59 protein-coding genes and 1 riboswitch (1 of these 60 running past the window's edge) are annotated in these 57,671 nt (G+C 45.6%); of the genes, 3 read left to right on the top strand and 56 right to left on the bottom strand.

From position 1 onward, the window contains the following. The 32 genes from folK to pth all read right to left on the bottom strand — a co-directional run. Window positions 1–305 carry the 5' portion of a 2-amino-4-hydroxy-6-hydroxymethyldihydropteridine diphosphokinase gene (gene folK, locus ACWNM1_RS17660; RefSeq protein WP_076286864.1) on the bottom strand. 247 nt of this gene lie to the left of the window's left edge, so only the first 305 of its 552 coding nucleotides appear in the window; its start codon is at window positions 303–305; its stop codon lies beyond the left edge, outside the window. An 11-nt stretch (window positions 306–316) separates the two neighbouring features. Next, window positions 317–679: a dihydroneopterin aldolase gene (gene folB, locus ACWNM1_RS17655; protein WP_042183904.1), complete on the bottom strand. Its 363-nt coding sequence runs from the start codon at window positions 677–679 to the stop codon at window positions 317–319. 30 nt (window positions 680–709) lie between these two features. Continuing rightward, entirely contained in the window at window positions 710–1,567 is an 858-nt protein-coding gene (folP, locus tag ACWNM1_RS17650; RefSeq protein ID WP_449601937.1) for a dihydropteroate synthase, read from the bottom strand. After that, on the bottom strand, window positions 1,564–2,445 hold the full coding sequence (locus ACWNM1_RS17645) for an aminotransferase class IV (protein WP_449601936.1): 882 nt from the start codon (window positions 2,443–2,445) through the stop codon (window positions 1,564–1,566). Before ACWNM1_RS17645 ends, folP begins: the two co-directional genes overlap by 4 nt. Next, window positions 2,442–3,023, bottom strand: coding sequence for an aminodeoxychorismate/anthranilate synthase component II (gene pabA, locus ACWNM1_RS17640; protein ID WP_449601934.1), 582 nt, complete (start codon window positions 3,021–3,023; stop codon window positions 2,442–2,444). Before pabA ends, ACWNM1_RS17645 begins: the two co-directional genes overlap by 4 nt. Then, complete coding sequence (locus ACWNM1_RS17635; protein ID WP_449601932.1) at window positions 3,020–4,627, bottom strand: anthranilate synthase component I family protein; 1,608 nt, start codon at window positions 4,625–4,627, stop codon at window positions 3,020–3,022. Before ACWNM1_RS17635 ends, pabA begins: the two co-directional genes overlap by 4 nt. A gap of 333 nt (window positions 4,628–4,960) precedes the next feature. Then, window positions 4,961–5,899: a cysteine synthase A gene (gene cysK, locus ACWNM1_RS17630; RefSeq protein WP_042123166.1), complete on the bottom strand. Its 939-nt coding sequence runs from the start codon at window positions 5,897–5,899 to the stop codon at window positions 4,961–4,963. Window positions 5,900–6,073: 174 nt separating this feature from the next. Further along, entirely contained in the window at window positions 6,074–7,018 is a 945-nt protein-coding gene (locus ACWNM1_RS17625; RefSeq protein ID WP_449601929.1) for a peptidylprolyl isomerase, read from the bottom strand. Between the two features lie 8 nt (window positions 7,019–7,026). Further along, a complete protein-coding gene (gene hslO / locus ACWNM1_RS17620) occupies window positions 7,027–7,911 on the bottom strand; it encodes an Hsp33 family molecular chaperone HslO (protein WP_449601928.1) in 885 nt (294 codons plus the stop codon). A 47-nt stretch (window positions 7,912–7,958) separates the two neighbouring features. After that, window positions 7,959–8,726, bottom strand: a complete 768-nt coding sequence (locus ACWNM1_RS17615; RefSeq protein ID WP_042183892.1) for a type III pantothenate kinase — start codon at window positions 8,724–8,726, stop codon at window positions 7,959–7,961. Next, on the bottom strand, window positions 8,723–9,598 hold the full coding sequence (nadC, locus tag ACWNM1_RS17610) for a carboxylating nicotinate-nucleotide diphosphorylase (RefSeq protein WP_449601926.1): 876 nt from the start codon (window positions 9,596–9,598) through the stop codon (window positions 8,723–8,725). Before nadC ends, ACWNM1_RS17615 begins: the two co-directional genes overlap by 4 nt. Then, window positions 9,588–11,204: an L-aspartate oxidase gene (nadB, locus tag ACWNM1_RS17605; protein WP_449601924.1), complete on the bottom strand. Its 1,617-nt coding sequence runs from the start codon at window positions 11,202–11,204 to the stop codon at window positions 9,588–9,590. The genes nadC and nadB overlap by 11 nt, the downstream gene beginning before the upstream one ends. Window positions 11,205–11,243: 39 nt before the next feature. Continuing rightward, complete coding sequence (gene nadA / locus ACWNM1_RS17600) at window positions 11,244–12,182, bottom strand: quinolinate synthase NadA (protein ID WP_449601923.1); 939 nt, start codon at window positions 12,180–12,182, stop codon at window positions 11,244–11,246. Window positions 12,183–12,440: 258 nt separating this feature from the next. Next, window positions 12,441–14,495 carry an ATP-dependent zinc metalloprotease FtsH gene (ftsH, locus tag ACWNM1_RS17595; RefSeq protein WP_149643860.1) on the bottom strand — a complete coding sequence of 685 codons (2,055 nt, stop codon included), beginning with the start codon at window positions 14,493–14,495 and terminating at the stop codon, window positions 12,441–12,443. Window positions 14,496–14,604: 109 nt separating this feature from the next. Next, on the bottom strand, window positions 14,605–15,144 hold the full coding sequence (hpt, locus tag ACWNM1_RS17590; protein ID WP_042183870.1) for a hypoxanthine phosphoribosyltransferase: 540 nt from the start codon (window positions 15,142–15,144) through the stop codon (window positions 14,605–14,607). Between the two features lie 46 nt (window positions 15,145–15,190). Beyond that, a complete protein-coding gene (tilS, locus tag ACWNM1_RS17585; RefSeq protein ID WP_449601921.1) occupies window positions 15,191–16,633 on the bottom strand; it encodes a tRNA lysidine(34) synthetase TilS in 1,443 nt (480 codons plus the stop codon). Window positions 16,634–16,669: 36 nt separating this feature from the next. Beyond that, window positions 16,670–17,608, bottom strand: coding sequence for a serine/threonine protein kinase (locus ACWNM1_RS17580; RefSeq protein ID WP_449601919.1), 939 nt, complete (start codon window positions 17,606–17,608; stop codon window positions 16,670–16,672). Then, window positions 17,598–18,344: a vWA domain-containing protein gene (locus tag ACWNM1_RS17575; RefSeq protein ID WP_042183866.1), complete on the bottom strand. Its 747-nt coding sequence runs from the start codon at window positions 18,342–18,344 to the stop codon at window positions 17,598–17,600. Before ACWNM1_RS17575 ends, ACWNM1_RS17580 begins: the two co-directional genes overlap by 11 nt. 523 nt (window positions 18,345–18,867) lie before the next feature. Beyond that, the gene (gene spoIIE, locus ACWNM1_RS17570) at window positions 18,868–21,375 is read right to left on the bottom strand and encodes a stage II sporulation protein E (protein WP_149643863.1); all 2,508 of its coding nucleotides are present in this window, start codon (window positions 21,373–21,375) and stop codon (window positions 18,868–18,870) included. 343 nt (window positions 21,376–21,718) lie between these two features. Continuing rightward, window positions 21,719–22,219, bottom strand: coding sequence for a S1 domain-containing RNA-binding protein (locus ACWNM1_RS17565; protein WP_036678766.1), 501 nt, complete (start codon window positions 22,217–22,219; stop codon window positions 21,719–21,721). 124 nt (window positions 22,220–22,343) lie between these two features. After that, window positions 22,344–22,679 (bottom strand): FtsB family cell division protein, encoded by a 336-nt coding sequence (locus ACWNM1_RS17560; protein WP_042183861.1) that lies wholly within the window; start codon window positions 22,677–22,679, stop codon window positions 22,344–22,346. 23 nt (window positions 22,680–22,702) lie between these two features. Continuing rightward, entirely contained in the window at window positions 22,703–23,266 is a 564-nt protein-coding gene (gene yabQ / locus ACWNM1_RS17555) for a spore cortex biosynthesis protein YabQ (RefSeq protein WP_076286874.1), read from the bottom strand. Continuing rightward, a complete protein-coding gene (gene yabP, locus ACWNM1_RS17550) occupies window positions 23,263–23,547 on the bottom strand; it encodes a sporulation protein YabP (RefSeq protein ID WP_042123140.1) in 285 nt (94 codons plus the stop codon). Before yabP ends, yabQ begins: the two co-directional genes overlap by 4 nt. A gap of 137 nt (window positions 23,548–23,684) precedes the next feature. Beyond that, window positions 23,685–23,963, bottom strand: a complete 279-nt coding sequence (locus ACWNM1_RS17545; protein ID WP_042183857.1) for an RNA-binding S4 domain-containing protein — start codon at window positions 23,961–23,963, stop codon at window positions 23,685–23,687. Next, the gene (locus tag ACWNM1_RS17540) at window positions 23,963–24,235 is read right to left on the bottom strand and encodes an HU family DNA-binding protein (RefSeq protein ID WP_036678778.1); all 273 of its coding nucleotides are present in this window, start codon (window positions 24,233–24,235) and stop codon (window positions 23,963–23,965) included. The genes ACWNM1_RS17545 and ACWNM1_RS17540 overlap by 1 nt, the downstream gene beginning before the upstream one ends. Window positions 24,236–24,522: 287 nt before the next feature. After that, window positions 24,523–26,022 carry a bifunctional methyltransferase/pyrophosphohydrolase YabN gene (yabN, locus tag ACWNM1_RS17535; protein WP_449601917.1) on the bottom strand — a complete coding sequence of 500 codons (1,500 nt, stop codon included), beginning with the start codon at window positions 26,020–26,022 and terminating at the stop codon, window positions 24,523–24,525. Between the two features lie 66 nt (window positions 26,023–26,088). Then, window positions 26,089–27,771 (bottom strand): putative polysaccharide biosynthesis protein, encoded by a 1,683-nt coding sequence (locus tag ACWNM1_RS17530; RefSeq protein WP_449601915.1) that lies wholly within the window; start codon window positions 27,769–27,771, stop codon window positions 26,089–26,091. Window positions 27,772–27,919: 148 nt separating this feature from the next. Continuing rightward, window positions 27,920–28,462, bottom strand: coding sequence for a stage V sporulation protein T (gene spoVT, locus ACWNM1_RS17525; protein ID WP_234540341.1), 543 nt, complete (start codon window positions 28,460–28,462; stop codon window positions 27,920–27,922). Between the two features lie 355 nt (window positions 28,463–28,817). Continuing rightward, entirely contained in the window at window positions 28,818–29,861 is a 1,044-nt protein-coding gene (locus ACWNM1_RS17520; protein WP_076286878.1) for a peptidylprolyl isomerase, read from the bottom strand. Continuing rightward, complete coding sequence (mfd, locus tag ACWNM1_RS17515) at window positions 29,848–33,372, bottom strand: transcription-repair coupling factor (RefSeq protein WP_449601913.1); 3,525 nt, start codon at window positions 33,370–33,372, stop codon at window positions 29,848–29,850. Before mfd ends, ACWNM1_RS17520 begins: the two co-directional genes overlap by 14 nt. A 131-nt stretch (window positions 33,373–33,503) precedes the next feature. Beyond that, window positions 33,504–33,734 carry an anti-sigma-F factor Fin family protein gene (locus ACWNM1_RS17510; RefSeq protein ID WP_042123127.1) on the bottom strand — a complete coding sequence of 77 codons (231 nt, stop codon included), beginning with the start codon at window positions 33,732–33,734 and terminating at the stop codon, window positions 33,504–33,506. An 84-nt stretch (window positions 33,735–33,818) separates the two neighbouring features. Continuing rightward, window positions 33,819–34,379: an aminoacyl-tRNA hydrolase gene (gene pth, locus ACWNM1_RS17505; protein ID WP_042183849.1), complete on the bottom strand. Its 561-nt coding sequence runs from the start codon at window positions 34,377–34,379 to the stop codon at window positions 33,819–33,821. A gap of 125 nt (window positions 34,380–34,504) precedes the next feature. On the opposite strand from pth, the gene ACWNM1_RS17500 reads away from it, so the two are divergent. Then, window positions 34,505–34,705, top strand: a complete 201-nt coding sequence (locus ACWNM1_RS17500) for a hypothetical protein (protein WP_042183847.1) — start codon at window positions 34,505–34,507, stop codon at window positions 34,703–34,705. 116 nt (window positions 34,706–34,821) lie between these two features. Here the strand turns inward: ACWNM1_RS17500 and ACWNM1_RS17495 are convergent, their stop codons facing one another. From ACWNM1_RS17495 to ACWNM1_RS17435, 13 genes are all read right to left on the bottom strand, one after another. Continuing rightward, a complete protein-coding gene (locus tag ACWNM1_RS17495) occupies window positions 34,822–35,775 on the bottom strand; it encodes a ribose-phosphate diphosphokinase (RefSeq protein WP_036678796.1) in 954 nt (317 codons plus the stop codon). 87 nt (window positions 35,776–35,862) lie between these two features. Then, window positions 35,863–37,263 carry a bifunctional UDP-N-acetylglucosamine diphosphorylase/glucosamine-1-phosphate N-acetyltransferase GlmU gene (gene glmU / locus ACWNM1_RS17490; RefSeq protein WP_449601912.1) on the bottom strand — a complete coding sequence of 467 codons (1,401 nt, stop codon included), beginning with the start codon at window positions 37,261–37,263 and terminating at the stop codon, window positions 35,863–35,865. A gap of 272 nt (window positions 37,264–37,535) precedes the next feature. Further along, window positions 37,536–37,823: a septation regulator SpoVG gene (spoVG, locus tag ACWNM1_RS17485; RefSeq protein ID WP_020425826.1), complete on the bottom strand. Its 288-nt coding sequence runs from the start codon at window positions 37,821–37,823 to the stop codon at window positions 37,536–37,538. A 210-nt stretch (window positions 37,824–38,033) separates the two neighbouring features. After that, a complete protein-coding gene (purR, locus tag ACWNM1_RS17480) occupies window positions 38,034–38,861 on the bottom strand; it encodes a pur operon repressor (protein ID WP_042183840.1) in 828 nt (275 codons plus the stop codon). Between the two features lie 76 nt (window positions 38,862–38,937). Next, window positions 38,938–39,792, bottom strand: a complete 855-nt coding sequence (ispE, locus tag ACWNM1_RS17475; protein ID WP_042183839.1) for a 4-(cytidine 5'-diphospho)-2-C-methyl-D-erythritol kinase — start codon at window positions 39,790–39,792, stop codon at window positions 38,938–38,940. A 140-nt stretch (window positions 39,793–39,932) separates the two neighbouring features. Continuing rightward, the gene (locus ACWNM1_RS17470; RefSeq protein WP_042183837.1) at window positions 39,933–40,109 is read right to left on the bottom strand and encodes a small, acid-soluble spore protein, alpha/beta type; all 177 of its coding nucleotides are present in this window, start codon (window positions 40,107–40,109) and stop codon (window positions 39,933–39,935) included. 184 nt (window positions 40,110–40,293) lie between these two features. After that, on the bottom strand, window positions 40,294–40,569 hold the full coding sequence (gene veg / locus ACWNM1_RS17465; protein WP_019914493.1) for a biofilm formation stimulator Veg: 276 nt from the start codon (window positions 40,567–40,569) through the stop codon (window positions 40,294–40,296). Between the two features lie 410 nt (window positions 40,570–40,979). Further along, window positions 40,980–41,882, bottom strand: coding sequence for a sporulation peptidase YabG (gene yabG, locus ACWNM1_RS17460; RefSeq protein WP_449601908.1), 903 nt, complete (start codon window positions 41,880–41,882; stop codon window positions 40,980–40,982). Between the two features lie 71 nt (window positions 41,883–41,953). Continuing rightward, the gene (rsmA, locus tag ACWNM1_RS17455) at window positions 41,954–42,838 is read right to left on the bottom strand and encodes a 16S rRNA (adenine(1518)-N(6)/adenine(1519)-N(6))-dimethyltransferase RsmA (RefSeq protein ID WP_449601906.1); all 885 of its coding nucleotides are present in this window, start codon (window positions 42,836–42,838) and stop codon (window positions 41,954–41,956) included. Further along, window positions 42,835–43,386, bottom strand: coding sequence for a ribonuclease M5 (gene rnmV, locus ACWNM1_RS17450; protein ID WP_042183831.1), 552 nt, complete (start codon window positions 43,384–43,386; stop codon window positions 42,835–42,837). Before rnmV ends, rsmA begins: the two co-directional genes overlap by 4 nt. Before the next feature lie 176 nt (window positions 43,387–43,562). After that, window positions 43,563–44,726 (bottom strand): ubiquitin-like domain-containing protein, encoded by a 1,164-nt coding sequence (locus ACWNM1_RS17445; RefSeq protein ID WP_449601905.1) that lies wholly within the window; start codon window positions 44,724–44,726, stop codon window positions 43,563–43,565. A 281-nt stretch (window positions 44,727–45,007) separates the two neighbouring features. Beyond that, window positions 45,008–45,237: riboswitch (cyclic di-AMP (ydaO/yuaA leader) on the bottom strand. Between the two features lie 197 nt (window positions 45,238–45,434). Continuing rightward, entirely contained in the window at window positions 45,435–46,205 is a 771-nt protein-coding gene (locus ACWNM1_RS17440; protein ID WP_449601904.1) for a TatD family hydrolase, read from the bottom strand. A gap of 111 nt (window positions 46,206–46,316) precedes the next feature. Continuing rightward, window positions 46,317–47,600, bottom strand: coding sequence for an HD domain-containing protein (locus tag ACWNM1_RS17435; RefSeq protein WP_449601903.1), 1,284 nt, complete (start codon window positions 47,598–47,600; stop codon window positions 46,317–46,319). 304 nt (window positions 47,601–47,904) lie between these two features. Here ACWNM1_RS17435 and ACWNM1_RS17430 point away from each other — a divergent pair, with 304 nt between their 5' ends. Continuing rightward, a complete protein-coding gene (locus ACWNM1_RS17430) occupies window positions 47,905–48,159 on the top strand; it encodes an AbrB/MazE/SpoVT family DNA-binding domain-containing protein (RefSeq protein WP_042123095.1) in 255 nt (84 codons plus the stop codon). Window positions 48,160–48,482: 323 nt separating this feature from the next. Here the strand turns inward: ACWNM1_RS17430 and rsmI are convergent, their stop codons facing one another. The 10 genes from rsmI to ACWNM1_RS17380 all read right to left on the bottom strand — a co-directional run bounded on the left by rsmI (window position 48,483) and on the right by ACWNM1_RS17380 (window position 56,198). Further along, window positions 48,483–49,397 (bottom strand): 16S rRNA (cytidine(1402)-2'-O)-methyltransferase, encoded by a 915-nt coding sequence (gene rsmI / locus ACWNM1_RS17425; protein WP_341050977.1) that lies wholly within the window; start codon window positions 49,395–49,397, stop codon window positions 48,483–48,485. Continuing rightward, window positions 49,394–50,167 carry a tRNA1(Val) (adenine(37)-N6)-methyltransferase gene (locus ACWNM1_RS17420; protein ID WP_042183822.1) on the bottom strand — a complete coding sequence of 258 codons (774 nt, stop codon included), beginning with the start codon at window positions 50,165–50,167 and terminating at the stop codon, window positions 49,394–49,396. The genes rsmI and ACWNM1_RS17420 overlap by 4 nt, the downstream gene beginning before the upstream one ends. A gap of 77 nt (window positions 50,168–50,244) precedes the next feature. After that, complete coding sequence (gene yabA, locus ACWNM1_RS17415) at window positions 50,245–50,610, bottom strand: DNA replication initiation control protein YabA (protein WP_042123089.1); 366 nt, start codon at window positions 50,608–50,610, stop codon at window positions 50,245–50,247. 31 nt (window positions 50,611–50,641) lie between these two features. Next, a complete protein-coding gene (locus tag ACWNM1_RS17410; protein WP_042123087.1) occupies window positions 50,642–51,442 on the bottom strand; it encodes a PSP1 domain-containing protein in 801 nt (266 codons plus the stop codon). Window positions 51,443–51,581: 139 nt separating this feature from the next. Then, window positions 51,582–52,556, bottom strand: a complete 975-nt coding sequence (gene holB, locus ACWNM1_RS17405; protein ID WP_449601902.1) for a DNA polymerase III subunit delta' — start codon at window positions 52,554–52,556, stop codon at window positions 51,582–51,584. 117 nt (window positions 52,557–52,673) lie between these two features. Next, on the bottom strand, window positions 52,674–53,117 hold the full coding sequence (locus ACWNM1_RS17400) for a YaaR family protein (protein WP_234540368.1): 444 nt from the start codon (window positions 53,115–53,117) through the stop codon (window positions 52,674–52,676). Window positions 53,118–53,166: 49 nt separating this feature from the next. Beyond that, window positions 53,167–53,496, bottom strand: coding sequence for a cyclic-di-AMP receptor (locus ACWNM1_RS17395; protein ID WP_042183817.1), 330 nt, complete (start codon window positions 53,494–53,496; stop codon window positions 53,167–53,169). A 123-nt stretch (window positions 53,497–53,619) separates the two neighbouring features. After that, window positions 53,620–54,261 carry a dTMP kinase gene (gene tmk / locus ACWNM1_RS17390; protein ID WP_449601900.1) on the bottom strand — a complete coding sequence of 214 codons (642 nt, stop codon included), beginning with the start codon at window positions 54,259–54,261 and terminating at the stop codon, window positions 53,620–53,622. Further along, entirely contained in the window at window positions 54,262–55,803 is a 1,542-nt protein-coding gene (locus ACWNM1_RS17385; protein ID WP_449601898.1) for an aminotransferase class I/II-fold pyridoxal phosphate-dependent enzyme, read from the bottom strand. A 209-nt stretch (window positions 55,804–56,012) separates the two neighbouring features. Beyond that, window positions 56,013–56,198, bottom strand: coding sequence for a sigma factor G inhibitor Gin (locus ACWNM1_RS17380; RefSeq protein ID WP_042123074.1), 186 nt, complete (start codon window positions 56,196–56,198; stop codon window positions 56,013–56,015). Window positions 56,199–56,406: 208 nt separating this feature from the next. Between ACWNM1_RS17380 and ACWNM1_RS17375 the strand changes: the two genes are divergently transcribed. Beyond that, window positions 56,407–56,931 carry a hypothetical protein gene (locus ACWNM1_RS17375; RefSeq protein WP_449601897.1) on the top strand — a complete coding sequence of 175 codons (525 nt, stop codon included), beginning with the start codon at window positions 56,407–56,409 and terminating at the stop codon, window positions 56,929–56,931. A 72-nt stretch (window positions 56,932–57,003) separates the two neighbouring features. Here the strand turns inward: ACWNM1_RS17375 and ACWNM1_RS17370 are convergent, their stop codons facing one another. Beyond that, on the bottom strand, window positions 57,004–57,417 hold the full coding sequence (locus ACWNM1_RS17370; RefSeq protein WP_042183800.1) for a hypothetical protein: 414 nt from the start codon (window positions 57,415–57,417) through the stop codon (window positions 57,004–57,006). Window positions 57,418–57,671 lie beyond the last annotated feature (254 nt).

Genomic DNA, 57,671 nt, shown 5'->3' with positions numbered 1-57,671 from the left:
ACCGTTCTCGGTCCATAGCGAATATCCCGGATACGACCCAGCTGCGTTTCGATCCCCAGCATTACTTCCAGCAAGGTCTCTGGCGCAAGCGTCGTGCGCAAAGCTGCTGCCATATTAAGAAACTGCGGCTGATCTAAATAACCTACTGGCTCTGTCTCGTAGACTTTGGAGCAGCGAACTACCGATATTTCATCATGATTATTCAGTCTGTTCAAAGCCTCCGACAGCGTGCCCTCACGGTCGCCCAAATTAGCCCCTAAAGCAATATAAGCCTCTGATTCTTCAGAGGTGGAATGTATATTCATGGACTTTGTTCTCACTTTCTAGTTCTGCGCAGCTCCACAGTCACTCCCTGAAAATGAATGTCGAATGGCGGATGCGGTTTAGTTACCTTTACCGTTACTGCATTGATAACAGTATAAGTGTCCAGTACGGAGGATGCAATATATTCTGCCAGAGCCTCAATTAACTTAAAGGACTTTATTTCGACAATGTTTTTGACCAGTTCATGCACTTCAGCGTAGTTTACGGTTTGGTTCAAATCATCGTTCTGACCCGCCCCCTGTAGATCGAGTTCCAGCTCCAAATCAATGTAAAAACGTTGGCCCAGCTTACGCTCTTCTTCAAACACACCATGATATCCGTAATATTCCATTCGATGCAGTGTCATTTTATCCATCTTTAAACCCGCCCTTTTTATAAAATATCTTTATTCACGCACCAATGGAGGTGCAGCATACAACATCGCATCACACATCTTGACCGTTCGTTTTATTAGGGACACATCATGCACTCGTACGATCTGGCAGCCCTGAGCAATGCCAAAGGCTACTGTAGCTGCGGTACCTTCCACAACATCATCAGCGGGCAAATCAAGTACGGTCCGGATGAATTTTTTGCGTGAAGTCGCCAGTAACAGTGGATAACCAAACTCAGTCAACCCGTCCAAAAGCATCATCGCCTGCAAATTTTCATTAAAATCCTTCGCAAAGCCGATTCCTGGATCCAAGATGATATTGGCTGGGTTCACTCCTGCGGCTAAAGCAAGATCAATACTTTCCTTAAGATCGGCCGACATATCCGCACTTAGATTCGTATAATCACGGTCCTGCCGGTTATGCATCAAAATAATGGGACAGTCTGCAGCAGCTGCCACTGCCGCCATTTCCGGATCAGCCTTACAGCCCCATATATCATTAATGATATGGGCACCAGCAGCAATAGCTTGGCGTGCCACTTCAGCTTTGTAGGTATCTATAGATAACGGAATATGCGGTGCCGCTCGATGAATACTTTCGATGACAGGCAATACACGAGCTAATTCCTCTTCAAGCCCGACTGGTTTATGACCAGGACGGGTAGATTCTCCACCAATATCTATAATATCAGCACCATCTGCGGCCATTTGTAGCGCATGTTCTACTGCTATGTCCGGATCATCCCAAAGTCCTCCATCTGAAAAAGAATCCGGGGTTACATTCAGGATGCCCATAATCAGCGTTCGATTTCCCAATTCCAAATCAGTATTTCCACAGCGGTATGTCCGCTTGAATATGGCTGGTCTCATTTCGATATTCCCGTCCTTTCTCTATAGAATGAAATCAAATCCGAAGTCATTCTGCCGCAAAGGCCATCGCCTACGGTAAATTTCTTATCTTTTTCCCAAAGCGTTGTGACCGGGACAATTTCTTGTACGGAATTAGTAAGAAATACTTCGTCGGCTATTTTTAACTGCTCCCAATGATAAGCGCCCTCTTCTACCCTAATTCCAGCACTACGAGCCAGTTCCATTACCATTTCCCGGGTAATTCCCGGTAGAATCCCAGTTGAGATATCTGGAGTTTGGAGAATATTGTTTTTTATAAAAAAGATGTTGCTGACAATACCCTCTGCTATGATCTCTTGTGCAGTCAACATCAGTCCTTCAGCACCATTCACCGCCGAAGCATAGCCCCTAAGCTCACGCTTGGCCAAAATATTATTCATATAATGCAGAGACTTGAATCGCACTGCTCCCTCCGGAGTGTTACGCCGTAAGGACAACAGTTGCAGATCTTTGCCTTCTCTATATATCTTTTCGGATACTTTCGGCAGCGCTTTGATGTACAGCAAATGATTGGGTTCGCAATAGTCGCCCGCAGGTAATCCAAGAATATCCTCACCAGCGGTCACGGTATAGCGTATATAAGCTTCTTTTAATTCATTTTTGTCCATAACACGCTGGATCCACTCCTGCAGCTGTTCAACATCCTGCGCAAATGGAATACCAAGCTCCTTGCACCCCTCTGCCATACGCTTCAAATGACGCTCCAGCAGAAAAGATACTCCCCCATACGTCCGAAAGGTCTCGAATAATCCTATGCCGTATAAAAAACCGTGATCCAGGGCGGAAACCACGGCTTGTCTTGCATCTATGACACCATTGTTAAATCCTATATATTTCATGCCGTTTCTCCGGCTCTCCGTTTCAAGAAATTACGTAGCATCGTATGACCATGATCCGTAATAATCGATTCCGGATGGAATTGCACACCTTCGATAGGGTATTCTTTATGGCGCAGCGCCATAATCTCCCCTTCTTCGGTCTCCGCTGTAATCTCCAGACAATCCGGCAGACTCTCGCGCTCTACAATCAAAGAATGATATCTTGTTGCCGTAAAAGGAGACTCCAGACCTTCAAAAACCGACGTGCTATTATGATGAATCGGGGATGTCTTTCCATGCATCAAACGCTCTGCACGAATAACATTTCCACCAAACGCTTGGCCTATCGCCTGATGCCCAAGGCATACGCCGAAGATCGGAATAATACCTTTGAAATGATGTAACAATTCCAAACTGATCCCCGCTTCATTAGGTGTACATGGTCCTGGAGAAATTAAAATATGATCGGGAGCCATTTTTTCAATCTCTTCAATGGTAATTTCATCGTTGCGGTGTACTTTAACCTCTTCCCCAAGTTCACCCAAATACTGTACGAGGTTATACGTAAAGGAATCATAATTATCGATGACCAAGATCACAGTGTTTCTCCCCCTTCGGCGCCGCTGGTAGTTTGGGATTCCTGCTGTAACTCACTACAGAGTACTGCCTTCACTACCGCTTTGGCTTTATTATGGCATTCACGGTATTCACGATATGGATCAGAGTCGATCACGATGCCCGCACCTGTCTGAATATATCCGACCCCATCCTTTACAGCCAGTGTTCTAATAATAATATTTAATTCCATATTTCCGTTATAGTCAATAAAGCCCATGGATCCTGTATACGGCCCACGCCGAACCGGCTCCAGCTCTTCAATGATTTCCATTGTTCTTACTTTGGGCGCGCCTGTAATCGTTCCCCCTGGGAACAATGCTGCGATTACAGCATAAGCATCCTTATCCGGTGCGACCTGGCCCTCTACCTGCGAAACGAGATGCATCACATGAGAGTAGCGCTCCACCGTCATCAGCTCAGGCACGCTGACGGATCCATACGCAGCGACACGCCCGATGTCGTTGCGCTCCAGATCGACAAGCATAATATGCTCGGCGATCTCTTTTTCGCTCCCGCGAAGCTCCGCCTCCATGGCGGCATCCTCCGCGGGAGTCAGGCCTCGGCGCCGGGTGCCGGCGATTGGCCTTGCGCTCACTTTGTCCCCATGCAGCTTGACGAGCAGCTCCGGTGAAGCGCTGGATAGCGCGAAGCCGGGCGACCGCAAGAGCCCCATGTACGGGGACGGATTGAGCTCCCGCAGCCATTCGTAAACATCCTCCGGCGAGGATTTCAGCTGCGCCTCCTGGCGCAGCGAGAGGTTCACTTGAAATACATCGCCTTGGCGGATGTATTCCTGAACGTCCAGCACGGCCTGCTGGAACTTCTCAGGCGAGAAGGCCGAGGTCATACCCGGCCACTCCCCTGAGGAATCTGTGAGAGCCTCAATGCTACCTTTGACCTCTTCGTTCAATCCCGAGGCAGTGGATACCAACTGCCACTGCTCTACCATTCGCCCAGCCTGTTCTATAGCACCGAGATAAAGGTTCTGCAAATCCTCCATCCCACATTCTGCTGGAACCGGGACGTGAACAGCACAATAAAGCACATGCTCTTCGTGATCATAAATCCATACCTCATCCATCCTCATAAAGAGATAATCAGGAATACCGGGATCATCTTGTGCGAGAGACGGTAAACGCTCCAATGAGCGAACCACATCGTACCCTAGAAATCCAATACATCCACCGGTAAATGGAGGAATGCCCTGAACGTTTAGACTTGGCGAGGTGAAGCCTGACATCCATTGCTGTAGCAGCTCTAGCGGCTGACCTAGCAGCGTTGTTGTCTCATGTGAACCCTCATCGGCTGTATGACCCAATGATTCGGGAGAAAGGCTAAACACCTCAGCGCCTTCTCCCTTGCCCTTTAATATGGATACAGGATTTAAACCTAAGTACGTATAGCGGCCACCCTTGCCACTCTCCAACACTACGGAGTATTCGGAAGCTAGTTCCCAGGCCTTCTTCCAGGATGCGGGCAATTCCCCCGAGCACTTGGGTGATTTTATAATCAAGGGGAACATGCTCCAGTCTTCAGCTGCCCATTGTTCCCACTCATGCCATGTCGTTATGATTTCCAAAGCCATCCTCCTAAAAGTTTTATGAAGCCATTACTTCGTAGACATCACTTCGCAATAAAACTTACTTCGTAAGCATTTGCTTAGTTTTAATCATCAGTAGTATATTGCCTGTCAGTATACTGTACTTAAGGCATTATTGAAAAGCCCCCAGCTATAGGAAATTATTATGGCTTTTAAGTCTTCAGTAAAAACCATAGCATTTTTCAAAAATAATAAATTACCACGTCTAGGCCGTCATATATCCATGTAGCCTTTTGCCCATATAATCAACGAAAAGAGTCTCCATCACCACCAGAAAAGTGGTATGAAGACTCTTTTAAATTACGTTATTGCAAACAATTACGCTTCGAAATTGTAAAGTGGTGTACTCAGGTAACGTTCACCATTACTTGGGATGATGACAACTACCTTCTTGCCAGGACCGAGGTCTTTAGCAACCTTAAGTGCTGCAAATACTGCTGCACCGGAAGAAATGCCAGACAAGACGCCTTCTTCTTTAGCTACACGGCGTGCAGTTTCGAATGCTTCATCGTTCTCAACATGGATGATCTCATCATAAATGTCCTGGTTCAGGATTTCAGGAATGAAGTTTGCTCCGATACCCTGAATTTTGTGAGGGCCTGGTTTGCCTCCTGCCAAGATTGGAGAAGCAGCAGGTTCCACAGCATAGATCTTCACGTCAGGATATTTGCTCTTCAGCACTTCACCTGCACCCGTGATCGTTCCACCTGTTCCGATACCTGCAATAAAAGCATCCAGTGGGCCTCCGATGGACTCAATAGCTTCAACAATTTCAGGTCCAGTGGTCTCACGGTGGATCTTCACGTTCGCTTTATTCTTGAATTGCTCCGATGGGAAATAGCTTGGGTTCTCTTTCAGAATTTCTTCCGCTTTCTTAACCGCACCATTCATGCCTTCCGATCCTGGAGTCAGAACCAATTCTGCTCCGTATGCACGAAGTAGATTACGACGTTCCAAGCTCATGGTTTCCGGCATTACGATAACTGCCTTATAACCTTTAGCCGCAGCCACAAGTGCCAAGCCAATACCAGTGTTACCACTAGTTGCTTCTACAATTGTACCTCCAGGCTTCAGTAGACCTTCACGTTCAGCTTCTTCAACGATGCTGATTGCGATACGGTCTTTTACGCTTGATCCCGGATTCTGATATTCCAATTTCAAATAAATATCTGCGGAGCCTTCCTGTGCCAGACGATTCAAACGAACGAGCGGAGTACCTCCGATCAATTCTGTTACGTTGTTAACGACTTTAGCCATGAGCAAAAACCTCCTTAGAATGATAAATGCGATATAAGAACGTAAATTGTGACTTTACTCTTCTGTATGTGTGTGCCTATTATGCAATAATAACTGCTATAAAGGGGTGTAGATATTGGACCACCGTTAGTTATTTCCGACTAAAACGGTAGGTTTTACGTTAATATCATATTATCAATCTTGCAGGCTGTTGTCAATATTTATTGCCACATCATATTTCGTGCGCAAATCACTCTCCACTTGCTGTAGAGGGGGTGCTTGCTCCAACGCCAGCTCTTGACGTATCAGCGTCCGAATTTCCTTTTGATCCGGAATATTTTGTGTGTGAATACTCTCTAGTCGAATGATAGCGAAGTCGTCCTCCGCCTGAATCGGCCCCGCTATATCACCCTCATCCAAACTAGCAGCGGTCTTAAGCAGTCCCTCAGGCCAAAAAGGATCGTCTTCCTCTACTTTGCCCAAACGGCCTCCTTGCTGCCGACTCTCTGCATCAATGGAAACTTCCCTAGCTAAATCAGCAAAATTCTCGCCCTGCTCCAAGCGATCCATTACTTGCTCGCCTTCGTCATAAGATGAAACCTTAATCATGGAGAGTTCCAATTCCCTTTTGGGAGTGAAACGCTCCTTGTTTTGGTCTAAATAAGTATCGATATCAGCTTCCTTAATCGTAATACCATCAGTGGCTATTGCTTGTAAGGTCAGACGATAAGCCGTTTCTGCGAACACTTCCTGACGAGATAACCCCAGCTGAGACTGCATTTGTGCATAATACTGTTCTTCCGATCCGTATCCAACCATAGTTCGTGCAAGTTCTTGCTCAACCTCATCGTCGGTCACGGTAATCCCCAGAGCCTTTGCTTCCATCTCCACAACAATATGATTGATCATTCCAACCAGCACTTCGTGGCCATGCTTTTTTTTGAGCTCATCCATCCACTGCTTATCTGTTATCCGTTGTCCGCCTGCAGTCGCTGCATCCGGTGTTTCGTTTTCTGTTGTATCCCCTTTTAGAAGAGCCATGGCACGTAAGCTCCAGAACAATAGGCCCCCGAGCATTAAAGTTGCAACAGCCAGAATAACAACCGTATTGCGAAGTGCACGTTCCTGTCTCGTCATCATCCCATACCCTACGATTTCGCTTGTTCTAAAATGACCTGTAATTCGTCCTTATTAAAAACATAAGCCTCGTTGCAAAAATGACATACAACTTCAGCCTGCTCATCTTCTGCAATTAATCTCTCCAATTCATCTTGCCCTAAGCTAACCAATGTCTGCTCTACCCGCTCACGCGAACATTGACAAGCAAAGTTAATATCCAGTTCATCCATAACTACGGCATCCGGCAAAAGAAAACGCAGCATTTCTTCTGGCTCTAGACCCTGATCAAGAAGTGTTGTCACGGAAGGCATAGCCCCTAGAGCTTTTTCGATCTCCGTAATCTCCACATCCGTCAGTCCTGGAAGAAGCTGCACGATAAACCCTCCGGCTACAATCACTGACTCATCGGTATCCACTAATACACCTAAGCCAACTGCAGCTGGGGTTTGTTCAGAAACAGCGAAATAATAAGTGAAATCTTCCGCAAGTTCTCCAGAGATGATAGGAATACTACCTCGATAAGGTTCCTTCAAACCTAAATCCTTTATAATATCAATGAACCCTTCAGTTCCTACGGCTCCAGCAACATCCAATTTGCCCATACTATTACTAGGTAAGTGAATGTGAGGATGGTGTACATAACCGCACACTTCTCCCAACGCATTGGACTCCGCAACGATTTGCCCGATCGGTCCATCCCCTTTGACCATGATACATAGCTTCTCTCTTCCTTTGAGCATAGCGCCCATCATGGCTGCAGCGGTAACTGTACGTCCAAGTGCGGCTGTAGCCGTTGGATACGTATCATGTCTGCGCCGCAATTCCTCGACCAATTCTGTTGTGCGGACAGCAAACGCTCTCACTTTACCATTCATAGCCGTTCCACGGATAAGTCGATCCTTCTTTTTTTCCATTGGGTGCATAGCCCTCCTATCTCTTCGCCCTTTAGGCTTCTTTATCTTTATTGGTTACGGTCATAAATAATTCGTAATCCTTCTAGTGTTAACATAGGATTTACTTCGTCGATACAATCCGTCTCCCCCGCAATTAGCGAAGCGAGGCCTCCAGTAGAAATAACCTTCAGTTCCGGAGCGTTCATCTCGATTTTGATACGCTTTACAATCCCCTCCACTTGGCCTGCATACCCAAAAATAATACCAGCCTGCATAGCGTGAACTGTATTACGTCCGATAACCTTTTTAGGCTTCTCCAACTCAATTCGTGGCAGTTTCGACGCCCGCTGGTATAAGGCCTCTGTAGAAATAACAAGACCCGGAACAATCGCTCCTCCAAGATAATTAGCCCCTGCATCGATACAGTCGAAGGTCGTAGCCGTACCAAAATCAACAACAACAAGCGGACATTTATATTGTTCAATCGCAGCCACAGCATTCACAATCCGGTCTGCGCCAATCTCACGCGGATTCTCATAGCGAAGATTAAGTCCCGTTTTTATCCCTGGTCCTACGAGTAACGGATCTTTGCCTATATACTTTATACACATATCAACGATAGTCTTAACCAGAGGTGGAACTACCGAGGATATAATTACACCTTCCACATCTTTAACAGAGATCCCTGACATCTGAAAAAGATTGTGTATCAGCACTCCATATTCGTCCACGGTGGATTGGCGCGCAGTACTTAGCCGAAAATGATGCAACAATTCGCGCTTTCTGTATACACCGAGAACAATATTGGTATTACCGACATCGACAGCAAGCATCATGATGAGGACCCTTCCTTCTTGGCGTTAAGGTCTAGACTAATATCCAGACTGGAGAAGGAGTACGTAAGGCGTCCTACAGAAATCACATCCACACCTGTTTCTGCGATCCCACGAACCGTTTCTAACGATACATTGCCGGAGGCCTCTGTCTTGACATGTGGAGCTTTAGCTTTAATCCTAGCCACCGCTTGCTTCATCATCTCGTTAGGCATATTATCAAGCATAATAATATCAGCACCTGCTGCCAGCGCCTCTTCGACTTGCTCTAAGTTCTCAGTCTCTACTTCAATGCTCATCGTATGTGGAATGTTCTTCCGCGCACGACCTACTGCCTGCCTAATACCGCCTGCACCTTTGATATGATTGTCCTTGATCATAACCGCATCATATAAACCAAAGCGATGATTAAAGCCTCCACCAACACGAACTGCATATTTTTCCAGCATACGATGTCCTGGTGTAGTCTTACGTGTATCTACTAGACGAGTCGGTAATCCATCGAGCACCTGTACGAAAGATGACGTACGTGATGCTACACCGGAAAGACGCTGCATCAAGTTGAGTGCAAGCCGTTCACCCGTAAGAATTGCATGTGTGCTTCCCTCTACCTCAATAATTACAGTCCCTTTTGTCACTGCTTGACCTTCTTCTACAAGGGCTGTAAAGCTAAGCGTAGGATCAACAATTTCAAAAACCAACTCTGCAATCGGGATACCACAAATTACGCCATCTTCTTTAGCATGAATAATCCCTTTAGATTCATGGCCAACAGGTATTGTCATTTGTGTTGTTATATCACCGGAACCAACATCTTCCCGCAGCCAAGCCTTAATGGATTGTACTAGTTCTTCATTGTAACCATTAAACATCATCGCTTAATTCCTCCACTATTCCCAGATCGCGAATTTGAAGCAGGTGCTTGCGCCACTGATCATCACTTCGCTGCGGGTAATCCTCACGGTAATGTGCCCCGCGACTCTCTCCCCGTGCTAGAGCAGACTCTGTCACGAGCAAACAGCAGGTCAGCATATTAGCGAACTCGTATTCCTCGCGTTTAGTCAATACGGATCCAAAGATGGGTAGCTGCCGTTTCAATTCTTCTATTCCCTTAGACAAGGTCTCTTCATTACGTCGTAATCCCGCATATCGAACCATTACCTTTTGTAGCTTCAAACGGCGTTCCACAATAGCTTGAGTTGGCGAATCAACACGCCCTTCGTTGCTATTAACTGATGTAACATCACGTCCCAGCGGAGATAATTGGCGAATCCGCTCAATAATACGATGTCCAAAAACAACTGCTTCCGATAATGAATTACTTGCTAATCGATTAGCCCCATGTACGCCTGTGGAAGAAACCTCCCCGCAAGCAAACAAGCGAGGAATCGTACTCTCCCCATTCAGATCGGTCTTAATGCCCCCCATCATATAATGCGCAGCTGGAGCCACTGGAATCCAATCACTTGTAATATCCAGTCCATAGCCCATACAGGTCTCATGTATTGTAGGGAAACGATGCTTCACCATTTCTGGGGATTCATGCGTAATATCCAAATAGACAAACGTTGACTTTGTAAGCTCCATTTCACTTACAATAGCCCGAGCTACAATATCACGTGGGGCTAGCTCAAGCAACTCATGATATCGTTCCATGAATCGCTCTCCATTAATATTGCGCAATACTGCTCCTTCCCCACGAACTGCTTCGGAGATTAGGAATCTAGGAGCTCCAGGGTAACTCAATGCTGTAGGATGAAACTGAATAAATTCCATATCTCGTATATGAGCCCCGGCACGATAAGCAATGGCTACCCCGTCGCCTGTAGCTACTTCAGGGTTGGTAGTGTATCTAAATAATTGTCCTGCTCCACCAGAGCACAAAATAGTCGCATCCCCTTGCAGGAATAACCGTCCGCCGCCGGGACGCTGCAACAATGCGCCTACACATTCTCCACCTTCAGTGATCAGATCAATGACATAATGATCATCCCACACCTCAATATTCTCATGTTCAGCTACCTGTTCAGCCAAGGCACGAACAATCTCATAACCTGTAGCATCTCCATTAGCATGCAAAATACGACGGTGACTATGCGCTCCTTCCTGCGTCAAAGCCAGTACCCCATCTTCCTTATCAAAAAGAGTACCTAAACGAATTAGCTCATGAACTCTATCTGGTCCTTCATTAACAAGTGCATCGACAGCTGTGGATGAGCAAAGACCTGCTCCCGCCATTAATGTATCCTGCCGGTGGTAAGCAGGGGAATCGTCCTCAGCTATTACAGCTGCGATCCCCCCCTGTGCATAGCGAGTATTACTCTCCATTACTGATTTCTTTGTGATCATAATGACACGCCGATCTTCACTAGCTTTAATAGCCGTGAACAATCCGGCAATCCCTGAACCGATAACAATACAATCTGTCTTTACTTTAGGAATATCCCGAAGATCAAAATCAACCAAATATTGTGGAATCATGACCGCGTTTCACCTGTTTCAACGAAAGAGTAGCGCATACTACCGGACTTGTAGCATGCGCTCTAGGGAAGTTCTGGCTTTGTCGGCGACAGCAGGCGGTACATAGATTTGTGGCTTCATTGTCTCCAGGCATTTCACCAGTTTTTTTAGATTGTTAACTTTCATATTAGGACAAACAAGAAATTTTGTAGCAAAATGGAATTCTTTATCCGGACTATCTTTACGAAGCTGATATCCTGTACCATCCTCAGTTCCAACAATAAATTGCTTACGGTCAGATTTCCGGCAATACTCGAGAATGGATGTAGTACTACCTACATAATCACCCATGGCCACTACTTCCGGACGACATTCTGGATGAACTACAAATTCTGCTTCTGGGTATTTCGCTCTCATTTCTACTACATCTTTAACAGTCAACATATCATGAGTGTTGCAATAGCCTTCCCAGATAATCAGTTTTTTGCCGGTCTGATCTTGTACGTATTGACCAAGATTCTTATCGGGTACCCAGATAATTTCTTCAGCATCGAGGGATTCGATTACTTTCACGGCATTGGCAGAGGTACAACAGATATCAGTTTCCGCTTTAATCTCTGCAGACGAGTTGATATAAGTCACCACTTTAGCATTTGGATGTTGCGCTTTAAGCTTACGCAAACCGTCTACATTGACCATATCAGCCATTGGGCAGCCTGCACGTTCATCAGGAATAAGGACGGTTTTGTTTGGAGCCAGAATTTTAGCACTTTCCCCCATGAAATGAACACCGCAGAATACAATAACCTCTGCATCAGTGTCTGCAGCCTTCTGAGCGAGTAAAAAAGAGTCTCCCCGGAAATCGGCAACCTCCTGAATTTCATCACGTTGATAATAATGAGCTAAAATGATTGCGTTTCTTTCCTTCTTAAGCTGTTCAAGACGTATACGAAGTTCTCGATTCTGTTCCTGCTTACGCTCAAGTGCCAGAGCTTCCACCGATTGTTCTCCCCCTTAAATCTTCGCGGCTTTACGCCGGTGCGATGTTATCAAATGGCATGAGCCATCATCCGAAAAAATGAATAAGCTGATGTTAATAGTAAGTAATATTAATCACTAATGTACACAACGTTCCAGCCCCTGTCAATGTGACTAGACAGGCTTCCAAGCATGAATTTACCTAAAAATTAAAATAAAAAATCCGGAGAGCAATTACGCTCTCCGGATTAATTTACATCTTATGAATAGTGATCCTGCTTAGGTAAGGCTAGTTCCGCCGCCTTTATTGTCATCATCAGATCCGTCATTACCCTCAGATTCAGGTTTGTTCGGGATTTCCTTTGATAGGTTCGGAGGCGTGGAATCAGTATCTTCAGACTTGCCTTGAATGCGGACACGCACATCACCGATATTATCAATGACAGGTTCGCCAACTTCAAGCGCAACGCCTTCGCCACCCTCAGCCTTACCATCTTCAGAAAGGAATCCTTGTTCAATCAGCTCTTTAATCTGATCAAGCTCAAGTGTTTCCTTCTCAAGTAATGTATTGGCAATCAGGTGCATTTCTTTAGAGTGTTTGAGCAACAGTTCTTTACAACGTTCGTAGCTCGAAGTAATAAAGTTCTGCATTTCTTGATCAATCTCATATGCAATGGAATCACTATAATTCTGTTCATGCCCAATATCACGACCCAAGAATACTTGGCCTTGAGAAGAACCGAACTGCATAGGTCCAAGCTTATCGCTCATACCGTACTCCATGATCATGGCACGCACGATGCGCGTAGCCTGTTGGAAGTCACTGTATGCGCCCGTACCGATCTCACCAATAAACAATTCTTCAGCAACACGTCCACCAAGTAATCCAGTAACCTTATCCAAAAGCTCCTGCTTGGTAACGATCATCCGATCTTCCTTCGGAAGCATAATCACATATCCGCCGGCACGTCCACGTGGGATAATTGTAACTTTATGCACCATATCAGCATGCTCAAGGAAATAACCAGCTATAGTATGGCCTGCTTCATGGTAAGCAACAATGCGTTTCTCACGGTCACTGATAACCCGACTACGTTTCTCAGTACCCACGATAACACGGTCAATGGCTTCATCCACTTCAATCATGGAAATATCTTTGCGGTTACGACGTGCAGCTAGCAATGCTGCTTCATTTAGCAGATTCTCTAGATCAGCACCCGTGAATCCAGTTGTACGTTTAGCGACAACATCCAGTCTTACATCTTTCGTAAGCGGCTTGTTACGGGCATGAACCTTAAGTACAGCTTCACGGCCTTTTACGTCAGGGCGGTCAACCGTAATTTGACGGTCAAAACGTCCTGGACGAAGTAATGCAGGATCAAGTATATCAGCGCGGTTAGTTGCCGCAACAATAATAATGCCTTCGTTACCACCGAATCCATCCATCTCAACCAGCAATTGGTTAAGTGTCTGCTCGCGCTCGTCATGTCCGCCGCCGAGTCCGGCGCCGCGTTGACGACCCACAGCATCAATTTCATCAATGAAGATAATACATGGCGCGTTCTTCTTAGCGTTCTCGAACAAATCACGTACCCGAGAAGCACCAACACCCACGAACATTTCTACAAAATCGGAACCGGAAATACTGAAGAAAGGAACACCGGCTTCACCTGCTACTGCACGTGCAAGCAATGTTTTACCTGTTCCCGGAGGGCCTACAAGCAGTACGCCTTTAGGGATACGTGCACCGACAGCTGCAAATTTGCGCGGATCTTTCAGGAACTCTACGACTTCGACAAGCTCTTGCTTCTCTTCGTCTGCCCCTGCAACATCCTCGAAGCTGATTTTCTTCTTCTCTTCATTATATAACCGAGCCTTGCTCTTGCCGAAATTCATGACTTTACCGCCGCCACCTTGCGCCTGGTTAAACAGGAAGAAGAACAAGATGAACATAATGACTAGCGGGATAATAGAAGAAAGGAATGTCAGCCAAATGCTGGTACCTTCCATTTTCTTCTGAGTTAATTCAATCCCATTAACATCACTGGCTTGAATCAGTTCATTAATAGCAGCATCTGTTGGAGGAATATATGTGGAGAAGCTTTTCGATTTAGTATCGGCAGGCAACTCTCTATATTCGCCTGTAACCAAAAAGGCATTACCCTCAAACTGAACCGTCAAATCCTTCACATTGTTGCTCTTAATCTCCTGCCGTAACTCGTCGTATCTAGGGAAATCGGCGGCTTCATTTCCATTGCTCACAAACTGGACAATACCCACCACGACTAAAAATAAAATCAAATAAAAACCAGAATTCCGGATGAACCGATTCATCCCCTACCTCCTCTCGCAACACTCAAGTTATTGTACCATAGCCTCTTGGGACACCTCAAATAAAGGAAGCCAAGGGTGCCCGATCCGTATGATCAAGGCAATCAATAGTTCAATTGGAATAAATCTCAGGCTTCAGTACTCCAACATATGGGAGGTTCCGATACCGCTCGGCATAATCCAATCCGTAGCCTACTACAAATTCGTCTGGCAACACGAAGCCTGTATAGCTGGCTTCCAGATTAACCGTACGACCTGAGGGCTTATCAAACAAGGTAACCACATTGATAGAAGCAGCATTGCGGTTGCGGAGTAGCTCAATCAAATAGCTGAGCGTAAGGCCACTGTCAATAATATCTTCAACGATCAAGATATCGCGGCCTTCTACCGATACATCTAAATCCTTAATAATTTTGACAACACCAGAGGACTTGGTGGATGCTCCATAGCTAGATACTGCCATGAAATCCATCTCAACAGGTACTGTAATGGCTTTAACCAGATCTGCCATAAATATAAACGCGCCTTTTAGTACACAAATGACTAAAGGGGTACGTCCTGCGTATTCTTCGCTCAGTGTTCGACCGAGCTCCTTAATTTTTTGCTGAAGTTCCTCTTCGGTGATCAAGACTTCTTGAATATCATTTTGCAACTTGCGAAACCTCCTAAGTTATACTATGAAAGACTTACATCGACCATTACGTTTCTTCACGGTCATCCAGCTCTGCTAGAGACAATAGAAGTACCGAGGTCGTTTGCCGCCCTACTGCGGCATGCATCGAGCGTCTTACGCCCGGAATCCAGACGATATTGCCCAAACCATCACAAACGAGGGGGATCATTGAGCGTTCAGCAGCAGGTATTTTATCATCAATATAAATATCTTTTACCTTTTTGCTTCCGTTTAATCCCATGACTCTTATGGTATCTCCAGGCAATCGGGAACGAATCGTTAGTGGAAAGACCAGTTCATCACGGTCAAACCAAGCCGACATCTTCCCATAATCCTCCCCCTGTACAAAAAAATTTTCTCTCTCCAGCACCGCCATCGACATCACCTTACCTATTTCCTCCAGCTTAAGCTCGGAATCCGGTAAAAACAGACGATATGTATAGCTTGCCTGTTGCTGCGCGGGCTTGGACGAGAACAAGATGATATCATATTGCCGCACACAAGTCAGGCCTCCACCTAAATCCAAACTCCAGGTGGTGGGATAGCTCTGCAGCGTTCCCCGACGTACAGATTCAATCTTGGAGAAATCAAGGGCAGATAGATCCGCCGACAGATAATTTAATATTAGTTTAATCAAACGCCGTTGTAAAGCGGAGGGTATGGCCGCAAATGAAGCTCTGTTAAAGGTATATTTCCCTTCCCCTTCTGAAACCAGCTCCTCAAAGCATTTTACCGCAGATGCCTCCATATATTCATCCTCAGCTCCTGCAATTTCCGCAAGCTGCACAAGTGACTGTCTCACTCTGCCGTTATACCTTTCCAGAAAAGGAAGAACTTCCAATCGAACAGCATTACGCTTGTATTTCGTCAACAGATTAGTTGCATCCTCGGCATAGGTGAAACCTTCATTCTGACATAACCCAAGAAGAGCCGTTTTGTTAATACGTAGGAATGGACGAATGAGTTCCACCTTTTTTTCTGTTCTTTTCCACTTGATACCGGACAGCCCCGATAAACCGCTTCCGCGCAATAGACGCATAATCACCGTTTCTGCCTGATCATCCGCATGATGAGCCAGAGCAACGGAGCGCGCCCCATAACGGTGTGCGGTATCAATCAGAAATTCATATCGCTTCTCGCGTGCTGTCCCCTCAGGGCCGAGTCCACTCTCTTTAGCCAAAGAGGGAATATCGAATTCTGCCAACTCAAAGGGCAGTCCCAATTGTTCAGCCATACCACGTACTAGCTCTACCTCTTCCTTAGACTCCGCTCTAAATCCGTGATTCACATGAGCGCATATTAAGGTAAGTGGCATAACGTTTAAAGCTATTTCATGCAAAACATGCAAAAGAGCCACAGAATCCGGGCCGCCGGAAACTGCGACTACAATGGTGTCATGGGGCGCCCACAGCTCGTGCTCGGCTGCTGACTCCAATACTGACTCCACCAGTCCATTCATTTGCTCCATATGCGGCCCCCCTTCTCTCAAACTATATGTATAAGTTCAAAACCGAAATACCCAATAAATTGTAAAGGCAAGCACAAACAAGGATAACCCAAAAGCATTTTTGAGCCAGCGAGGTGTGTCCATACTATCAGGACGCTTTCTACGCGAATTGTAAATATGGTTTCGCCAGAGCTCTGTAGCATCTGCGGAACCGGAGAAACCTCCTTTTAACGCCAAACAAATCCAAGAGGATAGTTTCTTGTCGGGTAGATTTCTAGCCAGCTTAAACAGCTCATCTACACTTCTTGTCTGCGGCAGCTGTAGCGCAGCTTTCTTGAGCCCCTCTTCATTCAAAAGACGGAGGCACAGTACAGCAAAAGCGAATAGATCATAACCCTCATCACTCGTGCGGCTGCCTGCATTCCAAAAGCCACGGTCATGCCATTCGGTAAACTGCTTCACACTGCGACCAATAGGACTTGTGCCCCCAAAGTCGATCAGCTCCACTTCGCCGTACTTTGATACCATGACGTTCTCCGGCTTCAAATCCCCAAACACAAAACCGCATTCATGCAGTGTGCGCAGCTTATCAAGCAGACCAAGTCCTACCAGGCCTAACCAGTCGGGACCGTTTTTCGATAAAAAATGATGCAGAGGTTTGCCTTCAACATACCTCATTACATAGAAGGGGACATTATCCCCATTCGCAAAATCATCCGCTTCCAAAAAATAAGAAGACAATGGATTCTCACGACGAGCACGATGCTCATTCCGCTTTCGCCGTGATTGCAGCGAGGTTAGTACATTGATCTCCGATTGAAGTTCAAGTGTATCGTATCCGATTTTTAGCGCGTACCTTTCCCGTCTGCCTTCTCTTTGCACAAGATATACGGTTCCGTTCGCGCCCCTTCCCAGCATCCGCTCAACGACATAACGGTTACCCCGCCATTTGCCGTTAATTAAGGTACCAGTAGGATAGGACGGATTAGACGACATACCCACCAATCATCCCTTCTCTTTCGTCGTGGTCATCACTTAGTCGGCGTCCACGATGTTCATCCAGTGTATCATAACGATAATGTTCAAGCACCTTGAAAATAGCTGGACCCGTCGGTGTCGCGCCTCTCATGTGTAATTTAGAGAATAACGTACGAATACCTGACATGTCATGGGTCCAATCTAGATCAAGCTTGGCATCTTCGCTGCTGTTATTTCCAGGATAATGGAACACAGCAATCTCACTCTTACCTTCCCGTGCTTCCAAACTGAGCGCCAAATCGCGGATAGCATCTTCCACAGCACCCAATTTAGGTTTCATACTAGCACTGGCATCGATAAGAAGTGCAATGCGCAGCGGTGTTGTTTCTGTCAGTTCATCTACAACTGTAACAACCTGTGAACGTTGAACAGGAGGCAACTGATCCAGTGAGCCATCGCCTAGTATCTTTTTTACCTCTTTATTAACCGCCTGCTGGATCGTCTGAACCACGGTCTTGCGTGTCATCATCTGAATCGTCTGCGCCAGTTGTGGCGTTCCGACTATTCGGCTAAGGCCTCCCCCGGCCTTGGCAATGTCGGCAATCTCCCGGCTTCCGAGTTCGCCGATCGTACCATAATCAACTACACCAACCACATTTACGGTGATTCCCTCCTGCAGGGCATGCGCCGCTGCCAACACCGGACTTTCTCCTACATTCGAACAACCGTCAGTAATGAGCATAATTTGCTTCATAACCCTCAACTCCCCCTTTGTTTGAACCTCTGTTTCTAGCATATCCAGAAATGAGAGATTTCAAACGGTCGCTTTTGTTGGGGAAATTTGCGATCTGAACTACGGGGATAGTGAATAGGGGAACTGCGAGAAATGTTTGGGCTTTCGATCGCTGTTATTATTTGATTTCTCTATTAAAACCGCCCTCTGCGGTTGAAATCAAATAATAAAGGCGAACGCTCCGCTTCTACAGCTCCAAACTTTCTCTCCGTTCCGTACCTTCACTAGTAAACAGTTTAGATCTAAAAAATTCCGCTCCAAAGTCAGCGAACCTTTGAAACGTAAATAGTAGAGGCCGGCGAGTTACACATCACAGACTCGCCCCGACTTCCAAGCACGCACGACGCTTCGCGCGTACTTAAACCTCCTATAGCAGCACGGCGCATTGTGCGCACTGCAAATATATAGGCAACACGACACTTCGTGCATGCTTAAACACACAGGCAATACGGCGCTTCGCGCGTACCAAACATAAAACCTAAGCCTAACTCACCGTACGCGGACGCTCCATTCGGCCGACACCAGGCATATGCAGGCTGGACCACTCTGGGTGGAAATGATCTACACGACTGACGACAATTGTCATGTCATCATGGATCTCATTGCCCTGATAACGGATTACCTTATCTAGCAGGCTATCCGCCAAATCTTGAGGATCATCCCCCTCGAGCTCTTGGATCAACCGTTTCATCCATATCTCCTTATTAACGGCATATCCTGGCGCATCATAAATACCATCCGTCATCATAATCAAAATATCACCGGCCCGAAGCTGCATGCTAATCAGATCCACATCGATATCTTTAATGATTCCTATAGGCAGATTACTAGAGGTTATTGGAATGACCTCACTGCCCCTCCGGATAAAGCTTGGTGCGGAAGCAATCTTCATAAAAGTTGTCTGTGCGGAATACTGATCGATCAAAGCCATGTCAACGGTAGCATAGAACTCGTCAGGAGAACGTAATAAGAGAATCGAGTTTACCGACTTTACAGCCAGCTTCTCGTCCATACCGGATTGCAGTAGCTTTTCTAACATACCGAGGGCGGCACTACTCTCCATTCTTGCCCGCTCACCATTTCCCATTCCATCGCTAATGGATACTGCAAAGGTGCCGTTTCCAAGCTCTACGGTACTGAAGCTATCGCCAGATAACATATCTCCTCCTTTAGAAACAACGGCCACTCCTGTGTTTATCTCAAAGGCTTTGGCTGAACCGAAGGTAACCATCGACAATCCTTCCCGAGGATGGACTGCCGTCTCGCTCATGACAGCAATATTCTCATCTAGTATGTCGGAAAGGAGCGGAGCGATCATTTTACGGCATTCATCAAAACCACGAGTATAGGCATGCACCACCTCTATTTCTACACGCCCAGGATCTAAACTTAGGATTTCGATACTATGAATAGACAGCCCTAATTTCTCCAATGTCTCACGGATTTGTGCTTCTTGACGATACATAGCTTGTCCCTCACGTTTTATTTCACGCGCTAGGTCCTCCATAACCTGTGACACGCCCGATAACTGCTCGGCAACAAATTGACGACTATCGTATATTTGTCTTTTCCATCGCATATCATGTTGGTAAAGATCATATTGTCCTTTCATGACTTCAAGTACTTCACCAGTTTTACCGCAAATCCGGCTCCATTCCGGAGGCAGCTGAGCTGCCGTAATATCAGGGCATTCCTCAACAGTAGTCATCATATCTGTCATATATCTATACGTCTGATAGAATTTTGCATCCCAGCAGTGGGAACGTCGAATGCATCCTGCACAGGCCCCCTCTGTCACCGTACTCATGAAATCCTCCATCTCACGGTCTGACTTCCCTACTTCTCCGGCACGTGGAATCTGCCCAAAGCTGCTCGACAGCTGCTGGAATACCTGTGAGAATTGCGTCACCCGTTCTGCCGTTAAATCCCTGACCCTTCGCGCATATTCGTGTTGAGATCGGCTATGATCTGACGTGCCAGGAACATATTTAGCAATGGCAGATATCATCGCCTTAGGCGTTATAAGAAATAGCACTACCGCTACGCAGGTTTCCCATGTTGAGGCCATCATATCACCCGGACCCGTAAAATAGACGGAAAGGATTGTGGATCCTAGCAACATCCCGATAGATACTGCTCCTTTTCGACCACCCTGCATCATTCCCGCTAGCATTCCAGAAAAAGCAAGCAGGCTCATCTGATAGATAGCACTAATATCCGCCAAACTGAGAATCAATCCGGTCACCACCCCAACAGCAGCCCCAAGAGGAGCCCCCCCTGCCATGGCGAAGAGTAGAATCAAATATCGTGACAATATATGCTCCAAAGACAAACCATTAAGGGTCCAGCCCACAAGGCCCGTCATTACTGAGGCAAGTAAGATAATAAGGCACAGAATCTCCTCGTTCCTGAGCGCTCTACTTTTTTGCTTATAGGTTAGTAGAGGCAGCGCTTGAATGAACACCAGTGTAAGCACAAAACCTAGTAAAGCATCTAGTGTTGTCATCATAAGCGGATACCAAGAAAGAGAAGGTCCAATAACAATCTGGAACAAGCCAACCATAAACGAAGACACGAACACCATAAGTGGTGCATAGGATAAATCTATTCGTTCATAACTTTCCAAGCCTTTATAAACTAAAAAGAAAATAATCAGCTCAGCAGTAGTAACCAAAGCTCCAGGGAATGGAGTAAAGAGGCTTCCAGCTATAATGGCTGCAGCTACAGGTAAAATAGAGTCGCGACGCATAAACACAATGACGGCAAAGTATGCGACAGCAAAAGGGGATAGTTCGTCCAGAATCATGGCTCTACCCAGCAGAAACCCCATGAAACTGAGCAATAGCATCCATTTCTTCGCTGCTATTAGCTGAACATACCGCTGCTTCTGACCCCAAGCTGTAATACGCGTGCGCAATGCTTGTCTCTGCTTCTTATCTTCACTTCCTACTCTTGTCCACTCTGGCAAATTTACCACGTTGCTTTTACTCATTCCCCTACACCACCCGTTTAAGAATTTATGGTACTCATTATATAACCGGGGAATTGAGAAAGTTTGTCAGAAATGGAGGGACACACACAAGAAATTTCCGACAAAAAAGCCTTCATTCATGATCTGTAAAAAAGCGGTTCTATCCCTTGCGGGACGGTAGGTTGATTGGTTTCAAGATTGTTTACAACGTAATTTCACGCGCTGACGCGGCGGTCTTTCGTCAGCGATTGCCCTAGAGTTATGTGAGAATGACATGGATGCTGTCGGCAATTTTATATGACATGACAAAAAAACCGCAAGGGCGAAATGCCCCTGCGGTTATTTATGATGTACAGGTATTGGATTACACGCGTTTAGCTCCACGGCCTCCGCGCTTTCCTTCTGTGTTCTTCTTAATCGAAGATATCCGTTCTTCGCTGTCTTTCAGGAATCGCGACATTTTATCCTCGAATGAAGGTTTACCGGCTGCAGGCTTAAATGGACGCCCACCCCGTTCACGATTGAATCCACCGCCGCCTCCACCACTGCCGCCACCGCCGCCGAAACGGTCTCCGCCGCTAGGACGTTCTGGTCTTGGAGCTCTAGGCGGACGTACTTCCGATGCTGGCTTGTCAACAGCCTGCTTAATGGAAAGTCCGATCTTGCCGTCCTTATCGACGTTGATCACCTTGACTGTTACTACATCACTAATCTTCAGATGATCGTTAACATCCTTGACATAATTATCGGCGATTTCCGAGATGTGAACGAGACCTGTGACACCTCCTGACAGATCCACAAATGCTCCGAAATGCGTGATGCCTGTCACTTTGCCTTCTAACTTGGTGCCCACTTCAATTGCCATAGAATAAAATGATCCTCCCTTAAAAATATACAGACGAATATTAAGGTCATCCTGTCTGCGGTGATTTGATTATACAGTAAAGAGCAAAGCAAGGCAACAGAGTAAAAGCCTCTTTTCGCCGCTATTATTGCTCGGATTGCTCTGTTCGAATAGGAGTTTCCCCTTGAGGATAGATATTGTACCATTTACGTGCTAATTGGCCAATATACTCGTCATCATTAAGTCTGGATAATTCATATTTTAATTGAGTTAAAGATGCCATGACATCCTCACTAGTCTCCTGTTTCTTTGCAAGTTCCTCACCCTTGTCCGCAATGACCGCACTTTGAGCGAAGTAAGTATAACCCGCCCAACCAAAAAATACTGCCACAAAGACAATCCACATAAATCTTCTTCTCTTCGCGCCTGCGGCCGAATTTTTGCTATGATTACTTTTCTCTTCCGCAGTAAATCTGTTCATGCAACGTACCCCCTAATTCAAGGTCAGCGTTTCCGCCATTTGGTAATCCATTCAGTGATCTTCACAATCCAGGCGCTATGTGTCAGCCGTGATAACTGTGGAGAGATCCACCTAACAGGTAATACCCAAATTGGTTTGGTCAGACGCAGCAGAAGCTTAAAGATGAACCGCAGAATACGACCTAGTAGCTTTAGCAGCCCTAAAATAAATCGCCAAAGCCAGAGAAGAGGTGTACCTATCAGGATCTCCACAAGTCTCCACAGCAACCTGCACATATACTGAACCGATTGAATTAACCTTAACACAAAACGCCGCACCGTAACACTGAAGATTAAAAAATAGATCCATACTCCTAGAAACAAACCTAGAAAGACATAAAACCGCAATTGTCCTTGATTTCCGGCATACAGCATACGAAAAACGAGCAAGGCGGCCCAAAGCCAATACAGTAGATCTAGCATGGCATTCAGCCATTTGGGAAAATTGAACTTCAGCGACAGCACCCGGTAGCTGTCATAGGCCAGTCCCATTGCCAGCCCGGCCATGATCATGTAGAACAGCGTCACCCACTGGACTGCAGGATTCATTTAAATAGCTTACCGAGCAGACCTTTATTTTTGCCCTGCGATCCGGGATCGAGATAAATCAGGGAATGTACATTGCCCTCTAGGGACAACATTCCGTTCTCCAGACTTAAATTTTTGATATGTAAATGATTCCCGCGAATGGTGAGATGGCCGAGTTCTGTACGAAGCAAAAATTCCTCGCTGTCGAAGCTCTCCACATTTTGCACGCCCGTCAACTCCAGCTGCTTCCGACTGCGCATGTGCAGATCATGCTGTTTGTTTACCTTTCCTGGCTCGATCATAGCATGTACCCCTCCTTCTTACCTCTAATCTATGGCAAAGGCAGAAGTTATAGAACATCCCGTCCCACTAAAAATAATAGAAACAAAAAGAAGGCACAACTCTACAAAATGTAAAGTTATGCCTTCTTCTATTACTCTTACCAGTCCAGTCCGCTGCTTTTGGCAACAGGCTCTTCCCGAACTAGAGTATACATACCAGCGGCCTCGTCCTTGCGAGTCGTTTCGACCAGCTTTTCTACTTTGACCGTTACAAGCTTTTGTCCAAATTGTACAGTAATCTCGTCACCGATCTTAACTGCACTACTAGGTTTAGATTCCCGCCCGTTAATCAGTACCCGGCCTTGTTCGGACACATCCTTGGCGACTGTACGGCGCTTAATTAAACGGGACACTTTCAGGAATTTGTCAAGACGCATTAGTTAACGGCTTCTTTAAGCTTGTTACCAGCTTTGAAAGCCGGTACAGTCGATTCTGGAATTTCAATCGTTGTGCCCGTTTGCGGGTTGCGACCAGTGCGTCCTGCACGTTTGCGAGTTTCAAAAGTTCCGAAACCGATCAGTTGGACTTTATCACCTTTTGCCAAAGCTTCTGTAATCTCACCCAAGAATCCGTTCAATACTGCTTCTACATCTTTTTTTGCCAATCCGTTTTTCTCGGAAATGTTGTTTACCAAATCTGTCTTGTTCATAATTTAAAGTTCCTCCTAGGATACGAAAAAATAAATGAAACGAGAATCACCACCATAATATGGGGCGAATCGCATTTCGTCTTTATGTTATTCTTGATGTCACCTTAAAATCCTGCCACGATTCGTCGTTTTTTTAAAAAAGAAGCAGTTATTTCTCAGAAATCGTCGCAGAATCTATTCTATAGCACTATTAAACTACTGACCACATTCTAAATCAGAAAATAAAAGCTACATCCACAGCATTGCCCCATTTTTGAGTCCATATACTGTAAAGGGGCTGTGAATTACTAGACTTTTCGCTCCTCAGCCTTAGCCTCTTTCCATAGTTCTTCCATCTCTTCCAAACTACTATCCTTTACGCTCGTTCCTTTGCGCTGCAAGCTTTGCTCAATATATTGAAACCGGCGCACAAATTTGCGGTTAGTCCGGGTTAATGCCTCTTCCGGATCTGCACCGATAAACCGAGCGACATTCGTAACTGCAAACAATAAATCCCCAAGTTCCAGAATTTGATCATCTGTCGTCGCATCGGTGTCAATCGCCTCCTGCAGCTCATCGATCTCCTCACGAATCTTGGCTATGCAATCCGTAGCGTTGTCCCAGTCAAAGCCCACCTTGGATGCTTTTTTCTGAAGCTTGTATGCCTTCATAAGAGCAGGCAGGTCACGCGGAACACCACTAAGAACAGATAATTCCTCTGGCTTCACACCTTTACGCCGCTTCTCTTCTGCCTTCATGCCCTCCCAGTTCTTCAGCGCTTCTTCGGCATCATTCGCATTGGTATCCCCAAATACGTGAGGGTGACGGAAGATAAGCTTATCATTCAGCCCTTCAATGACGTCATACACGTTGAACGTGCCAAGCTCCTCCTCCATTTGAGAGTGAAGCATAATTTGCAGCAAAAGGTCACCCAGCTCCTCTTTCATATGATCGGGGTCATCCTCATCAATCGTTTCAAGGACTTCATAGGTTTCTTCGATTAAATTTTTGCGTAGGGATTCATGTGTCTGCTCCCGATCCCATGGACAACCTTCCGGGCTTCGAAGAATATCGACAATCTCATGCAGACGGGCAAAGGTACGATTTCTTAGATTCTCGTCACGATTCGCAGGTACATAAACTAACGACAGGTTGCCATAACCGTCGAGTCGATCCAGTTCGTACAGTGGGACTCTTACAATACTTTCTTCGTTCTCGACACCGAGTGCATGCCCCACAACAACTTCATATTCAGGCGGGTACAGCTCCATCAGACATAATTTTGTCTCCGAGGCTGTAAAGCTATCGTACACCTGACCAATCAGAGTATGTAGTTCAGGCTGAAGCTGAGCACTGCGAATGCCTGAAGCATCTAGTAACTGAAACCCTTCAATGGGGTCAAACCCCAGTCGAACAAACGCCTCGTCGAGAAAGCTCTCCCCACCCAATATTTGCAGTTCAATGCCTTCCTCAGGACACCGCTCGCGCAGCTGGGAAACTGCTGATTCCGCAACCATAGGATGACCCGGAACCGCGTAAACAATATCTGTACCGTCTGCTGCTGCTTGAGCCTCTTCAATCAGTTTTGAAGTAATCGCTGCATACACCTCTGGAAACGAAGATAAAGATTCATACAATCCATCAAAGGACTGGGAAGTTATTTCAAGCTCGGAGAGGGCAGCCATGACTGGATGCTCTTTTGTGCGGACATAGACAACGGATGCTGCCTTCAGCTTCTTTATAATTCCTAGTGTCAACCGATCAGGGTTGCCTGAACCCAGACCGACGACCGTTAATGTTGCACTCATGTCTGTTCCTCCTCTTAAGCGGCTGTCTCAGCAGACCGCATTTTTATATTGTGATGTGAACGTTGATTAAGGGAATAAGCGCAGCTTCTTCAGCTTGTCCGCCAGGGACGGGCCGAAGCCGGGAAGCTGGCGAAGCTCGCTCTCGCTAAGGAGCCGAAGGACTATAGCCCCTACGGCAAAGACAGCGCAGCCTGCGAGCACCCCGAGCAGGCTCTGCGCCAAGCTGGCAGTGCGCCCGCCGCCGATGCCAGCGGCCGTAGCCGCAGCGTCCACGCCCCAGCTGGTGGCTGCAGCGGCAAGAGCCAGGCCCGCGGTGAGCAGCGCGGGCCGTGCCAGGGCATCTGCGAGGCGAAGCCGCAGATGGCCCTGGCGGTACAGCAGCAGCACGTTGAGCGCTGCTGCGAACGAATGCGCGGCCACGCCAGCGATGGCTGCGCCGGTAATGCCCTGCTGCGGAACCAGCAGCAGGTTCAGGGCCGCCTTGAGCAGCGCGGCGGCCAAAAGGTGCAGGGCCGGGGCGCGCACGTAGCCGAGGCCCTGCAAGAGTGCAGCCGAGATGATGCTGACCGTACCGCCAACAGCGGTTAAGGCCAGCCAAGTCATAGTGCTGCTACCGGCGGTGTCGCCGTAAAGAGCCATATTAATCGGCTCAGCAAGCACTGCAAGGCCCGCTGACGCTGCCAGCCCTAGCAGCCAGAACCAACGCAGCGACAAGCTGCAACGGTTCTCGATCAGCTTCATGTCTCCCTTGTACTTCGCCTCTGCTAAGGCTGGTATGAACACGACAGACAAAGAAGTGGCAATCATCGTTACAATCTGCACTAGTGGCAAACCACGATTGTATATACCAAACTGTGTCATTGCCTCCACTTCGCTTCCTAGAGAGGATAGCAAGCGAGGTACAGTGAATACATCTACAAGACCGATAAGAGGCATTGCGAGCGCGCCAAGCATCACGGGAATTCCATAAGCCAGCAAGGCCCCTGCTTTAACACCCATAATCCGTTGATTTGAACGCCCCTCATTATCTGCATTGGGCAGCTTTAAACCCTGACTTTCGACAGAAGCGGCAGCATCTAAAGGGGCCCCTTGTCTTAATCCCCGCCGATGACGTCGCAAAAATAGCAGCATAATCACAAGCCCTGCTGCCCCTCCCCCGGCTGAGCCGAGCAATGCGCCAGCAGCAATGCTCTCAGCGCCTGCACCCAGTGAGGTCAGGTATAAGAGCAGTACAATCATTACCGTAACACGTACAGACTGCTCTACAATTTGTGACACAGCCGTCGGAACCATATTATGAAGACCCTGAAAGTAACCCCGAAGAGCTGACATGATTGGAACAACCGCAAGCCCCCACGCACTTGCCTGCAAAGCGGGCATCACATGCGAGTTGCCGACCCACCCAGCTATAATCGGCGCACCTGCATAGGTGATTGCTCCGATAACCAAACCGCTTATGGCTGTTATAACCGCAGATAAACGCAGAATCCTCCGACCCTCGTCATCCCGCCTTCCTGCAGAGGCTTCAGCGACAAATTTGGATATGGCCGCTGGCAGACCCAGCATCGCTACCGTCAACAACATCGTGTATAAAGGATAAACCGTGTTGTATATACCAAATACCGCATCTCCGCCTAGATTTTGCAGCGGAATCTTTTGGAGTGTACCTATAAGCTTTGAAATAATCGCTGCTGCACTCAGAATAAATGCCCCCTGCAGCAGCCGTGATGTTTGTGTATTAGATTTCATAAAGTACCTGCTTCTACAACTTTGATGGGATGAATTTCTATATTATAACGTATGTATGCCCACAAGTAGAAACGGTTTTGTATGAACGACAAAACCCCGTTTGCCCTTTGTATATGTTACCAAAAGGAAAGCGGGGTCTACATTACGATTACTGCTCCATTTGTTTACCGAGGAATGCGGCGGCGGTTTCGGCCATTTTAATTTCCATTGATGACATTTTCGCCGAATCATCCTTGCTTACCATCACTACACAACCAATAGGATCTCCACCGGAAATGATCGGTGAGGCTACATATGAGGACACCAAATCCGGATGATCTTTAGCGATTTCATAACTGCCTTCGTTGGTTTCCAGTACAGTCTTACGACTATCCATAACCTTCTCCAAAAGAATCCCTACTTGTTTTTCCAAATAGTCTTTCTTGGAGCCTCCAGCCAGTGCAATAAAGGTATCACGATCAGCAATCATCGTAATATGCCCAGTACCTTCAAACAAGGACTCCGCGTACTCTTTTGCAAAGTCACCAAGCTCGCCAATCGGCGAATATTTCTTGAGTATGACTTCACCGTCCCGATCGACGAAAATTTCCAGTGGGTCGCCTTCTCTAATCCGTAGAGTACGTCTAATTTCTTTGGGAATAACCACACGTCCGAGATCATCAATACGCCGAACAATTCCAGTAGCTTTCATTTCACATGTGCCCCGCTTTCTTAAGAAGTATGGTCTTACTACTGTCCATTATGGGAAAGGATAATCCCAGTGATTTATCGTAATATCTGACCATAGTATTCATCTCTTCCCAGATCCTTATACATAAGCTGACATGTATTAATATCTGCATCAAGATAAAGGCCGTTCTGAAGATGTTTCTTCGAACAAGCATAAACGCCTTCGGCGTCCTTAATAAGGACGGTAAGCGCTTAAGCGAGAAATATAAGGAAAAAGTATAGTGTGAAACTTATACTACCTTATATTTATAAAAAGCCATCTTCACATTAAGTGAGGATGGCTTTTCTAAGGTAAGCTTGTCCATTTTTACCGATGTTTATTCAGCAGCTTTTGTAGCACTTGGAGATGCGCTTGGCGCTGTAGTGGCTTCTGTTCCGCTATTTTTTGTTCCGGATTCATCTGCGGCAGCAGAGCTCTTCGGCAGATTGATACTCTCAATAATGCCTTCCAGATCTTTCTCCATGAACGCTTCTAGGTTCTTGGACACAATGGAGCTCTTAATGCCTTCTTTTTGTTCATCCGTTAACTGATCAAAGGTTTTGTCGGTACGGGACTCCACCTTGATGATATGGTAACCATAAGAAGTCTCTACAGGATCACTAATGGTATTCAAAGGCAAGGTTTGAGCAGCCTTCTTAAACTCATCTACATACGTTCCCACAGCTTTATCTTTATATTCTCCGCCTGTTTCCTTAGAGGCTGTATCGTCAGTATATTCCTTAGCGATTGCTGCAAAATCAGCTCCGCCGTCCAGCTTTGCCTTAACTTCCTTCGCGATTTTCAGTGCTTCTTCACTAGTGCGTTCTTTGTTGTTAGCATCTGTCAGACCGATTAGCACATGACGCAAAGTCGCTACCGTAAAGTCACCTTTTGTAGCTTCAAATTCTTTGACAACCTGATCGTCTGTCACTTTAAGCAGCATATCCTGATAAACCGTCAGCACACGCTCCATATAACTATGGATATCGCCCTCTGTAACGTCAGCGTCTTTAAGTGTTTTCTTATAATTGTCGCCCAGAGCTTTCTTCAAGTCAGCGATTTGGCTATCAGCCTCTTTCTTCGCCTGCTTCTTCGCTTCATCCGTTGCTTTGGAAGCCAAATATTCAAAGCCCACTTCCTGCTTCAAAATAGACTCCTTAAACGCCTCAATCTCTAAATATTGCGCTTGCTGCGGGGAGAGGAATTTCATGATTTTTTGATCCATAGCAAATTCCTTCTCTGTGATTGTTCCGCCTTTATAAGTCGCAACTGCCTTGCTATCATCAGCACTACTACCGCATGCTGCTAGCATAGAAAAGGAAACCGCTGCTACCAATGAAACGAGCAGTACTTTCCATGATTTTTTTTTATTTAACGACATTGTGTAGTTCTCCCTTCGATTTAAAAGACTGTTTAGCTTCCTTAAGAAACTGTTCAAGCAAGTCAAGCAGCTGTTTATCACTTAAGTCTTTCGACTTCACTCGGATACTGGCTTTAGCATCTCTATCGAATTGTACACGTCTTTCGAAGCTATTTCCAACTTTCGCGAGTTTCGCCGTATCCAGGGCGCCAAGACTTCCCTCATAGAAATTCAGGGAAACATCATCACCACGTCTGATCATGGAATCAATGCCATACATTTTTCCATACACTTTTAGACGAGCCACTGTTAATAGATTAACAACCGCTTCAGGCAGTTCTCCGAACCGATCCAAGAGCTCATCCTCAAGCTCAGAAGCATCATCGAAGGATGTTACTGCCGCAACTTTTTTGTAGATTTCAATTTTCTGGATACTGTCGTAAATATACTCGGATGGCAGATAAGCGTCAATTGACAAATCAATGACGGTATTGCCCTCTTTGAGCGAGGTATCTTCCTCTCCAAGCACAGTAACCTTACGCTTGCGGATCTCCTCCGCCAGCATTTGTGAGTATAGATCAAATCCTACGGATGCAATAAAACCATGCTGCTCTGCACCAAGTAAGTTACCGGCACCACGAATAGATAAATCACGCATCGCTATTTTGAAGCCAGAACCCAGTTCCGTAAATTCCTTAATAGATTGCAGCCGCTTCTCTGCCACTTCAGTCAGAACCTTGTCCCGCTGATAGGTAAAATAGGCGTACGCAATCCGGTTGGACCGGCCTACACGTCCACGTAATTGATAGAGCTGAGACAAGCCCATCTTATCCGCATCATGCACAATAAGTGTGTTTACGTTAGGAATATCTACACCCGTCTCAATAATACTTGTGCTGACCAGCACATCGTATTCTCCATCAAGAAAATCAAGGATTGTCTTCTCCAGCTCCGCTTCCGACATTTGGCCATGTCCAATGCCTACTCTAGCCTCAGGAACAAGCATAGAAATTTGAGCGGCCATTTCTTGAATGCCCTGCACACGATTATAGAGATAGTACACTTGACCGCCACGAGCCAATTCCCGCTCTACAGCTTCCCGCGTAAGCGTCTGACTATGCTCAACAACATAAGTCTGCACGGGGAAACGGTTCTCCGGCGGCGTCTCAATGACAGACAAATCACGCACGCCCAGCATCGACATATGCAATGTACGAGGAATTGGAGTTGCTGTCAGGGTAAGAACATCTACATTCGTTTTTAACTTCTTCAGCTTCTCTTTATGAGTCACGCCAAATCGCTGTTCCTCATCCACGATCAATAAACCTAAGTCCTTAAATACAAGGTCCTGAGACAACAAACGGTGGGTACCAATAACCACATCAACCGTTCCTGCCCGAACGCCTTTAATCGTCTCATTCTGCTCCTTACGGCTGCGGAAACGACTTAGGACTTGAATATTTAACGGATAATTTGCGAAGCGTTCCCGGAAGGTCTCATAATGCTGCTGAGCTAGAATCGTTGTCGGTACCAGTACAGCCACCTGTTTACCTTCAATCGCTGATTTAAAGGCTGCTCGTATAGCTACCTCCGTCTTACCATATCCAACGTCTCCACAAAGGAGCCGATCCATTGGACGATTCTGTTCCATATCCTTCTTAATCTCTTCAATCGCTCGAAGCTGATCCCGAGTCTCCTCGTAAGGGAACATTTCTTCAAATTCACGCTGTTCCTGTGTGTCCTTCTCAAAACCATACCCTGCTGCACTTTGGCGTTCAGCGTACAGTTTGATTAGATCATCAGCAATATCCTGAACGGAAGAGCGGACCTTATTGGTCACCCGTGTCCATTCATTACCGCCTAATTTATATACTTTCGGCTCTTTATCTTCTGAACCGACATATTTCTGAATTAAGTCAATTTGCTCAATCGGAACCGAAAGCTTATCGCCACCCGCATATAAAATATGCATATAGTCGCGATGAATACCGCTGACCTCCAACGTGCCGATCCCCATATACTTACCGATACCATGGTTCTGGTGAACGACATAATCACCAATTTTCAGCTCAGTATAACTCTTGATCCGTTCAGCATTATCTATCCCTTTGGAGATCTTCCGTGCCTTCCGCTGCTTCTGAGAGAACATCTCACCTTCAGTGATAACGGCTAAATGAATAGAAGGCAGCTCAAAGCCTGAACCCAGGTTCCCTTGTACGATCGTTGGCTCATCAATGCCGTAGTCGTAAAGGACTCTGCGCACACGCTCAATCCGTTCTTCACTGCTCGCAAGCATCATTACCTTTACACCAGACTTCTGCCAACGCTCCATTTCCGATTTAAGCACATTCATCTGACCATGGAAATCCTGCATCCCACGACTAATAAACCCAAGAATATTCTGTGGTTGAATGTGTGGGACCTGGCGCAAAAAGATCGACATAAACAGGCTTTGGAACGGACGTTTGTACATCACAACATCTGTCTCAACAGAGAGATCCAGATCCGGCAATGTTTTGCCGTTTTGCATCAGATGGAGGTTCCATTCCGATTCATCTCTTTCGAGCTGTTTCGCCGTTTCAAGCAGTCTTGTCGGCTCATCGAGAATAAGAATCGTATCCTGGGCCATGTAATCAAATAAATGAGAGCGTTCAGGGTATAAAAGACTGATATATTTATAGATTTCAGGAAAATAGGTTCCTTCGCGCAGCATTTCTAGCTCGCGTCCAATTTCTTCTTTTAGACGCAACTTAGCCTGCCGATCCGCCATTTTCTCAAGCTGTCGTTCCAGCATAACAGATGCTTCAGCAGAAGCAGATTCCTGGCGAAACCTGCTCGCTATGATCTCTTTAGCCGGTGTAATCTTCACACTTCGTACTTTATCAATAGAACGCTGATCGACTGGATCAAACGTTCTGATGGAATCAACCTCATCATCAAATAACTCAACACGATATGCTAAAGGAGAAGTCATTGGATAAAAATCAATAATTCCACCTCTTACGCTCAGTTCACCGCGATTCTCAACCCGCTCTACTCTTTCATACCCCATTTCGATCATGGACATCAAGAATTCATCCAGAGCAAGCGTTCCATCCTGAGAAACCGTAACCTGTGCCTCTGCCATAATCTCTGGTGCAGGGAGCAGTCTGCGCACTCCCGAGTAGGGAACTACAACAATACCACGGAAGCCCTGAGCACATTTGGTCAGTACATCAATACGCTGGGCTAATGTCTCTGGACTTGAGACAGCCGCTTCCGCAGCCACAAGTTCATTAGCAGGATAGAGCAGAACTCGTTCCGGGGAAAGCGCTTCCTGTAAATCATCGGCCATTTTCTGAGCCGAAAACATATTATGAGTCACCACAAGCAAGGGACGGGCTGTCTCTTCATGCAGTGCTGCAAGCATGATCTGTCTAGCTGAACCTGTAAGCCCCGATATGAGCTGCTCTTTCATACCTGCAGCTACACCATGGGTGATAGACTGGAAATCGGGATCCTTGGAAAAAGCTTCTATAATACCTTGTAACAACAGGCGCACCTCTCTTACTAAACAGGCTAACGGAAGCCAAAGCCACCGTCACCTATTATGATTGGAATCGAAAAGAAGCCTCAGCTGTAACGCCAAGGCTTGCGGATGACGATAGAGACAGGCGCTATCACCTACTGAAGCGGACTCGTCAGCAGGCTAAGCTCCGGATTATGCTCTAAAGCCTCCTTGCAATAGTCGCAAGTCACCTTTACCGTGATCTCACCTTCTGAATTATACGCTATTATATCTCTGCGCTCCGCAGGGGTCAAGGAATGAAGGCCCAACTGCATTTCTGTAACATCACTTCTATTAATGCTGCCTAGAGATGTCTTGCAGTGCCTACATACATAGTTTATTGCCATCTATATGCCTCCTGAAGGTACTATATACCTTCAGTATGTCCGCTGAGCATCATCTTTAGCCTCATAACCAACAGAGTTTACAAATCAACCATTGAATTTAGCCATCGTCTGCTCGAATGAATTCTGTAAGCTGAACTCCAGTGCATCACAAGTATTAAGGATCATCTGCTTCAGAGGATCGCCTTCCTTTTTTGGAAAAGAAGAGAGAACATAATCCACTATTGCAAAACCCGGTTCAGGACGAGAAATACCCATTCGTACCCGATTAAAGCTTTGTGTACCTACATGCTGAATGATCGATTTAATTCCGTTATGCCCACCAGCACTACCTTGATAACGCAAGCGAATTTTCCCGATTTCGGTATCGAGATCATCGTAAACGACGATCATATCTTCTAGTTTAACTTTGTAATAATCCATATAAGCGCGAACGGCCTCACCGGACAAATTCATAAAGGTCATCGGTTTAATCAATACGGTTTTGACTCCCCCGATAACACCTTCACCGATCACGGATTTACATTTGCTTTGGTTGAAAGAAATCCCGTTCTGAGCTGCAAGCTCATCCAATGCCATAAAACCAACATTATGCCTTGTTTTCGCATATTGTGTTCCCGGATTTCCCAATCCGACAATCCATTTCATTATCGAACCTTTCCTTTCCATTCGGGCTCTCCGGCAAGAGAAGTCCGTTTTTGGTACAATAGATCTTATCTACATACTCTTAAGCAACCAGAGCGAAATCATACTCCGAAGACAGGTGATAACCTATGCTACATCAAAGTGGAATCTTAACACATCAGCGCGATTTTCAGTACCATATCCAATATGCTGTGCCTGTGGAAATATACAGAGGCGACGTGCACATTGACATTGGTGTATTGACAGCAGTGGACGAAGGATTCGTGGAGCTGCAAGGGACACTCTATAACCGCAGCATATTCACCTTCGTCTCCCGCGCCGGGTATTGAAGCCAGCGCTTCTACCTGCATCACGCCGATAAGGGTTACATCTCCGAGAACGGAGGTGTAACCCTTTTGTACAATATAAGAATGTATAAGTTTCACGCTATACATTCTCCTTATAATTATTCAATCTCAAACAATTTACTAATCGACAACTCTTCATGAACGCGGATAATTGCCTCACCCATAAGTGGAGCCACGGACAACACTTTGAGTTTAGAAGTTGGGTTCGCGCTGCGAATTGGAATCGTATCTGTGACGATAATCTCTTTAATTGGAGAATTCTCCAGACGTTCATGTGCAGGACCAGACAATACTGGGTGTGTACAGCAAGCGTATACTTCCTTCACGCCGCCTTCCATCAAAGCATTAGCACCAAGTACAATGGTTCCAGCAGTATCGATAATATCATCGATCAGAATGGCTGTTTTACCTTCAATATTACCGATAATGTTCATGACTTCGCTGACATTCGGCTCTGGACGACGCTTGTCTATAATTGCAAGCGGAGCGTTCAGGAAGTCAGCAAGCTTTCTTGCACGTACTACACCGCCGTGATCTGGCGACACGACAACTGGGTTCTCGATTTGTTTGGAACGGAAATACTGAGCCAGGATGGGAACTCCCAACAAGTGATCCACTGGAATATCAAAGAATCCCTGAATCTGCATAGCATGGAGGTCCATCGTAATTACACGGTGGGCGCCGGCTTTTTCAATCAAATTTGCTACCAGCTTGGCCGTAATAGGGTCACGGGAACGAGCTTTCCGATCTTGACGAGCGTAACCATAGTAAGGGATAACCACATTGATGCTTTTTGCGGAGGCGCGTTTGAGTGCATCCACCATAACTAAAAGCTCCATTAGGTTGTCATTAACCGGGCCGCAGGTGGATTGAACAATATACACATGACAACCCCGAACGCTCTCTGACAGCTTGACCTGAATTTCTCCATCGCTAAAACTTGTAGTATGCGATTCACCCATCGGAATTCCGATGTAATCAGCGATTTGACTAGCAAGCTTTGGGTTGGAGTTACAGGTGAAAATCTTTAATTTGGAATCACAATAAGTCATAAAATTTAAACCCTCCGTGACGGAATTTAGCTTTCCAAAGGCGCCGGCGCGGAAATATAAGTCCGTCCGGCGCTTCTTAGCAACGCTTTACGATGGACTCGAGTGGTCTTTCTTCGCTTTTGCACGGGAACGGATCTTCTCTGCATATCCCGGTTTATTCTCCTGCCGCACTCTGGCAACAGCCAGATCGTTCTCTGAAACGGAACACGTAATGGTCGAACCAGCTACAACAAAAGCCCCTTTGCCCACAGAAACTGGTGCAATAAGGTTAACGTTACTGCCGATAAAGGCATCGTCTTCAATTGTTGTCGTGAATTTATTATACCCGTCGTAGTTAACAGTAATCGCACCGCAACCGACGTTTACATTCTTACCCACAGATGCGTCGCCAATATAGCTAAGATGTGACACCTTAGAACCGTCACCAATCGTAGCATTCTTGATCTCGACGAAATCTCCAACCTTCACTTCTTCTCCAAGAATAGAACCTGGACGCAAATAGGCAAAAGGCCCAACGGTAGTCCGTGCGCCAACTTGTGCTTGATTCAATACGGACTGCTTAATCGTCGCGTCGTCCATGATCTGACAATCTTCGATTTCACTTGCCGGTCCGATCACACAGTTCTCACCGATTACAGTTTTACCCTTCAAGATGGTTCCTGGATAGATCGTTGTATCTGACCCAATGACTACATCTGCTCCGATATATGTGGAGGCAGGATCGATTATGGTTACGCCACCCAGCATATGTTTGCGGTTGATACGATGACGCATAATACCTTCGGCATCAGATAAAGCTAAACGGTCATTAACACCAATAGACTCGTTAGCATCCTCAGTCTGGAATGCTAGAACGAGATCACCTTGCTCGCGCAGAATACTGATAACATCTGTCAAATAATATTCCTGTTGATTATTGCTGTTAGTAACCTTCTCTAAAGCCGAAAATAACTTGATGTTATCAAAGCAATAAATTCCTGTGTTGATTTCATGAATAGCTGCCTGTTCGGCATTACAATCTTTCTGTTCTACGATCTTCATTAAGCCGCCATCTTCACTACGTATAATCCGTCCTAATCCAGATGGATCATCCATTACTGCGGTTAATACAGTCGCTGCCGCCTGACGCTCCTCATGCAGAGCCATCAATCCTATCAGCGTCTCCGATGTAATAAGCGGAGTGTCACCATAAGCAACAATCGTCGTTCCTTCTTCACCACCGAGCAAATCCTTAGCTTGTTTGACAGCGTGACCAGTACCGAGCTGAGTTTCCTGCAGCACGTATTCCGCACTTTGCCCTACATAGGCCTTAACCTTCTCTGCGCCATGCCCAACAACAACAACGGTGCGCTGGCATCCGGTCGCTTCTACTGTATCAAGCACGTGCCCTACCATTGGCTTACCGCAAACGGGGTGCAGCACCTTATATAATTTAGATTTCATTCGCTTGCCTTGACCTGCGGCAAGAACTACAGCCATTCTTTTCAAGAATGCCAACCTCCTACTCTTGAACTCACTACTGAATATATCTCATTCCGGGCAAAAAGAAAAGAGAACCATGAAGTCATGGTTCTCTTTTCTATAAACCCCATGTTAGAAAAGCATTTATCGCTGCCTTTCGAAGATGTCGTCAAATCCTTCACTAGCGCTAGCTTTTCTTGCAAGATCAAGCTGCTTAAGTCATGAAGTATATTCGGTATGATCTTATCAAAAACGGCGGATCCTACGCCACCCAAAAGGTAGCCGTCTTCCGAGGCAGCCTAAGCTCCCTCTTCAATAACTTCTTCTTCTTCAGTAGCGGCGCGATCGTACTCGGCCAGAACCGCGGATTGAATCTTCTCGCGTGTTCCCGAAGAGATCGGGTGAGCGATATCGCGGAATTCGCCATCCGGTGTACGCTTGCTGGGCATTGCAACAAACATCCCGTTATTACCATCGATGACGCGAATGTCATGAACAACAAACTCGTTATCGATTGTAATGGATGCGATTGCTTTCATTCTCCCCTCAGAGTTAACGCGGCGGAGTCTGACATCCGTAATTTGCATGTGTGTGTTCACCACCTTTTTCCATCAGAGACTTGGTGTATAATTCCACACAGCAAAGCGAATTCCTTCTTTTTGATTCCATAAAATACCTAAAAAAGAAATATATTTTTTAGGATCTGTTGTTTTCGACACGCATCGGGTGATTTTCTTAATATCTCTTACGTTTTCGACAATTTCCACGCTTTTTGAAAACAAAGAAACGCCAATCTATCAAGAGGAAAAGTAGTTACCCGGATGCGCGGAAATCCGCCGCTCTTTCGAGTCTACCTCGCTTAGTTTCACTAAAGAAACATAGTCATGCAACAGACGCTCTTCCGTCTCTACTGCGCCTGATTCGACCAACACACCCACTCCAGCAACTTCGGCATTGAACTCACCGAGTAAATCAACCATCCCTCGAACGGTCCCGCCTGCCTTCATGAAGTCATCTACAATGAGTACCCGTGATTTCTCCTTGAGTGCTCGTCTAGAAAGAGACATGGTGTGTATGCTCTTATGTGATCCAGATACATAATTAATGCTTACTGCTGATCCTTCTGTAACTTGATGATCACGTCGTACCAGCACTACTGGCAATCCTAGCTGTGCTGCCGTTGCATAGGCTAGCGGAATCCCTTTAGTTTCTACTGTCATCACCACATCGATTTCCGATCCATAAAAGGCCGTTGCGATGATCTTCCCTGCTTGCTCCATCAAAGATGGCAGTCCAAGCAGGTCCGACATATACAAATAGCCACCAGGCAATATCCGATCTGTCTGTTCCAGCTGCACACATAAACGTTTAACAAAAGAGAGCGCCATTTCTTTAGGCATCACAGGAATATAACGTACTCCACCTGCTGCACCGGCTAAGGTCTGAAGCTCTCCAATGCCCTCACCTTCAAATACTTCTTTTATGATCGCCAAATCTTCACTGATGGAGGACTTAGCCGCTCCATACCGATCGGCAAATATAGACAGCGGCAGTAGGTCATGTGGCCGCTCAAGTAAAAACTGAGTCATGTCTACCAAACGTTGGCTTCTTTTTAATTTCTTCACGGAATGCTCCTCGCCAAAACCGAATATTTTATGAAAAATATATCACTTTTGTACGGGTTTACACAAGAGAAGCATACTAATTGAGTGATCTCACTGCATAGACTTCCTTGCAGAACCCTCGCAGTCCATTATAAATTCTTGCTACTTTAGACTGCTTGGACACTAAACCGAACACTGTAGGACCGCTGCCGGACATTAACACTCCGTCTGCTCCCAGCTTAACCATCGCCTCTTTGAGCTGCTGGACCTCTGGATGCAGCTTTAGGGTAACATCCTCAAGCACATTGCCCAGATGATTACACACGCCCCCAAAATCTCCAGCTTCGATCGCGTCCTGCATCTTTCGAGCCGAAGGATGAACAGCTATATTATTGCTACGAACGCGTCCGTATACTTCCGCAGTCGATACATTGATAGGTGGCTTAGCCAATACTACCCAGCATTGCGGAGGGTTCTTAATCGGCGTCAGCTTCTCGCCACGACCTGTTGCCAAGGCAGTGCCACCTGTAACGCAGAATGGCACATCTGAGCCAAGCTCAGCGCCAAGCTCCTGCAGCTCCTGTGCAGGTATACCTAGGCGCCACAGTCGGTTCAGGCCACGTAGCGTAGCCGCAGCATCGCTGCTGCCGCCAGCCAAGCCAGCAGCGACCGGTATTCTTTTATCCAGATGGATATGTACACCACTCTTCACGTTATAACGCTCTTTAATAAGCCTAGCCGCTTGAAAGGCCAGGTTCTTCTCATCTAGAGGAATATATCCCGCTTGACTTGATATTATAATAGTATCCCTTGGCAGCTCAGACAGCTCTAAACGGTCTGCTAGATCCACCATGGTCATAATCATTTCCACCTCATGAAAACCGTCAGCACGCTTGTGCAGCACATCCAGCATCAAATTAATTTTAGCTGGTGCCTTCTCATACATTTTCAAGGCGTTCACCCACCTTCAGCTTTTCCCGTAAAAACAACTTAACATATTATATGAAAAACTTCTAATGAAGTCCAATAATAAAAGGGTGTCGCCAGTTGGACGCACCCTTTTTCGTTAAATAATTGTTCACACGCTAAAGATTAAGATTTCCGCGCAGCCTCTTCTGCGAGCTGAATCGCTCTTTTTACCATATTACCAGCATCCTTCGCCCGTATTCCTCCCCAGCCTTCGCGTTCCACCGTTTCGTAAAAACCAAGCTCCTTGGCTAACTCTGTCTTTAGTTCTTCCGACATCATGCCTCGTTTTCTGCGGCTCATTACGGAATTCCTCCCTTATGAAAGAAAATGATAAACCGATTGCTCAATTAGTATGCTTGCTTAGAACAAGGATCATTCACTGAATATTAACCGCAAAAAAAAGAAACGGTCGTCCTTTATGAAGGACAACCGTTTCTGATAAAAAAATAAAAAACAGCCTCCAAAGGAAGCTGCCCGTGAAACATTAAGCTTTAATATACATAATCCGCATCTGCCCATCGTCTTCACATACTGTGATTTCCACAGATTCAGTAAGGATATCGGCATAGCTATAGGAGACTCGCTTGAATGTTTGCTGCTCCTGATCCAGTTTGACAATAAATACAGAAGGGTACGTTTCTTCCAGGACACCGGTGCGTTCTACGGTTTTACGACGACCTCCGTTTGCACGCAACGTGATCTTATGACCGACGTGAGCTTCGAGACTGCGTTTGATTTCCAACAGCGCGTTATTAGCCATTGCCTGACGACCACCTCTTTTCTTGTCCATTATACAACTTCCCCAGGTGTTTGTCAAAGCAAATAAATAATTATAGATGATGAATATTTGGTTGTCAACGGAATTTTTTTGCGGAGAATCAGAGGCGAACTAATAGCCTTGTTATCTGTAATAGGTTTACCACAAAGCAAGAAAAATAACATTGTCGATCTTTAAAGATAACTACCATTTCACACAAGAATAATCGCCTTTGGCGTCCCTATAAGGACGGTTAGCGTTTATGCGGGAAATATAAGGATAATGTATAGCGTGAAACTTATACTTTCTTAAATAAAAAAAGGGTTAAGCTCATCGCTCACCCTTTCTTCGCGTACTCTATTCGGCCACTCCAAATTACCTATTAGCTTTGAAAATAGACCAGTACCTGTCGATTAAATTGCGGAAGGTGTCACTTTTAGTGCTGACAGGTTCTGCAGACGCGGCATCCCAATACGGAAGCTGCCACGGGTCTCAATACCGCCGATTCCCTGATTACCACTAATGGTGTTGTTCAAAACCTCACTCAGATTCACCGTATCCTTAATGGGCGTGAACGACGATTTTGCCGCTACATAAACTGGATCTAAGGCATGGATCAATATCCGTCCAGGAGAACTGGCGAAGTTCGCCCCTGCCCCCAGCAGTGCTTCAAAATGTGACTGACAAGCACCTGCAACAATCGTCAACGCATCAAAATTTCGCTCATAATCCCTAGCTACCCTAATAGCAGCTACGAAGTTTTGCGAATTTTTATAGCTGCTCAGACTGTGAAGATCGTAAGTATGCTGTTGCTTCAGCACCCCGTCATGGCCGGTAATCACCACAATATCTGGACGCACGCGGGGCAGCAGCCGGTATAAAGTGTCAGCCATTGCGGACTCATGAACATGATGACCTTCAGCAGGGATCCGCAATTGCTCGTATAAGCTAAGGCTCTTATTCAAATACGCTGGATCGCCATCCAGATGCAGTACTTTCCCCGGTACTTCAAAATAAGCAGCTTCCTTGGGCGATGGAGCCCATGCTCCTTCTGATAGAGCGCTCCCGCTCCGCTGACTTTGCTCCTGTCGGTCTTTCCGCAGCTGCGTCAGTGATTGATTCGCTTTAATCTGTGCCTGCTGTCCTCGTTCCGTAATTCGGGTAGGAGGCACTTGAACCAAGTCATTCAGAGGAGAATCCGCCAACAGACGGAAATCTGTGCCTTTAATGACGGCTCTGTCCTGCACAATATGATCTACACGAAAAGTCAAATCTCCGCCATAAGATTTACGAACGACCAAGTCTCCTAAATTCATTACAACCACCACCTCTACCCCATCGTATGGGCAAAGTCCTCAGTTGGTTCATAACTAGCTATGTTTTTAGCTTATTCAATTCCAGCAGCCAACAGAACACCGCTCAATCGGGCGTATTCTTCTAGACTTAACGTTTCTCCACGACGGGTTGGTTCAATACCAGCTTCTGCGAGTAAAGCCTCTAGACGCTCACGTCCCTCTTCAGGGAAGTAACGAGCCTTGAGATTGTTAGCAATCGTCTTGCGACGCTGTGTGAAAGAAGCTTGGACGACCTCAAAGAAGTGCTTCTCACTCTCAACTTCTACCGGTGGACGCTCTCTTACCTTTAGACGGATTACAGCGGACTCCACATTAGGTTGAGGAATGAACACCGTACGCGGCACAATGCAGACGAGCTCAGGCTCGCTGTAGTACTGCACGGCAATGCTAAGGCTCCCGTATTCCTTTCCTCCCGGAGAAGCAGCCATACGCTCCGCAACCTCTTTCTGAATCATTACAACGATGTTATCAAGCGGAAGCTTCTCTTCGAGCAGCTTCATCAGAATCGGAGTAGTTACATAATACGGCAGATTGGCAACTACGCTTACCTTGTTCACGGATGCAAAATCTTCTTTGAACAGCTCCTGCAGATTTACATTCAGAACATCATCATTACGAACCTTAACATGCGGATAAGGGGAAAGTACGTCCCTTAAAATAGGAATCAGCCTACGGTCGATCTCCACAGCGGTCACCGCACCAGCGGTTAGCGCCAAACGCTCCGTCAAGGCACCAATCCCAGGACCGATTTCCAATGCCCCTGATTGGCTATCTAGCCCAGCAGCGTCTACAATCTTGTCCAATATATTTTGATCAATCAAAAAATTCTGTCCTAAGCTCTTCTTGAACTTGAATCCATAACGTTGAATAATTTCTTTCGTCCGTTTTGGAGTCGAAATTTCCTCTCTACCACTCATGAAGTAATGCCCCCCTGATCAATTTGGGCGAGAGCTCCGGCAAATTCCTCCCGCGTAATTCCAAACATCGCCAGCCGCTTGTACAGCTGCTTGCCATTACAATATCCAATTCCAAGCAAATTACCAAGTGCCATACGTCTTTCAGCTGCCCGAGGGTGTACAAGCATTCCAGCGGCCATTAGATCATCAAGTCCGATTAAAGCAGGTGCACCTTCAAAAGAGGTATGTACATTCCGCAGCGCATGACGAATCGCCTCTGGAGAAGCGTTCTCCACACCGATATCTCCCTTGCGGGTTGCGTCCTTCTCCGGAATGAAGGCATGCTTGCAGCCCGGCACCTTTGCGGACACAATCTTACGAATTCGTTCACCCGCGTGATCCGGGTCAGTAAGGATAATCACTCCTCTGCGCTCCATAGCAAGCGCGATCTTCGCAATTACGGTCCGGTCTACAGCCGATCCCCCTGTTTCGATCGTATCTGCTTCTACAGCGCGTTTAACAGCGACGGTATCACTCTTACCTTCAACGACAATTAATTCCTTAATCATTTCTCTTGACTCCTTCCAAAAAAAGCAAAAAAGAAGAGGTTTCGCTCCTCTTCTTTTGGTTAAAGAATGTATAAGTGATGAGCGGTTGCTCTGCGATCAACGAAATGATCATCTGGCGTTCCTTAACGGTTATCATCACTATAGCTTATCGAAGAATAATTTGCAAAAGCTTCAGCCTAGTTTAACTCCGGCTTCACAGGTCCAATCACATAAATGGTACGTGATTTACGACCGAAATTACGGACATGGCTCAGTGAATCGTAATAGACATCTACTTTATTGCCTTTAATGGCACCGCCAGTATCTTCTGCTCGGCGGAATCCAAGCCCCTCGATATATACCCACCAGCCAATAGGGATTACATTCGGGTCTACCGCAATTGTACGACCTTCCGTTACGCGTGTTCCGGAGGCAGTTTTGGTACCAATACCTGGCTCTTCTGATGAATAAGCTGTCATGGAGACGTTCTTAATCATCTTCTTGTACTCAAAGTCTACGCCAGCCTTGCTAGTGACGTTATTAGTCTTGGCGCTAACCTTAGCCGTTTTTGAAGTGGTGTTTGATTTGGAAGTTGTTGTAGTCTTAGCTACAGCCGGCTTAGGAAGTGCTTTGGTACCAACGGCAATAATCTTATCTTTCGTTACCGTTTGTACTTCCTTACCAATCATGCGCATAGAGGCCAGTTCTCCGTCTTGGTAGATCTTTTCAATATGCTGAATCATGACGCCTGGTTTGCCTGCCTGTGCCACTCTAACTGTTCCCACAGTAAGGGAGGGGTCTGCTGTCTTGATGACTCTGAAGGGTAAGTTAGTTGTTCGCTGTACGGTCTGTTTGTTGATGCGAACAATCTTAACCTCCATGTTTGCAGAAATGGTGGTGTCTAACGAAGGGAAAATCTTATCATGACCTTCTAGGGTAATGCCCATTTTCTCAATTGCTTTACCAATTGTGTCTTCGGTGGTATATAACGTTTTTGTTGCTCCATCCGCAGTAAGACTAATTTTCTGCGCACGATTGATAACGACACGGTCACCGTCTTTTATTTCATCACTCAGTCCTAAAGATAGTTCATCATGCGGCTGCAGCGAAATTTGCTCTTTCTCCAACACATCACCAAGAAGCGCTTCCCGCGTTTCAAGCGTCTGTGTTTGCCCGTCTATTACTAAAAATAATTGTTTGTTGCTTTGACCGTGTACGTACAGCAGAATAAGTAGCGCGATAGCGACTGAAATCACGCCTGCAAGTAAAAGTACGCGAGTATTCACTTGCTCCCACCGTAATGCGAAAGACCTGCTGGATGACTGCGAATCATGGGATACTTCTGGTTGGAATACGCCCATTCTCTCCATCCTCCTTACATAGCCCCGTCGTCAATTGTATATCATGAGGACTGAATTCCTTTGACGAAACTATTTGAGATTGTCACAGGACACGCACGTAATAACTTAGCGTCTCCTGCTCATGGATCGCCTGCTCGGCACAGCTACTCCCACCCCTGTTATATAACAGTATGTGGGCAACATTCTATTTATTCAAAAATAAAAAAGCCTAAAAAGAGTTCAACTGAGGACTCTTTCGTGGCTTCTCCAATATCAGAATAGAGAATGCTTGTGCACGAGGTTGCCTCTCTTACTTGCGCTTACGGGGTTAGCTGTCGGGTTCGGACGAAAGAGAGACGCCCTATTTCAGGTCACCCGCTCATGGCGGTTGCCCTTAAATTCACCCCAAAGACCACGTGAAGAAATCAAATACTGTCCTACGGCACGTCTAAACCGTATTTAAAATACAGGCATGCGGCAGGTCAATATTGGTTCCCCCGTTCTCCATACGGAGACTCAGCGAGACGATCCATGAATCAATGGCTGTCACTATAACACAGCTCACATCACTGAAAAGATGATATCCTGTTTTGATGCATGTTGTAAAGGACGATTCAACCACGTTTACGCAAAAATATGGTTAAAATATTGTAATATTCAGCCGTTTTTATATTAAAAAAGTTTAATATATCGGCCGTTCTCTATTTTTCGCCTGTTTTGCTCCCGTTTTCACTCAATCCCAAATCGTTCCAGTGCGTTCGCATACGTTATTTTAGCCAATTCTTCCCATGTCAACCCTTTAATTTCAGCTGCTGCCTCTGCTACAAGCTTCACATGAGCGCTCTCATTTCGCTTCCCGCGGAAGGGGTGTGGAGTCAAATATGGAGCATCGGTTTCGATCAATAATCGGTCTAGTGGGGTCTGCGCAAGCACTTCTTTTGGCACTCTTGCATTTTTGAACGTAATGGGTCCTCCAAAGGATAAATGAAAACCAAGATTCAAGCACATTTTAGCTGTTTCCCAGCTTCCTGAGAACGAGTGCATCACGCCTCCAACCTCATTTGCTTTTTCCTCCCGTAAAATCCGTACAACATCCTCATGGGCATCACGATCATGAATACAAATCGGCATATTTAGTTCACGGGCTAGTCCAATTTGCTTGCGAAAAACTTCATGTTGCACATCCTTGGGGGAAGTATCCCAGTAATAATCCAGTCCGATTTCACCAATAGCCACTACTTTTTTATGACTGCATAGAGAAGCGATCCACTCGAGATCTCCTTCTTTCATATCAATCGCATCCTGAGGATGCCAACCCACTGCCGCATAAATATAATCATAAGATTCCGCCAGCTTCATCGTTGAGGGAATCGTCTCCCGATTAAATCCGATATTAATCATCTTGCTAACTCCTGCTTCTACAGCACGAGCGATAACTTCTTCCCGATCCTCGTCGAATTGAGGTGCATCCAGATGCGTATGTGTGTCAAACAGAAACATTTTAACCCTCACTCCTTGTTCTTTTTTAAATGTATGACAATATAAGTTTCACGCTATCCGTTATATCTTATATTTCTACTCTTCTTGTCAAAAATCCCATATTTTCTTGTATTATTTTGCAAAAATCTCTGCAATAGAAGCAGGCAATCGCGTAAGCGCATTTCTCAACTTATCCTGAGGAAAATAAAGATGATATCTGCCACGGTGAATGCCGCTAATAGAACGCACAATATCCGACACCTCTGAAATTTCCCGCAGATGATCATGCCGATCAAGCAGCAGAATTTGTTTATTGTCAAAAGCTTCTCCCGGACGGAACACATCATAGGGTAGATCTGTTGGAAAATCAATCTCTAAATCATATTCTGGGTGAAGTCCCGCTGCCTCAAAACTGCTGCGAATTTCAGTAATCATATCTGTATCGAGATTCTCCACCTCAACATATTTATACAGTTTACGATGAATAAAACGGGTACACAAGTCGCTTAGTAGCTCATCTTTCTCAAGCGTCCATTGCATAAAAGCCGTCTGTACCAGTGCTTCATCTAGCATTAAATATTGCTTCACTGTCACCTCACCACGGAATAAATCCTCCAGCGGATTAATCATGAAACTAAAATTGTACCCCGCTTGGAAAAGCTCCTTGGCTCTACGGAAAATTTGTCGCAAAATAATCTCTGAGCTACGTGTCACCGGATGAAAATAAACTTGCCAGTACATTTGATAACGCGACATTAAATAATCTTCAATGGCATGCATTCCCGATTCTTTTACAACAACTCGACCATTATAAGGACGCAGCATTCTTAAAATCCGATCAATGTCGATCGTCCCATAGTTTACACCCGTATAGTACGCATCACGCAGCAAATAATCCATGCGATCAGCATCTAGCGGACTGGAAACGAGATTTACAACAATTTCATGCTCATAAGTTTTAGCGATTACAGAGGCTACTTTACGAGGAAAATCCTCCTCCACATCACGCAAGATCTCAGTAATCTCTGTGTCCTCCAGAATAATTCGACAAGTCCAATCCTCATGATTCATTTCAAAAGCTTCTTCTATAGAATGGGAAAATGGACCATGTCCCAGATCATGCAGCAAGGCCGCACACAAGGTGAGCAGACTTTCTTCAGGAATCCAATCTTTATACCCGCTTCGTTCAAATTGCGAAATAATTCTACGTGTAATTTCGTACACCCCTAGGGAATGAGAAAACCGACTATGCTCTGCGCCATGAAAAGTAAGATACGAGGTACCCAGCTGGCGAATACGGCGTAAACGCTGAAATTCCTTTGTATTTATTAGTCGCCAAATAATAGTATCCTGCACGTGGATATAATTGTGAACCGGATCTTTGAAAACCTTTTCTTCTGTGAGCGGCTGCTTCATGAGATCAACTCCTTTATTAAATTTAATATGATTTTAACCAATATAAGTATATAATAAGTAATTATGTCGTACTTTGTCGAATGGTGACGTTTTTAGTCTTGGTAAATCGACAAAGTTTATTTTTTCGCTTTTTTTAGAATTCGTGATTGTTATAGGGAATTCAAAGTTTTCGTGAAAAAGCACTTATTCAACAGATGAAAAAAGGTTGACTGTTTTGGGAATCGTTGGTATTATAAATATCATAAAACAGTGAACAATGTCGAATAATGACGTTTTTGGAACATTGAGAGGAGTAACGATTGTTATGATGAAATCAACAGGAATTGTAAGAAAAGTAGACGAACTTGGACGGGTAGTTATTCCCATTGAATTGCGCCGTACTCTTGGCATTGGTGAAAAAGACGCACTTGAAATTTACGTTGATGGTGAGCGCATTATGCTTAAGAAATATGAGCCTGCCTGCATTTTCTGCGGCAACGCTGAGAACGTAACTTACTTCAAAGGAAAAATAGTTTGTCATGAATGCATTTCTACTATCCCTACCCCTGTGACAAACTAAAATAAATAGTATATAATAGAACTAATCAAATTGTTAATTCTAACCTTTTCATATCTCCTTGACCTCCCGTGACCGCGGGAGGTATTTTTTTTCTGCAATCACCAATGTTTCCTACCCAAAAGGTGTCTACAAGGATTTACTCCCCCATGACACCTAATAATGATGGGTAATGCGGTGAGAGCACGAAGTGAACCGAGTTTTCACCGTGATCTGGTCTATATTGGGCTTCCTTTTGGGAACCACCTTCAGGCTAGAATCTCGTCAGCTTCGTAATAACCTTCGTACCTTGTTAACCTCTTAGAATTAGAATCCGTCAATAACACTTACTGCTGCTCCGCTTTATCCAGAAGTGCGTTATAAATATCCCGCTTTGACACACCACGATCAGAGGCTGCTTTTTTCATAGCTTCTTTACGCGGCATATCTGCTGCTTCGTAATGAGCAACATGTTCTTCAATACTTAACTGGCGCCACCAAGCCGATTCCGCCATTTCAGCATCTTCCTTGCTCTCGCCTTCAACGACGATAACATACTCACCAAGCGGTGGATGCTCAGCGAGCCAATCCATACATTCCTCGATCGTTCCACGAAGAAACTCCTCATATCTCTTCGTCAGTTCACGAGCAAGCACAATTCGCCGATTGCCAAATGCTTCATGGAGATGAGCCAGTGTCTTCACCACGCGATGTGGAGATTCGTAGAACAGTATAGTCCCTTGCGCCGAACGAAGTGGACTTAATACTGCACGGATATCTTTACGTTCTCGAGGTAAGAAGCCGATAAAAGTGAAAGTAGTCGTAGGCAAACCAGAGGCAATTAATGCTGACAAAGCTGCGTTAGCTCCGGGTATAGGAATTACTGGTATACCGTGACTTATGGCAAGGGCAACAAGGTCTGCACCAGGGTCGGAAATGGCTGGTAAACCGGCATCGCTGACAAGTGCCAAATTTTTTCCTTCTATTATATAACGGATAAGTTCAGGTCCACTGGCAGCCTTGTTATGCTCATGATAACTGAACAGCATAGAGGGTGTAATTTCAAAATGGCTCAACAATTTCCGAGTTTGTCTTGTATCCTCAGCTGCAATAATATCGCATTCCTGCAATGTGCGGACCGCACGATAAGTCATATCCTCTAAATTACCGATGGGTGTTGCCACCAAAAAGAGTGAACCGGTTGATTCCTGCTTATGTGTATTGTTATTGTTCTGAAAACTGCTTTGGCATGATATCGTCATGATTTACCCTCTTTAGCACCATAGTAGATGTCCATAATTTCTGGACAGTATTGATTGTCCTCATTATATACAATGAGTGGTGGATGTAAACGAACCTCCGGCTTACCATCACGTATCGCTTCAATTAATACCATATTAGCTTCCAGATGCGCACGTGGATGTACAAAGCGAATAATCTTAGGCTCGAGCCTATATTTTCTCATAAGACTAATAATATCGACCAATCGTTGTGGCTTGTGAACCATACTTACCTTTCCACCGGTGCGAACCAGTCTCACACAGGCTTGAATGACCTCCTCCAGCGTACACCCGATTTCATGACGAGCCATAGCCTGATGAGTGTTCAGCTTGAGGTCACTGCCGTTAAGCGGCATATAAGGAGGATTGACTGTTATTGCATCATATACGCCATGTCCTGCTACTTTATATAACTCACGTAAATCACCTTCATGGATCACAACCTGATCCTGTAGCCCATTTAGAGCCACGCTACGCCGAGCCATATCCGCTAAACGGGGCTGAATTTCAATCCCTTCTATAGAAGCTTTAGTTCGGGTCGTCATCAAAATAGGAATTACACCATTCCCAGTACAAAGATCCAGGACTCTCCCACGAGGCGGAACGCTGGCGAAACGGGCAAGCAGTACAGCATCCATAGAAAAGCTAAATACTTCGTCACTTTGAATAATTCGCAAGTCATGCGTTAATAAATCATCAACCCGCTCCGTCGGTAACAAAGGAACAGATATATCGTTAAAAGAATTTGTCATGTAGTAATCTCCTAAATGTTTTGTTGAGCTAAAATTCAAAAAAAACCGTAGGATCAATCTCCTACGGCTGGATATCCTCATTTATTAAGAAAAGAAAGACAGAACAGACAATCACCTTCCGTGCGTAAATGTCCAAAATAAACATTACAGATGTGAAAGCCTTCATGGTAAAGCCGGGCCAAGTTGTCATAACCTTCCCCGACAACCTCTTCTGTTCCCTCTCCGGCAGCTAAAAGAGCTTCCGCCTCCGCAGAATCTACGGTAGGATCCAAAGGTGCATCCCGCTTTAAAATTTTGCGAAGCTGTTCATTCTCCAGAGTTAACCTCTGATTAGCTTCCATCAGTTCTTTTACCGTCTGTTTCCATTCTCCAAGATTGGCGCGCATCGTTTCCATCTGTGCTTCCATATCCTGCATGTGTGCAAATATATTTTTCTTCTCCAAGTTTCCACCCCGAAAGTAACCTTATAATGGTTTACTTGACGACAACATCATCCATTGGAAGTTCCTTAACTTTGCCCACTTCAAACAACTGTACATGAACCGTACGACTTCCGGCATTAAGTCCTACTACTTTGCCATCACCCAATGAGGTCACGACAATCTTGCCGACCGCTGGCATTTCTTCCTTTACACTCTCATAATTGTCATGCTCAAATTTCAAACAACACATCAGACGTCCACAAAGTCCTGAAATCTTCGTCGGATTAAGTGACAGGTTCTGATCCTTCGCCATTTTAATGGATACGGGTTCAAAATCCCCTAACCAAGATGAACAACAAAGTACTCGCCCACAAGGTCCAAGTCCACCTAGCATTTTAGCCTCATCACGCACCCCAATTTGTCGTAGCTCAATGCGGGTCCGGAAAATACTTGCTAGATCTTTAACCAATTCTCTAAAGTCGACCCGTCCTTCGGCCGTAAAGTAAAATATAATCTTATTACGGTCAAAAGTAAACTCTACATCGACGAGCTTCATTTTGAGACCATGGTCGCGTATTTTATTTAAACAGGTGGTAAAAGCCTCTTTAGCGGCCCCTTTGTTCTCTTCAACTACGCGTGCGTCGGTTTCTCCGGCAATACGCATCACTTTTTTGAGGGGCAAAACTACGTCGGATTCTTCCACCTCTTTTTTGCCTACGACAACTTTACCGTATTCAACCCCACGTGCTGTCTCCACAATAACATATTGATCCCGTTCAATCGGAAAATCAAGTGGATCGAAATAATATATTTTACCCGCTTTTTTAAAACGGACACCTACTACGCTGTACAAAAATTAACCCCCTTGTTTGCCGGTAAAAGGAACCTATGGGCATGTCCGCTCCCTGATGATCCATGCTTGTCCTTCCTCGTCTGTTAAAACGATATTTCCAGGTAAAGCGACATCCGGAGGATATATCATAACTAATCCTTTAACTTTCCAGTCGGATTAAAAACTGCTCCAGACACAACTGGGCATTGGCATTGGATCGCAGCTTCTTAGTGCTCTCTGCAGCAAATCCCATATAAGCCACCCATTGTTCCCCACTCCGCTCACGGGCATGCCTGGAAATAAAGTCTAACTGATCTATGAAAACGATACTCTCATGCTTACGATACAGGAAGTAAAGCATATCTTTAAACCACAGATGGAACATGCTGAAGAAGATATCCAAATGTTCAGCGAGTCCGGTCTTGAACAGCTTCTGCCCAGCAGTTGCTACAGCGGAGCTGCCCTTGCCTAAGGACTCCTTAGCTAATTGTAACATTACATTTCTCATTTCTGCAAACCAATTCTGTTCCAAAAGTTTCCTGCAACCATCAAGTCCTGAACTAAGTGATACTGCACATCGAGCTAAGGGTATGGGAACGCCCTCACTTGCCAGAGCTTGGAGCATAATATCCGGGTTTAACGGACTAAATGGAATCCGCTGAGTCCGCGACTGAATTGTTGGCAATAAGGAACGGCTATTATCAGAAATTAAGATTCCAACAGCCGGAGCTGGTGGTTCCTCCAGAAATTTCAGCAGACTATTGGCAGCTTGTACCGTCATTTTGTCTGCTCCATCTATAATATAAACTTTCGGATTCACACCCTCTGACCGATAGGAAAAGACGCGCTGCAGCTCACGGATTTGATCTATTTTAATACTTGCTCCATCTGGCTGCAGCAGTGACAAATCAGGGTGGTTTCCATGCTCTACTTTGCGGCACTCCAGGCATTCCCCACAGGCATCGTCCTTACTCTGGGTACAAAATATAGCTTGGGCAAACATCAGCGCCGTTTTCATTTGTCCACTGCCTGCCGGCCCTGTAAATAAATAAGCATGACTCACAGCTTCTTTGCGCAAGGCATTTTGGAGTAGCCGCTTGGCGTTCTCCTGGCCTACTATATCATGAAAAGGCATAATTTCCTCCCAAAACTTTCAAACATAGACGCCCTTTACGTCCTTATAAGGACGGTAAGTGTTTAATAAAGAAATATAAGGCTAAAGTATAGTGTAAAGCATATACTTTCTTATATTTTAAAAAGAAAGGTTGATTAACAATCCGCGGATTTCTCCAACGCGTCCCAACAGATCTATCCGGCCTTGTTCACTATTCAGTAAATCATCTGCCATAGATAGCAAAGCCGAATCAATTTCCTCAAGCAGCTTGTAACGCTTACCACGGCCACGTCGATCCCATCCGCGTGTTTCTTTTAGAGTAACGCCTCTTCGAGCCGTTTCTTCCAGAAACCTTTTGATCATCATCCGGTAAATGGTAAGCTCACGAATCGTCATAGACTTAGATAAACGATCCCCTTGAGACTGTATTTCTTTAATCTGGCGGTTCAATTCATCTTTAGTTTTCTGTTCGCTTTGTTGCTGAAAAACATCAGAGAACGTTTTTTGCTGAACGGGTTTGTTAGCCCCTTCTGCATTCGGCATCTCACTCTTCAAGGGCCTATACCCCGGATTGATCTTCAAAGGTTATCTACCGCCCTCTTTATAAATGGCTTGCTGATCTATATTATACTTAATAATGTTCAAAACGATCTACAGGAAGTACGAATACAGTAGCTCCACCCACTTGTACCTCAACAGGAAGTGGCAAATACGAATCCGTTGTTCCACTCATCGGTGTTACCGGAGTGACTAACTGCTCACGCACTTTACAGCTGTTACGGATTACGGTCAATACAGATTCAATCTGACTGTCTTCTACCCCGATCATAAATGTCGTATTCCCTGCCCGTAGAAAGCCACCTGTACTTGCAAGTTTAGTAGCACGGAAATTGGCTTTGACTAGCTCACTGGACAACCGGTTACTGTCTTTATCCTGGATAATTGCAATGATCAACTTCATCTTCGCATTCCCTCCCAATATTTTTATGGTGTATTACTACTTAGAGCTACTCGTAGTAACCCTTACTTCATAAACACACGCCTAGTTATATGTTACTTCTCTTAGTATATTAGACAAAACACCTTAAAAACCCTTTAATACTCTCTCTTCAAGAGTTCTCACGATATCTTGTTCTACCATATGAATGGGGCGATTAGCATCCAGAACTACTATTCTTTCCGGATTGGCCTGGGCTAATAATTGATAGCCTTCACGAACCTTCTTATGAAAAGAAAGGCTCTCCAGATCCAGACGATTCACTTCCCGTTCTTGATTCGCGGCAATCCGTGACAACCCTATCTCTGGGTCTACATCCAGATAAAAGGTTAGATCCGGCATACGGTCCCCTATCGCAAAACGATTAATGCTCCATACCTCTTCTATTCCGAGTCCTCTCGCATGTCCTTGATAAACAAGGCTGCTGTCTACAAAGCGGTCACAGAGCACAGTAAGCCCCTCTCTAAGAGCTGGTTCAACGACTTCGGCGAGATGTTGGCTTCTTGATGCAGCGTATAGCAATGCCTCTGTACGTGCATCCATTGCTGTATGGGCAGGATCTAGAATAATGGAGCGAATCTTCTCGGCGATTTCAACGCCACCCGGCTCACGTGTAATTCGATAAGGCATGGACCGGTTCTGTAAATAGGCTGCTACTCTACCTAGTACCGTTGTTTTTCCGGAGCCCTCGCCCCCTTCTAATGTTATGAAGAAACCTTCTTTTCCCACTTATGCTTCTCCGCCCTTCTGAATGTTGTATACCTCAATACGCTGCAAGACCGGATCAGCACAAGCCTGAAATTTAGCGCCTCCTTTGGCTAAACCAGCCAGCCTTCTTTGGATCTGATCTGTGATCACTTCACCCGGATATAATACCGGGATGCCTGGTGGATAGGGAATAACCATCTCTGCCGCCACTCTACCCACGCAATGTTTAAGATCAATACTTTCAATCTCATTCGCTGACACCGGCTTCAATGAGAAGTGGACAGGATCTGAGATTTGTAAATGATGGAAATTGTTCCACGTGGAAATATTGCGAGCGCCTGATAAGTCGGGGGCGTTCGGTGATTCGGAAGACGGTTCCTCCGAATCTATTTCCCGCAGCGCCTGCAGCAAATGATCTGCATCTCCAGCCTTCGATGCAAGGCTGAACAGCAGCACTACGTGCCGGTCATCGCTCATCTCCGGCACGCAGCCCTTTGCCTCGAGCTTGCGCTGCAGCTCGAAGCCGCTCAGGACCCCGGTGGCGTCATAAATGACGACTTTGAAGGGGTCCTGTGTCACGTACGCCGCCATAGAATCAGGCGGCGTCGGGTGCAGCGGCTCTGCGGGCTGCACTAGTCCGTAGCGCGGCAGCTCCGCGAGCCCGCGCCGCAGGACGTCCACGGCGGCCAGCCCCGCCGTGAAGGTACCCTTGCCCCGGCTGTGCAACAGCCGCCGGGCAAGATCCAGCGACGCCATCATAGGATATGATGGGCTGGAGCTCTGCACCATGGCGAGCCGCTGCCGGAGCAAGGCGCGGTTGAGCCGCGGCCCTTGGACATGCAGCATAGCGCCCATGGTCATCGCTGTAAGCATCTTGTGCGTGGACTGCACGACGCCGTCCGCGCCACAAGCAAGTGCCCCGGCTGGCAGCGCCGGGTGCTGCCCGTAATGCGCCCCATGCGCCTCATCCACAAGCAGCGGTACACCGCTGTCGTGACAAATACGCGCGAGGGGCGCAAGATCACTACCCATGCCGTAATAATTCGGCATAGTAACAAGTACAGCTGCGGCCTCAGGATAGGCTGCAAGTGCAGCCTTAACAGCTTCTGCCGCCGGCGCCACTGCCAAGCCGCTGAGTGGATCAATCAGAGGCTCCAGAAAAACAGCACGTACTCCAGCCAACATCAGTCCATGAATGACTGACTTATGCACATTGCGTTGAACAATCATAATCATTCCAGGCTCGGGACAAGCGGTTAGAATAAGAGCCAGATTGCCGGCTGTGCTCCCTCCAACCAGAAAAAAGCTTTCCTCTGCTCCAAAGCAATCTGCTGCCAACTCTTGCGCTTCCTTGATAACTCCCTCAGGATGATGAAGATCATCCGTTCCGGAAATTTCCGTAACATCATACTTCATTACCTCATCTAAAAAGCCAGCGCCTTCAACGCCATCATATGCCTCTCCATTCTTATGACCTGGCACATGATATGATCTATTACCCATAATTCTATATTGTTCCAGCATTTCGTATATAGGCGCCCTACAACGTTGTAATTTATTCATATTAAATTCCTTCCCATAGGGTTCCTTCTATTTTAACGTAAATATTCGCAAACGCCTACGCTTCAGTGTAAAAGCGGCCCTTTGGACAACAAAACGGCTCCTCCCGCCTGAAGAACGAGGAAGCCGTGTATTGAATATCACTAATGCAGCCTTCGTATCTTTCATCCAGACCGCTCTCTTAATTGCATCATTTAACAGAGTTACTCTACTTAAGCGTTCTTTTGCAATCCAATCTTCTTCATCCGGCCGATAAAAAAACGGTACTTGGCATCTTCAGCCTCGGTACGTATCATCTCAGCCTCACATTCCTCACAAATAAAATGCGAGACAATCACAATACCTTCCTCTTTTACCTGTCCACAAATGATACAAGCTTGCCCGGTTTGCTGTTCCATAACCATCCCACCTTGACTCTTTTAAGAACAGTATGATACACCTTCTATCATTTTAAACCTTTTCATAGTTTTTTCATATCCTTCGTATCGTGCATTATATATATTCCGTTGCCGTTATATCGGTGAATTTTCGCCGCAGTTTAATAAAATACATCCAATCGCCGATATTAAGAACATACGAATTCACGAGGAGGTTAGACTATAATCTATGGAACCCACTACCAAAGGTGCAGCTACATTCTATCAATATAAACTAATTAAAAAAGTCAATCTAACGGCACGCCTGCTGCCTATTTATATTATGCTTCCCTTATTAGTCCTTGTGCTCGAAACCGCATTTCTTTCCTGGTGGAGCATTCTTTACATAATCATAGCAGCGCCTGTAGCATTCTGGGTTCAATATGTCATTTCACGCTCAGTTCTTTTAATCTCAGGACACCCCATTTCAAAAAGATGGTCTGTCTCATTTAAGCTGCCTTGGTTAGGGTTTATGCCTGATCAACATATTAGTTACCGTATATTCCGTAAAGTACAGCTACATAATTTCTATATCGGTCTTTGTATTGCAGCACTCTTTATTTTCTGGTCACCGCCAGCATTTACAGTATCACTGATCACTTGCCACTTATGGCTCCTACTGCCTCGTCTTTATACTCTGTTCAGACTGAATCGACAGGATCAGGGAGGTATGCTGAAATTCAATCGGACCGATGTATCCTATTACTCTCAATAAAATGCAGCAGTATTGCTCATATTATTTTCACGTATTAAAAAATAAACCGCCATCCTTAGGGATGGCGATTCTTTATTTCGTCTTAAGGCCTTTAATGGAGGTCTTCTTTTCTTTAGGAATCATCACTACAAAATAATCATCATGCACTGTTAAATGAACCGTTAACCCATCCTTCAGAAAAACACCCGAAGAATCACTATCATCATCTTCCTGTTCTGTCCATCCCCAGGCTTTAATAGCCTCCAAATAAGGATCCGGAATACCATTCTTCTCCTTTAATCCAGGTAAAGAATAACGTACATAATCCATAGCAACGTTAGTAGTAGTCTGGTCTGGTGAGTTTGCCTCATGGGGGACAGGGAAGCTTTTCTCATTCAGTGCACCCTCAAAAGTATCCCACTTAGGTTCTTTAGCCCCGCAACTTGCCAGTATTAAAGTTAAAATACAAGAAATCATTATTAACTTGAATATTTTTAATTGTTTCATGCCTTAAATCCTCCCTACCTCTACAATGCATCTAAAGACACAAGAAAATTCAAAGTTAGAATTTATGAGTAGTTCCTTCGTATTAAAGATCTGCTAACTATTAGCACTTTTCTATTATACTTGTATCCACCGCAGCGTCGGTAACAAAAATGTCATTCCACAGTAACCTATTCTACTGTTATTACTAGCCTTAAATACTTGCATAATAAAAAAGAAAAAAAGCCACTGCTGATATTATCAACAATGGCTTAATC

The organism is Paenibacillus sp. Marseille-Q9583, from assembly GCF_976954365.1.
Note: the sequence above shows the minus strand (reverse complement) of the source record. Positions and strands in the feature narration are given on the sequence as shown.

Excerpts from the sequence above, each read along its gene's own strand:
- folB (WP_042183904.1), bottom strand. The coding sequence starts at position 679 with ATGGATAAAATGACACTGCATCGAATGGAATATTACGGATATCATGGT.
- folP (WP_449601937.1), bottom strand. The coding sequence starts at position 1,567 with ATGAGACCAGCCATATTCAAGCGGACATACCGCTGTGGAAATACTGAT.
- ACWNM1_RS17645 (WP_449601936.1), bottom strand. The coding sequence starts at position 2,445 with ATGAAATATATAGGATTTAACAATGGTGTCATAGATGCAAGACAAGCC.
- ACWNM1_RS17635 (WP_449601932.1), bottom strand. The coding sequence starts at position 4,627 with ATGGCTTTGGAAATCATAACGACATGGCATGAGTGGGAACAATGGGCA.
- cysK (WP_042123166.1), bottom strand. The coding sequence starts at position 5,899 with ATGGCTAAAGTCGTTAACAACGTAACAGAATTGATCGGAGGTACTCCG.
- ACWNM1_RS17625 (WP_449601929.1), bottom strand. The coding sequence starts at position 7,018 with ATGATGACGAGACAGGAACGTGCACTTCGCAATACGGTTGTTATTCTG.
- hslO (WP_449601928.1), bottom strand. The coding sequence starts at position 7,911 with ATGGAAAAAAAGAAGGATCGACTTATCCGTGGAACGGCTATGAATGGT.
- ACWNM1_RS17615 (WP_042183892.1), bottom strand. The coding sequence starts at position 8,726 with ATGATGCTTGCTGTCGATGTCGGTAATACCAATATTGTTCTCGGTGTA.
- nadC (WP_449601926.1), bottom strand. The coding sequence starts at position 9,598 with ATGATGTTTAATGGTTACAATGAAGAACTAGTACAATCCATTAAGGCT.
- nadB (WP_449601924.1), bottom strand. The coding sequence starts at position 11,204 with ATGATTCCACAATATTTGGTTGATTTTGATCTTCGGGATATTCCTAAA.
- ftsH (WP_149643860.1), bottom strand. The coding sequence starts at position 14,495 with ATGAATCGGTTCATCCGGAATTCTGGTTTTTATTTGATTTTATTTTTA.
- tilS (WP_449601921.1), bottom strand. The coding sequence starts at position 16,633 with ATGGAGCAAATGAATGGACTGGTGGAGTCAGTATTGGAGTCAGCAGCC.
- ACWNM1_RS17580 (WP_449601919.1), bottom strand. The coding sequence starts at position 17,608 with ATGTCGTCTAATCCGTCCTATCCTACTGGTACCTTAATTAACGGCAAA.
- ACWNM1_RS17575 (WP_042183866.1), bottom strand. The coding sequence starts at position 18,344 with ATGAAGCAAATTATGCTCATTACTGACGGTTGTTCGAATGTAGGAGAA.
- spoIIE (WP_149643863.1), bottom strand. The coding sequence starts at position 21,375 with ATGAGTAAAAGCAACGTGGTAAATTTGCCAGAGTGGACAAGAGTAGGA.
- ACWNM1_RS17565 (WP_036678766.1), bottom strand. The coding sequence starts at position 22,219 with ATGGCAATTGAAGTGGGCACCAAGTTAGAAGGCAAAGTGACAGGCATC.
- ACWNM1_RS17560 (WP_042183861.1), bottom strand. The coding sequence starts at position 22,679 with ATGAACAGATTTACTGCGGAAGAGAAAAGTAATCATAGCAAAAATTCG.
- yabQ (WP_076286874.1), bottom strand. The coding sequence starts at position 23,266 with ATGAATCCTGCAGTCCAGTGGGTGACGCTGTTCTACATGATCATGGCC.
- yabP (WP_042123140.1), bottom strand. The coding sequence starts at position 23,547 with ATGATCGAGCCAGGAAAGGTAAACAAACAGCATGATCTGCACATGCGC.
- ACWNM1_RS17545 (WP_042183857.1), bottom strand. The coding sequence starts at position 23,963 with ATGCGTCTTGACAAATTCCTGAAAGTGTCCCGTTTAATTAAGCGCCGT.
- ACWNM1_RS17540 (WP_036678778.1), bottom strand. The coding sequence starts at position 24,235 with ATGAACAAGACAGATTTGGTAAACAACATTTCCGAGAAAAACGGATTG.
- yabN (WP_449601917.1), bottom strand. The coding sequence starts at position 26,022 with ATGAGTGCAACATTAACGGTCGTCGGTCTGGGTTCAGGCAACCCTGAT.
- ACWNM1_RS17530 (WP_449601915.1), bottom strand. The coding sequence starts at position 27,771 with ATGAAATCTAATACACAAACATCACGGCTGCTGCAGGGGGCATTTATT.
- spoVT (WP_234540341.1), bottom strand. The coding sequence starts at position 28,462 with ATGAAAGCTACTGGAATTGTTCGGCGTATTGATGATCTCGGACGTGTG.
- ACWNM1_RS17520 (WP_076286878.1), bottom strand. The coding sequence starts at position 29,861 with ATGTCGTTAAATAAAAAAAAATCATGGAAAGTACTGCTCGTTTCATTG.
- ACWNM1_RS17510 (WP_042123127.1), bottom strand. The coding sequence starts at position 33,734 with ATGGCAATAAACTATGTATGTAGGCACTGCAAGACATCTCTAGGCAGC.
- pth (WP_042183849.1), bottom strand. The coding sequence starts at position 34,379 with ATGAAATGGATTGTCGGATTGGGAAATCCGGGAACACAATATGCGAAA.
- ACWNM1_RS17500 (WP_042183847.1), top strand. The coding sequence starts at position 34,505 with ATGCTACATCAAAGTGGAATCTTAACACATCAGCGCGATTTTCAGTAC.
- ACWNM1_RS17495 (WP_036678796.1), bottom strand. The coding sequence starts at position 35,775 with ATGACTTATTGTGATTCCAAATTAAAGATTTTCACCTGTAACTCCAAC.
- spoVG (WP_020425826.1), bottom strand. The coding sequence starts at position 37,823 with ATGCAAATTACGGATGTCAGACTCCGCCGCGTTAACTCTGAGGGGAGA.
- ACWNM1_RS17470 (WP_042183837.1), bottom strand. The coding sequence starts at position 40,109 with ATGAGCCGCAGAAAACGAGGCATGATGTCGGAAGAACTAAAGACAGAG.
- veg (WP_019914493.1), bottom strand. The coding sequence starts at position 40,569 with ATGGCTAATAACGCGCTGTTGGAAATCAAACGCAGTCTCGAAGCTCAC.
- yabG (WP_449601908.1), bottom strand. The coding sequence starts at position 41,882 with ATGAATTTAGGAGACTTGGTCGTTCGTAAATCTTATGGCGGAGATTTG.
- rsmA (WP_449601906.1), bottom strand. The coding sequence starts at position 42,838 with ATGAGTGGTAGAGAGGAAATTTCGACTCCAAAACGGACGAAAGAAATT.
- rnmV (WP_042183831.1), bottom strand. The coding sequence starts at position 43,386 with ATGATTAAGGAATTAATTGTCGTTGAAGGTAAGAGTGATACCGTCGCT.
- ACWNM1_RS17445 (WP_449601905.1), bottom strand. The coding sequence starts at position 44,726 with ATGGGCGTATTCCAACCAGAAGTATCCCATGATTCGCAGTCATCCAGC.
- ACWNM1_RS17440 (WP_449601904.1), bottom strand. The coding sequence starts at position 46,205 with ATGTTTCTGTTTGACACACATACGCATCTGGATGCACCTCAATTCGAC.
- ACWNM1_RS17435 (WP_449601903.1), bottom strand. The coding sequence starts at position 47,600 with ATGAAGCAGCCGCTCACAGAAGAAAAGGTTTTCAAAGATCCGGTTCAC.
- ACWNM1_RS17430 (WP_042123095.1), top strand. The coding sequence starts at position 47,905 with ATGATGAAATCAACAGGAATTGTAAGAAAAGTAGACGAACTTGGACGG.
- rsmI (WP_341050977.1), bottom strand. The coding sequence starts at position 49,397 with ATGACGATATCATGCCAAAGCAGTTTTCAGAACAATAACAATACACAT.
- ACWNM1_RS17420 (WP_042183822.1), bottom strand. The coding sequence starts at position 50,167 with ATGACAAATTCTTTTAACGATATATCTGTTCCTTTGTTACCGACGGAG.
- holB (WP_449601902.1), bottom strand. The coding sequence starts at position 52,556 with ATGCCTTTTCATGATATAGTAGGCCAGGAGAACGCCAAGCGGCTACTC.
- ACWNM1_RS17395 (WP_042183817.1), bottom strand. The coding sequence starts at position 53,496 with ATGAAGTTGATCATTGCAATTATCCAGGATAAAGACAGTAACCGGTTG.
- ACWNM1_RS17385 (WP_449601898.1), bottom strand. The coding sequence starts at position 55,803 with ATGAATAAATTACAACGTTGTAGGGCGCCTATATACGAAATGCTGGAA.
- ACWNM1_RS17380 (WP_042123074.1), bottom strand. The coding sequence starts at position 56,198 with ATGGAACAGCAAACCGGGCAAGCTTGTATCATTTGTGGACAGGTAAAA.
- ACWNM1_RS17375 (WP_449601897.1), top strand. The coding sequence starts at position 56,407 with ATGGAACCCACTACCAAAGGTGCAGCTACATTCTATCAATATAAACTA.
- ACWNM1_RS17370 (WP_042183800.1), bottom strand. The coding sequence starts at position 57,417 with ATGAAACAATTAAAAATATTCAAGTTAATAATGATTTCTTGTATTTTA.